The organism is Cyclobacterium lianum (assembly GCF_900143075.1).
Classification (GTDB): Bacteria; Bacteroidota; Bacteroidia; order Cytophagales; family Cyclobacteriaceae; genus Cyclobacterium; species Cyclobacterium lianum.
In genome coordinates, this window is the sequence record NZ_FRCY01000008.1 from 1 (window position 1) to 57,671 (window position 57,671).

Sequence of the window (57,671 nt, forward strand, 5' to 3'; positions counted from 1 at the left end):
GCGGATTCTTTGAACAGTTGGAGCACCGAAAGTACTACAGTTTGGAAGTCGAGTGGGGAAGACCTGGAAAAATGGGCAGGATCAGAACAGTAACTGTCCTGATTTTCAGTATATTGTATTTTATCAAAGATTTTTTTTCGGACATTCGCAAGATATATCCGTCGTGTTTTGGTTGGTATTTTGTACCTTCATAGCTATATGTTTAAGACAACATAATTTACCTAAAGTAGGCCGGTTTTCATAAGGAAAATCGGCTTATTTTGTCTCAAGAGGCCATTTTTTTCTTAACTTAATAGCATTGAGATCTTAGCACGACAACCATTAGCTCCTATGATCAGATTGAAACAGCATATCAAGAGCTTTTGGAGCAGGTAAGGTTTGGCCCCCCGGTGTGGGATAAGACAACAAAACGGTACCTGCGTTTATCAGCAAAAAGGATTTTCTCAGACATTCGGGAAGAAGGAGCATTTCTACCGGAGATAAAAGAAGTTGTGGTATACCTTTCCGTTTTTGATGAAGCGTTCAATTTAATTGCCGAAACAGCTATTCCTGAATTGAGTACTGACTATGTAAAGTACTTTTCCAAAAACGGGAAGCTATGGGTGTTTCAGAATGTGGATGATGAGATGGGGTTTATCAGGCTGGACATGAGTGAATGAAATTAAGACATTATCCTGGTCCCATTCCAGGAGCGAAACGGAGCATTTATGGTGAAATTGGGATTTTTAGTCTTTTGGGATTAATGGTTTGGCAAAAGCCGGGGACATCGATAAATTCAACATTACCTCCAGCTAAAGCAGGAGGCGATTGAACCAAACGAACCCTGGTTCCAAATTATGGCTTAAATCGATGGACGATCGCTCATCAATAGGAAATAGCCCATTCCAAATAAATGAGATTCAAAAATAACAGGCTTAAGCCCGAAATGAGGACTTCCTATGCCACCTCCTGCATGTTGACCATTTTTCGAAAATGGGTGGGTGTCATTTTTTTATACTTCTTGAATTGCCGGTTAAAGTTTGCCAGGTTGTTAAAGCCACATTCGAAAGCAACCTCTACAATATTTCTGTCCGTCTCCGAAAGCATTTTACAGGCATGACCCAGCCTTACCGTATGCAGGTATTCTACAAAGGTAATGCGGTACTGTTCTTTGAAAAAATTACAGAAGGTGGTTACGGCCATATTTGCCATGGAGGCTACTTCCGGCAATGAAATATCCTTATCGAAATTATTGTGAATGTATGCCTTTATTTTATCCAGCCGATCAGAACCCTGGGGGTCAATCTGGTCCAGGTATCCGGGGCTCGCCAGGAACTCGTATTCTCGGGTTTGAGAGAGGATGTCAAAAATCGAAAGCAAACTGGACAAACGCTGTATGCCGTTCATGTGGATCATGCCTTCCATCAGTGCATTGATTTGTTCCTTGGTTTTGCCCTTTAAGGCCATGCCCCTTTTGGAAAGTTTCAGAAAATTTCTGAGGGTTTCCATTTCTGGTATTTTAAGAAAATCCTCTCCAAGAAAATCTTCCTGAAAGTGAATTACAATGGCTTCTGCATCATAGGCAGCCTGTCCATTCACAAAACTCGATTCATTGACCCATACGTGTGGCAGGTAAGGCCCCATACACACCAGGTCGCCTTCCTGAAAGTAGCCTATATGGTCCCCCACCATTCTTCTGCCCTGGCTTTTGAGCACCAGCACCAGCTCATACTCCGGATGATAATGCCAGGGACAGGGAAAATACTGTCCCTTTTCCTTGAATACGATAAAAGATTTATCAAAATCCTGTGGTAGCCTTACTTCGATCGATTTCATAGGGTCTTTCTTTTAGCTTATTAATTTAACTTAAAGTCTGTTTAGAAAAAAGGTTTCGCACTGACATCTGAAAAATAATACCATAAATATAAAGAATAGTAACAGGTGTCCATTCATTAAAGTATTTTATTATTTTTTTGATTACCAGATAGTTAAATCGAAATGACTGTGTTCAGGAGGTAATTTTTACTGCACAGAGCAATACCTTTTGCTGCTTTATGAAAGATAGTACCATCATTCCAGATAATATGAATAGTAAGTCTTGAGTGATCCGGATAATTTTGAAAATACCTTTTTCGGTCAGCAGGAAAAACGAATAGTTGACCCCCGATAATTATCTTAGTTCATGAAAAGCAGTCGATGAGACCGAAAATTGACGTATCAGAAATAGAAACCGGTGTAGTAGGTTTGGGGATGATGGGAACCAGTATAGCTGTGGCTTTGTGCATTGCCGGCCACCCTGTAAAGGCCGTTGCCCCTATAGCGCATGAATTGGAGAATGCGAGAAAAAGTATTGCCCGACAACTACAGCATGCCGATGCAAGTGGGCTCCTGCAGCAGCCAATATCTTTTTATATGAATAGGATCAGGCTGTCGGAAGATTACTTTGTATTTCAAAATTGCCGCCTGGTACTGGAATGTGTCATCGAGGACAAAGCTGCGAAAGCCCGCGTCTACCGGAAAATAGCGGCTGCAACCGGCACAGATACGGTAATTTCAAGTAATACATCGGCCATTCCGGTAAGTGACTTGCAGGAGATGGTGCCTGAACCCGGCAGGTTTTTGGGGATTCATTGGGCAGAGCCGGCATACATGACGCGGTTTATGGAAATCACCAAAGGAATAAGGACCGAAGACCGGTATGCAGATTGGGTCTATCAACTGGCTCACCAGTGGGGTAAAGAACCTACTTTTCTGCAGAAGGATATCCGGGGATTCGTAACCAACCGCCTGATGTATGCAGTGTACCGGGAAATATTTCACCTGGTCGCCAAAGGTGAAACAACGATTGCCGATGCAGACAAGGCCTTCCGTTATGATGCCGGCTCCTGGATGACCTATATGGGGATATTTGAAAGGATGGAACAGCAGGGACTTTCGGATTTCAGCAAAATATTTCAGCGGATTTTTCCGAAATTGGACAACAGTACGGAAGTGCCGCAGCTCATGCAGGAAATGGTGAAGACCAAAGTAAAAGGAGTGCAGCAGGCGAGAGGGCTGTATACCTATACCCGGGAAGAGGCAGCAGCATGGGAAAAATCCTTTGCGGAATTCAACAAGGAAATTTATCAATTGGCAGATCAATACCAAAAAATCAAAAACGAATAAATTTCGTCCATGAAAAAATACGAATACACGGCATCGGCAGCCTGGTTGGAAAGGGCAAAAAAGGTGTTGGCTGCGGGGATTTCTTCCGAATTCAGAAAATACAATCATCCGCATGCACTTTTCTACACCCATGGTAGTGGAACAAAGGTGTATGATGTGGATGGAAATGAATACCTGGATTTTACCCTCAGTCAGGGACCTCTGATTCTGGGGCATTCGCACCCGGAGGTGCTGGATGCTGTAAAAAACGCATCCCTAAAAGGGCAGTTGTTTGCCGGGCAGCATGCTATGGAGATAGAACTGGCAGAGAAGCTTCAGCAGATCATACCCTCGGCCGAACTGATACGATTTTGTCTGGATGGATCAGAAGCGGTGCAGACTGCCCTCAGGGTAGCCCGATCCAAAACGGGAAAGTCTAAATTTTTACGTTTTGAAGGGCATTATCACGGTTGGTTGGATAATGTATGTTATGGAATTTCCACTCCTTCTCCGGAGGCCATGGGTCCGAGGGACAGCCCGGCAATGCATCCCTGGACGCAGGGTCTCCCTGAGGGTGCAGCCGAAGAAAGCTTCCTATTGCCCTGGAATGATTTGGATCTGGTAGCGAAAAAGCTGGAGGAGCATCACCAGGAAATAGCGGCCATCATTACAGAGCCGGTCATGTGTAACAATGGCTGCATTCCGCCAAAAGCGGGTTTCCTGAAAGGATTAAGAACGCTTTGTAGCCAATATGGAGTCGCCTTAATTTTCGATGAGGTCATTACCGGATTCCGGCTGGGACTTGGAGGTGCGCAGGCTCTTTTTGGTGTTACTCCGGATATGGCGGTTTTTGCCAAGGCGATCGGAAGCGGATATCCCATCAGTGCTATAGTAGGAAAAAGGGACTGGATGGAAGAGATCGCTTCTGCACGGGTGATACATGCCGGTACCATGAACACTGGCAATCCTACGGTAGCCGCCGCTTTGGCGACTATTAATATTCTCGAAAGGGATGACCCCTATCCCAAAATGAATGCATTGGGTGAAAGACTCAGATCAGGCCTTCGGGATATTGCAAAAGTATCAGGTCAGCCAATGCTGGTATCAGGCATTGGGCCGGTAGTGCACACGGGTTTTACAGACCTTGAAAGCGCCGTCGATTTTCGGGATGTACTTCTGTTTGATAAAGCGAAATTAAAAACTTTTGTTTCCCGTCTGCATGACCGCGGGCTGCGCATCATTGGTCGCGGGCTCTGGTACATAAGCGCAGTGCACACAGCGGAAGAAATTGACCAGGCCCTTGAGCTGGCAGAAGAGGTTTTAACTGCACAGGACAGATAAAATCGATCCGGCCCGAAATCAGAGGGGGTATGGCGAAAATATTACTCTCCAGGATGATTAGCCAGTATGACCGGTTCTACCGACTGATGATCAGAACAAGGAATCCAGAAAAATCGGAATAAGCTGTGACCTTTGAAAAGCAAATAGAAAACATATGAATTACCTCAAATGCAAGGTGGCAGTAATTGGCGAAGGAATGATGGTCCCCACCGTTGTCTGTTGTCTCCTCAGGGCAGGGCATCAGGTAAAATCCTTTACCCCCCAAAATCCCCTCGCACAGGTTAGGTTTCTGGCGAATATTGCGGGTTTTTCCCGATTGGACGAGGACGGTTTGGAGGGAAATTTTGAAGATTACTCTGAATTGTCAGATTGCGCAATGGTCCTGGCCATTACACGGGAAAGGGAGGAGGAGAAAGCTGCGCTGCTGAAGAAAATTGAAAAAAACGCAAAACAGGACACTTTAATAGCGCTGAACACAGAAAGTATTACACTGGACGAGTTGCAAAACCAAATGCAGTTTCCTTGCAGATTGGTGGGTTTAAACTGGACCTATCCTGCTCACCAAAACCTATTTGCCGAGGTAATAATCAATCCCCTTACCGACAGGGAAAAGGTCAAAGCTTTAATGATTTTGCTCCGGGAGGCCTGGGACAAGGACCCCTACCTGCTGGAAAGCGGGAATGGTATCCGTAGCCGGTTAATGGCAGCCATGGCCAGGGAAGCCTTTTTCCTGATTGAAAACGGGTATGTAAAGGTAGCTGACATCGATCGGGCTTGCCGGAATGATCCGGGTTATTACCTTCCATATGCAGGAAATTGCCGCTATATGGATCTGATGGGCACATTTGTCTATGGAGTAGTGATGAAAGATCTCAATCCGGAACTTTCCAGAACGAAAAATATTCCCGGTTTTTTTGCGGAAATGGTGAAGCAGGATAGTATGAAAAACGCTTCGGAACGGGCCCATCAGGCCCATTCATCTTCAGGGCTTGGTAAACTGGAAATTTCTTTTCTCGAATTTAGCCGTAAAATGAGGGCATTGATGGAAAAGTATCCTTTTCCAAGAAGCAGAACTTCTGAGGAAGAACTTACGGAGATCGATCAGGGTGGCTTCAGATTAAAAAATAGGGATCGGAAAAAATAAAAAAAATAAGATGGATATTTCAGAAATAAAAAAATCCTTTGATGCCGACGGATTTGTCCATTTACCAGGCTTTCTTAAGAGCGGGCAGGTAGATGGGATCAATGCCAGGCTGAAGGGTTGGTCGGAAGCAAAGGTAGATACCATGGCTCCCGAGCATGTTAAATTTGAGGAGAATGGTGATTTTTCCAGCTTGAAAATGCTGCAAGACCTGCAAATTTATGATCCTTTCTTTGCAGACATTCTTTTCGACAGCAGCTTTACACGGTTGGCTGAAGATTTACTGGAAGAGAAGGTTTTTGGCAAGACCCTGGAATATTTCAACAAACCGGCCCTAATTGGGAAAGCCACCCCGCCTCACCAGGACGGGTATTATTTTATGCTGCAGCCCATGTCTGCCGTTACCATGTGGCTGGCACTGGAGGAGGTGGACGCAGAAAACGGCTGGGCAAGTTATGTTCGTGGTTCCCATAAAAAGGGTATGCGTAATCATTCCCGAACCCAAACGCCGGGATTTTCGCAGGGAATTGCAGATTTTGGCTTGCCTGCAGATCTGGAAAATGAAGTGTTTTTTCCAGCCCAACCCGGAGATTTGCTGGTACACCACGCGCTCACCATTCACCGTGCCAGCCCAAACACCAGCAAGGACCGTAGCCGGAAAGCCATGGGCCTGATCTATTTCGGAGCATCAGCAAAAGAGGACGTAGTCGCCAAAGCTTCCTACGTGAAATCACTGAACAAAAAAAGCTGATGATACCAAAGAAGCCGATTTCCAGCTTTCTGATTTACCTGTGTGTGTTGCTGTTTTCAGCCTGTGAAAAAAATGATGCTGCTATCGGCGATGATCTGAGACAGAGGGCTATTCAGGAACTGGATACCGTGATGGTAAAGCAGGAACGTTGGGTAAAGGTCCATGCAGCAGAATACAAAATAGAGCTTGGCTACACGGAAGATGTCGCCGAAACCTTTATGGCGGAACTACTGCAAGCTCAAAACCAATCTCAATACAGAATTGGCGTCTGGCGGGTTTTGGCGCAGTGTAATTCACTTGAAGTTGATCAATACCGGGAGAAAATAGCCGCAGCATTCCGGGACAAACAGGGAGACGACAGGGTGTATGCTGCAGAATCGATGGCAAAATTGGGACTCAACCTAAAGAGATGGGCGCCGGAAGCAACAGAAGAAGTGCTGAACGGACCTGTCAATTCCCTTTATGTTTACACGATGTGGAGTAGCCTTCAGGGAGAGGATCCTGCCGATGAGGTTTCAGCCTTACTGGAGTTGGTTAAAAACAAGAAATTGGACGATCTCCTTGTCATGCAAGCTGCATATGCGCTGCGAAATGAAGGTAATTTGAGTATTACACAGTGGAAAAACCTGGCCAGTCAGGCATTGGCAAGGGAGGAGAGCTCCGCGGCAAAAGTGTATCTTTTGTCTGCGGCGTTTATCCATGCACCCGAATCAGAAAAAGGCCGAGATACCTTTGCAGCCGTCAGAGAACAATTGCTTTTGTATAGAGATTCTGCCGAAAAAGGCGCGCAAATGGAGCTGGCCATTGCCTTGGGCAGGGCTGGCAGGCCGGAGGATTTGGCGGTTTTGAAAAAACTGCTTGAAGGCAGTAATCCGGTTGATCCTTCTGGAGACCCTGAGGCAATCGCCCTGCACCATGCAGCACAGGCAGATATCCGGGCTACTGCCGCATACAGCATCTTGACCATGGACCGCAGACGGGAATACAGCCTCGCATTGGGAGACTGGCTGGTTGTAGTCCTGTATCTGGCAGGTATGTTGGGTGTGGGTTATTACTTTTCCAGAAAAAACAAAAACGAGCGGGACTACTATCTTGGTGGCGGAAAAATGAATCCCATTGCAGTGGGCCTGTCCCTCTTTGCTACCCTGCTGAGTTCGCTAAGCTACCTTTCCTATCCGGGCGAAATGGTAAAGTACGGGCCGGTGATTCTGTCCGGTATATTGGTGTTTCCGTTAGTTTATTATGTCGTGGGCTGGTTTTTAATTCCCCAATTCATGAAACTTCGGGTGACCAGTGCTTACCAGATCCTGGAGATCAATCTCGGGGTCAGCATCCGTTTGCTGGCCACTTTCTTTTTTCTCTCCCTGAGATTTCTTTGGATGGGAACCATCATTTTTATCACTGTGCATACGGCCATACTGGCGATATTTGGATTTGACCAGAAATATGCCCTGTTGATCAGCATACTGCTCATGGGGATTACAATTTTTTACACCACAATGGGTGGATTAAAGGCAGTGGTTTTTACAGATGTGATCCAGTCCGGCGTATTGATGGGAGGTGCAATTCTCACGCTGTTGGTAGTAAGTTATCAATTGGGCTCCTTTACAAGCTGGATTCCGGGCGAATGGCTGACGCAGTGGGGAGAGTTGAAAATAGGGCTGGATGCCAGGGAGCGCCTGACCATTGCCAATGCCCTATTGACTACCTTTGTCTGGTACGTAGCCTCCTCTGGCTCAGACCAAATGTCCATTCAGCGATTTCTGGCTACCGAAAATGTACAAACTGCCAGGAAGACATTTGGGGTTTCACTGATCACTAACTTTGTGGTACAGTGTCTTCTGGGTTTGGTCGGCCTCGCTGTGCTGGCCTATTTTCTTGCCTTTCCGCAGTACTTATCGCCCGGGGAAACGGTATCCAGCCATGCCGATCAGTTGTTCCCGAAATTTATACTTGTTGGATTGCCGGTAGGCATTTCCGGTCTGGTGGCTGCAGGAATACTGGCAGCTGCCATGTCCAGTCTTTCTTCGGGACTGAATAGCACCTCCTCGGTCATTTCAGAAGACCTGATCAAGAGATTTACCAAAAATTATAAGGCACCAAAAAACCAAATGCGGGGAGTGCGGAACCTGTCGTTTTTTGTGGGAATATTCGCATTGGTCCTCAGCGTGCTGATCAGTAAGGTAGAAGGCAATCTGTACGATGTGATTGTCAGGGTGGTGAATTTATTCGTCTCCCCACTATTTGTCCTGTTTTTTATGGCCTTATTTGTGCCGTTTGCGACGGCAAGAGCTACATTAGCTGGGGGATTGATCAGTGTAGCTACTGCCATTGCGATATCTTTTTTTAAGTGGATGGGCATAGAAGTTCTTTTTATCCTGCCGGCCTCTCTTCTCGCAGGTATCCTTTCCGGATCCATTTTAAGCTATCTCGATTACCGGCTCCTGGGAAATCGGGAAACCATGGAAAAGAGAAGCCGGGAAGCGGCAATTTTTAAGGATCCTGGTGAAGTGGAGTGAAAACCCAGAACGGGTGTACATGTTAAAAAACGTTAATTTTTGTTACCAGGTCTTGTGAAAATATTTCTTCTCATCTAAAATTGATGCTGCAATTCTTGAAGTTATCTTAAGGTAAATAAAGTAGGATTTAACATTATTCATTTAATCAATAAATTTCACTTATTTATATGGAAACAACAGATAATTTTGACAACATGGTACTCGGAAGGGTTGTGCATCGTTTATTGTTCTTTTTTACCATTTTTTTTCTAATCACAAATTCTTCAAAAACAACCGCACAGACGTCCTCGCAGGGATCTTCGATTACCTCAAACCTTATCAATATTGAAGCTCCGGCAAGCGAAACCTTCCGCTATCAGGCCACGCTTAAAAATGGCGCGGGAAGTGCCCAAGTTTTCCAGTTAAGTGCAGATGTTCCCGAAGGCTGGCGGTTGGTATTCAAGGCCAGAGGTAGTCAGGTCACTTCCATTAATGTTGAGCCGGACAGGACAGAAAGCATCAGTATTGAGATCAAGCCCGCTTATGGGGCAGAGCCGGCCCAATATCCCTTTACCGTGCACGCTATATCAGACCGTGAGTCGCTGCAGCTAGCATTGGAGGCAGTAGTGGAAGGATCCTATGAGATGGAGCTAACCACGCCTTCGGGACTATTGAGTGGAGAAATTACAGAGGGCAAAAAAGCTGAGATCACCCTAAGGGTGAAAAATACGGGTTCCCTCGCCTTGAATGAAATCACCCTTTCCGCCCAGACACCCTCCAGGTGGGAAGCTACTTTTTCTCCATCAGAAATCGCCCAATTGGATCCGGGAGAGACGGTTGATCTGATTGCTACAGTCACCGTTCCGGAAAAAACGCTGGCCGGTGATTATGTAACCAAATTTACTGCTAAGAATACGTCGGGTAATAGTACTGCAACCTACCGGATGACAGTAAAAACGTCGGTGTTGTCCGGCTGGGTTGGAATTCTGGTAATTTTAATCGCCATAGGCTTTGTGTTTTACCTCATCCGAAAATTTGGTAGAAGATAGTCATATTATGGATAACCCAATCATACAGTTGAGACACCTTACAAAACACTATGGTGATTTTAAAGCAGTAAAGGGATTGGATCTTACCATCAACAAGGGAGAGATTTTCGGTTTGCTGGGGCCTAACGGAGCCGGCAAGACCACTACCATCCTCATGATGATGGGGCTGACAGAGCCTACTTCCGGCACTGCACAGGTTTGCGGGTTTGATGCCAGCAGGGATCCGATATCCGTAAAAAGGCTGGTGGGCTATATGCCGGACAGCGTTGGCTTCTACGACAACATGACGGCCCTGGAAAACCTCATGTATATCGGAGAGCTAAACGGGATTCCGCGGGCAGAAGTAGAAAATCGTGCCCTCACCACAATGGATTTGGTGGGGCTGCAGGGAGATGCCATACACAAAAAAACATCAGCGTATTCCAGAGGAATGAAGCAGCGCCTCGGTCTTGCTGAAGTGCTGATCAAAGAACCAAAAGTTATCGTTTTGGACGAGCCCACGCTGGGGATAGATCCCAGTGGTGTCAGGGAATTTCTCAGCCTTATTATGCGCCTGAGCCGGGAAAAAGGACTTACCGTATTGCTTTCTTCCCACCATCTGCATCAGGTACAGCAGGTATGTGACCGTGTTGGGATTTTTGTCAATGGAGAATTGCTGGTTGAGGGTGATATCAATAGCCTTTCCAGCCAGCTTTTTGCAGAAAAATCTTACGAGATTCATGTCAGCCTGGAAGAGACCATCAGCCTTCCCTGGAAAGACGAGACGGAGATGCTTCAAATGCCTTCAGTGCAGTCTGTTTCCGCAGTAGACCAAAGGATAGCAATTTCCTGCAAGGTAGACGTGACACCAGATGTAGTACGGTTTTTTGTACACAGAGGATATGGGGTGACCGGCGTCCAGAAGAAAGAGTATGGTTTGGAGGATATCTACCAGAAGTATTTTGAAGACAGTAAGTTCAATTGAAAAGTAGAGAATAATGAAAGCAATCATAGATTCTTTAAAAAGTCATTCGTCTACCAGTTCAGGCGTCCAGCCCCACCCCTTTTGGGTGATGGTGAGAAAGGAAATAGCCGATCATATTCGCAGTTGGCGTTTTCTGGTCTTGTTGGTGCTTGTAGTGCTTACATTTTGGGGAACTACCTCAGTGTCCATGGCCAACCTCAGACAGGTGGTGGGCAATGCCAATGACCCGGACAGTTTGTTTCTTTACCTCAAGCTTTTGACTACCACGGAAGGATCCCTGCCTCCATTTCATGTATTTCTCAGTTTTCTCGGTCCGCTTCTGGGTATCAGTCTCGGTTTCGATGCGGTCAATTCCGAGCAACAAAACGGAACTCTGACCCGCATCATGGCCCAACCGGTTTTCCGCGACAATTTGCTACTTTCCAAATTTGTCAGCGCGTTGACATTAGTAGGTAGTTTGTTGTTATCGCTCTCTTTATTGATGATTGGGGGAGGAATCCTTATCACAGGTGTATTGATCGAGGTAGAGGAGCTGATCAGGATACTCGGTTTTACTTTCCTTTGTACCATATACGTTGGATTTTGGCTAGGCTTATCTATCTTGCTATCGATACTGTTCAGGCAAGGCGCTACCTCCGCGCTCACAGCGATAGGGATATGGTTGTTTTTTACTGTATTCTACCAAATCATTGTCAATCTGGTGGCAGAAGCGCTTGTTCCTGCAGAAAGTGCTTTGTCTCAGCAAGCAATACTGCGCTACAATGAATTATTATTGAATTTGCTGCGACTAGCCCCCAGCCAGCTCTATACTGATGCCACTACCACCTTGCTGATGCCCTCTGTCAGGAGCCTTGGACCCATCACAATGGAGCAAATGGCAGGAGCCATACCCTCTCCACTTCCCTTAAAGGAAAGCCTGATGATCGTATGGCCACAGCTAAGTGGCCTGATAGCAGCTACTGTGCTTTGTTTTGCCTTGTCCTATTACCTGTTTATGAGAAGGGAAATACGCAGTTAAACGCTGGTAAGTTAGACGGATCTTTACCCGGGTTTTTGTGATTTTTGTTGCGGCTGATTTCGCTGCTTGCCTGCATTGTTGAATTTACTGTGGATTGAAAGGGGTATTGCGGAATTCGATTTCCGGATTTAGGATAATTATTGTATTTTGACTTTTCGATCAAAAACGATGCAATGATTTATGGACCATGCTAACCCGAATAGCCGGAGAAATTTTGTCAGGGATAGTTTGATTGCAGGTATAAGCCTTTCCGGAATCGCTCCCCTTACACTTTTGGCAGACAGGCTAAGCGCCGCTCCAGGGCAGGAGATCTTGAATTTTAGCCTAAAACTACAGGTTCCGACACGCTTGTTCGATGGCGAAAAATGCTGGGTGCATCCCAGGGCGGGAATTGTGCCGGGAGCCGGAAAGGGAGAATTACCACGCGTGGTGATGACCATGAATACTTTAGACCTGTCGGGGAGCGATGTCTTTAAAGGCATGTATGGAATGCATTCGGATGATGGAGGGGGCAATTGGACTGTGCCGGAAGCCCTGCCTCCGCTTGCCCCCAGGTACGAAAAAGTGGAGAACGAAGAACGACCGGTGGCCGCAAGTGATTTCTGGCCTGCATTGCATAGGGAAAGCAAAAGCCTCCTGGGCACCGGGCATACTATCGTGTATACTGCCGACTGGAAAGTAGCTCATCCCAGGCCCCGGCACACAGCCTACTCAGTGTATGATGTCCGAAAAAATCAATGGTCAAAATGGGAAAAACTGGATATGGGAAACCATCGGAAGTTTCAAAATGCAGGGGCAGGCTGTGTGCAACGCTGGGATGAGGCAGATGGGAATATTCTTTTGCCCATTTATTTTATGCCCCCAGGCAGCAATTCACAGGTAACGGTGACCCGTTGTGCCTACGACGGGAAGAAGCTTCGATTTCTGGAGCAGGGCAATGACCTGTCCATTGACGATGAAAGCAGGGGACTACATGAGCCCTCCCTGACACGGTTTCAGGGAAAATACTACCTGACCATTCGCAATGACAACCAGGGTTTTGTTACTCAAAGTGAGGATGGCCTGCAATATGCCCCTATTCAATCCTGGAAATTTGATGACGGTACGGATCTGGGTAATTACAATACCCAGCAACATTGGGTGACACACAGTGAAGGGCTTTACCTGGTTTATACCCGTCGTGGCGCAGGCAATGACCATGTATTTCGCCACCGGGCGCCGCTCTTTATGGCAAAAGTCCATCCGGATAGATTGTATGTCATCAGGGATACCGAGAGGATTCTTGTACCGGAAAGGGGAGCCCGTTTAGGTAATTTCGGGGTCACAATGATTAGCCCGGACGAAACCTGGGTGACCGTATCAGAATGGATGCAACCCGAAGGCGCAGAGAAATATGGAAGCGATGGTAGTGTATATGTTGCCAAAATTCGCTGGAGCCAGCCGAACGGCTTATTTAGCGGGTAAATTTTGAAGACGATTAGTACTTTTCTACCTTTCGCGATATGCTTAAAAAAAATACAAAGCCCTGGTAATAATGGAAAAAATCACCCTTCCCGGCTTCCAATTAATTGGTCTCAGACTTGCCGCAAAGACCAGCAACGAAAATGGACAATCTATGTTAGATTGTGGCCATTTATGGCAGGAATTTGAAAGGGGACAATATTTCAAAAAAATTCCGAACAAAATTGACAATAACATTTATGCCGTTTATTATGAGTACGAAGGGGACCATTCCGAACCCTTCAGCTATTTTATTGGCTGTAAGATAAGACCACAGTCAGGAGATTTGTCCGGTCTCCATATGCTGAACATGCCTACACAGCGATATTGTAAAATCACAGCAAAGGGAAAGATGCCTGATTGTATGTCAGCTTCCTGGCGAAAAATCTGGGATTCTAAGATGAACCGGACATTTGGTTTTGATTTTGAAGTGTACGGGGAAAAAAGCCAAAACCGGGATGACACTGAAGTGGATATATATGTGTCGGTCAGCGATCATGAGTAGTTAGATGAAGCACTTGAGGATTGGTTTATTATTCGGTACAACGAGGCAACCTGGTGTTCAGGTAGGATCCTGGTACTCCTCGGGTTGAAAAAAAGTACCAGCTTTACAAATAAAAGTAATAGTCAGGACCTGCTACCTGTCTTACATTTGAAGAAGAAGGAAACAATATGACTGTATCCATGAGACCCAGCCTGGTGCTGCAAAAATTGCGCTCTGGGGAAAATGTGGCCTGTTTTAAAGTGAACCTTGCCGATCCACGGGCGGTGGAAATAGCAGCCTTGTCAGGCTTTGACTGCATTTGGCTGGACCAGGAGCATATAGGGCAGGACTGGTCCATCCTTGCCGCTCAAATATGGGCCGCCAAATCACAAAATAAAGATACGCTGGTAAGGGTGAGCAGGGGAAGTTACAGCGATTATGTGAAGCCTCTCGAACTGGATGCCACTGGTATTATGGTCCCTCATGTGATGCATGCAGCAGATGCCAGAAAGGTAGTAGAGATGACCCGTTTCCATCCAGAGGGAATGCGGGCCATTGATGGGGGCAATGCCGATGGGGCATATACTGCAGCCGATTTCAGACAATACCTGAAAGATGCCAATCGGCAACGGTTCGTAATCCTTCAGATAGAAGATCCGGAGGCCCTGGAAGGGTTGGAAGATATAGCCCGGCTGGAAGGGTACGATATGCTCTTTTTCGGACCGGGAGATTTCAGTCAGGCCATTGGTGCCCCCGGAGAAATGAACCACCCAGAGATCACAGCAGCAAGGGAAAAGGTAGTACGCTTGGCAAAAAAACACAGAAAATTTGCCGGTACCACCGGAACACCGGATAAGGTTTCGATTTACCAGACGATGGGGTATCAGTTTATCAGCATCGGGGCAGATGTGATTTCCCTGACCCAATACTGCAGGCAACTGATGGCCGATTTCAATACTACAGATCCAAAAAATAGTTCCTCCGGGCATTATTACAAGTCATGAAATTGGGCTGCCAGTGATGGATATGCATGAGAGTTTTCTATATGGTAGGCGTGCAGGCCGTTGAATAAAAAATACATACTTATGAACCAAAGGTCCTTGGGAAATACAGGTATTGATGTATCTGAGATCGCCTTCGGAGGAGTGGAAATTGGGCTCCCTTACGGACCCGGCATTCGAAGCCAAAAGGACATGATGCAGGAAGAGGAGGCAGTCGGCCTTCTCCGGCATGCACTCGATAAGGGGATCAATTTCTTTGACACGGCCAGGATGTATGGCAGGAGCGAACGTCTGATGGGAAAGGCCTTTGTGGATATTCGGGAGAAAGTCATCCTGTGTTCCAAATGCCAACATCTGCGGGATTCTTCAGGGCAATTGCCAACTCCTTCCAGGTTGACTGCATTGATCCACCGATCTCTTGAGGAAAGTCTTGGTGCTTTGGGTACCGATTACCTGGATGTATGGATGCTGCACCAGGCGGATCTGGAGATCCTGCGGCACGAAACCGTATGCAGGGTTTTTCAGGATATCCAAAAAGCAGGTAAGGTAAGGGTAATCGGCGCGTCTACTTACACTGTGCCGGAGTCTGAAACGGCTATCCGTTCAGGGGTCTGGCAGGTAGTGCAATTGCCATTCAACCTGCTGGACCAAAGGCAAGCTGTGGTTTTTGACCTGGCAGCCGAAAAAGGAGTGGGTCTGGTGGTCAGGTCGGTCCTGCTCCGTGGCATGTTGACCGATCGGGGCCGACACCTGAAGGCGCCGCTGAATAAAATCGAAAGCCATATTGCCCGATACAGGGATCTGGCTGGGAATAATCATATAGATTTACCTGAATATGCCACCCGCTTTGTCCTGGCCCAGGCCCAGGTTTCTGCCGTATTGCTGGGAATAGACAGACTGGAATATCTGGACGTAGCAGTTGAGACTGCTGCGAAAGGATTGATCCCGGAAGCACTGCTCCGCGGTGCACGGCCTTTTCCCGATCCGGAGTTTATCGATATTCCTCATTGGGACCGGATGGGTTGGTTGGATTGATAACTATTCTAAAATAATATAATGTTGGATATTGGCATCATTGGCATGAGCCCGGGAAATGCACATCCCTATTCCTGGTCGGCAATCATTAACGGCAGATTTGATCCGAAGCGCATTGGTGCAGCAGGCTATCCGGCAGTCGGAGATTATCTACAGGCAAATAAAGATACCCTGGGGATTCCCGGTGCCAGGATAAGTCATGTTTGGACTCAGAAACGGGAAGTCAGTGAGGACATTGCCAGACATTCGGGCATTGATCATGTGGTGGATAGTTTGCCAGCTATGATTGGGAAAGTGGATGCGGTAATTTTGGCCAGAGACGATCCGGAAAAACATGTGGAAATGGCCAAACCGTTTTTGAATGAGGGTATCCCCATATTTGTGGACAAGCCCCTGGCTTTCAGCAATGCTGATTTACAATACTTTAAAGACCAGGTACATGCAGGTAAATTCTTAATGTCATGTTCATCCATGCGGTATGCGCATGAGTGCCGGACCCTCAAAACTGAAATGAAGTCCATGGGCACCCTGCAGCTTGTTACTGCGGTAGGTAAAAAAGACTGGAAAAAATATGGCGTACACCTGCTGGAAGCCCTTTTTTCCAGTCTGGATGATCCTGATCCGCTTTGGGTACAGCATGTTGGGGAAGAAAATAAAGATATTGTAGTGCTGGGTTTTCCTCAGGGCATACAGGCAACGATTCACCTGTTCAGAGATATCAGTAGCACGTTCCAAATGTCTTTCTTTGGATCTGAGGGGTGGAGAATGGCAGAGATTAAGAATTCCTATTCCATGTTTAGGGAAAACCTGATCGAATTCGTCAGGTCAGTAGAGGCAGGCAAACCCCGGTTGGAATTTAAAAAGACAGTGTCCATCATACGTGCGCTCTTAGGGGCACAGGAAAGTTTTGAAAACGGAGGTAAAAGGATTTCATTGAAATGACATGCATATCAAAAATTTATTTAGCTTAAAAGACAAGGTCGTAGTGGTAACGGGCGGGTCCGGCCTTTACGGAAAATGCCTGGTGGAAGGACTGGCGGAGGCTGAAGGTACAGTGATCACCACCTCCAGGAATATGGAATCGGCCAGGCGCACGGCAGCCGAATTTCAGGAAAGGGGATTGGACGTTCACCCAATGGCTGTGGATCAGGGTGACCGCGACTCTGTCCGGGCTTTTAAGAAGGAGCTTTCGAAAGCCTTTGGAGCCTTGCATGTATTTGTAAACAATGCCGTTTCACGACCCATGCAGGGGTATCGTGCTCCCATCAGAGAATTTGACGAATCCATGCGCGTCAATGCCACGGGAATGATGGATCTTGTCCGGGAGATGATTGATTTGATCGTAGAAAGCGGCGGCGGATCCGTCATCAGTATAAGTTCTATGATGGGCATGAAAGGCCCTGACCTGTCCAACTATGAGGGAACGAATATGGGCGATTTACCACCGGATTATTTTTTTCACAATGCCGGCCTGATCAATCTGAGCCGCTACCTGGCCAAAATGCACGCTGGCAAAAACATCCGCTTTAACTGCATTTCTCCCGGCGGCTTGTTCAACCATCAACCAAAGCCCTTTCTGGACAATTATTGTAAAAAAGTTCCCCTGGGAAGGATGGCCAATAATGATGATATCAAAGGCTTGGCCGTATTGTTGGCATCCGATGCAGGGGCGTATATTAATGGAGAAAACATCCTGATGGATGGAGGACTCAATGCATAAACAAAATAAATGACCATGAAAAAAATTATTCATCCGAAACGGGATCAGGGTTTCGATACCGGAGCTTACTCAGACGCTATTTTGGTAGACGGTTTTCTATTTGTCAGTGGCCAGGCATCTGTGGATTTTGAAACCTCACAATTCAAGTTGGGTACCATTGAGGAGGAAACCAACCAGACTTTGAATAACATTAAGGCCATCGTAGAAGCTGCCGGAGGAAGTATGGAACACATCGTCAAGTGTACCGTACATCTGGCCGATATCAGTGAATTTGACCGGTACAACAAGGTGTATGCCGGTTATTTTAAAGATACCAAACCTGCACGTATAACTGTACAATCTGTCCTCGCCGAGGGCCTGAAGGTGGAAATAGATTGCATCGCCAAAATTCCAGCTAGCTCATGAGCAAGAGACTGATTGTGGATGCACATCTGGACCTGGCTATGAATGCCCTTGAATGGAACAGGGATCTGCGTATGCCGTTGTCAGAGATCCGCAAAGCAGAGATGCACATGCCAGACAAACCGGACAGGGGTAGGGGCACGGTTTGTTTGCCTGAGTTAAGGAGGGGAAAAATTGGTATCGTTGTGGCCACCCAACTGGCCCGCTACTCACCTCCTGATTCGGCGCTCGCAGGCTGGCGCTCAGCCCAGCAGGCCTGGGCAATGACACAGGCCCAGTTGGCCTGGTACCGTGAAATGGAAGCCCTGGGAGAAATGAAGCAGATCACCACCCGGTCAGAACTCGACCAGATGGTAGCGCTCTGGAATGACGATTCTCTTGCCGACGAAAACAAACCCATTGGTTTTCTGCTCAATCTGGAGGGAGCAGATTCGCTTGTTGACATTTCCTATCTCGAAACTGCCTATGCTTACGGGCTGAGGGCACTTGGGCTTTCCCATTTTGGACCCGGCAGGTACGCTCCCGGAACAAAAACGCAGGGAAGTATTACCCCGATGGGAAGGGAGTTGCTTAAGGCAATGGAGAAATATCAGCTGATCCTCGATGTAACCCACCTGACGGATGAGGGTTTTGAGGAGGCGATTGACAGCTATGGAGGTCCTGTCTGGGCCAGTCACCACAACGTAAGAAAAATTGTACCTAACCAAAGACAATTGACAGACCACCAGGTCAAAAAGCTGATCGAAAAAGGAGCTGTAATCGGAGGTATGCTGGATTGCTGGGCAATGGACATTCGTTTTATCGATACGGTATCTGATCCCTGGCAACTGGACATAAGGTTGGAGCATTTGGTAGACCACTGGGACCATATTTGCCAGTTGGCTGGTGATAGCCAGCACATTGGTATAGGCAGCGACCTGGATGGGATATTCGGTACAGAGCAGACACCCTGGGACATGAACAGCATCGCCGACCTTCGGAAATATGAGGAAATACTGGACAAACGGGGTTACTCCAGTCAGGACATTGACAATATCTTCCATGGCAACTGGCTGCGTTTTTTGCGCCATGCCTTGCCGGTTTAATTATCTGCATCAAACTCACCACACAATTCATACAGGAAAAATGAGCCAGGCAAACCAAACACTTTTAGCGGGAGCGGCAAGCGTAGATACGACCCCTCCTCTCGGCACGATTATCAATGGAGATTTTATACCTCACTACGCCAAATTCATACACGATCCGTTGTATGCCAAGGCTTTGTGGTTGGAAATCGGAGAAACAATACTGGTTTTCGTGGTGGTAGATATCTGCGTGATGGGACAGGAGTTGATCAATCAAGCAAAAGCGCTGATCTGTAAAGCACAAGGTCTGGATCCCGCCTGTATCATGGTCAGCAGTACCCATACCCACGCAGCAGGAGCAGTAGAGGAAGTACATTTGGTAGCAGCAGATCTGGCCTACCGAAAGAGGGTTCCGGAATACATAGCAGATGCTGTTGCCCTTGCCGGTAAGAAAAAGCAGCCAGCCCAATTGGCGTTCGGAACCGCACAGGCTCCTGAACATGCGGTTTGCAGGAGATTTTGGATGAAGGACAACTTTACCTCGATCAATCCGGTATCGGGAGAGCAGGATGCAATTAAAACCAATCCATTCGGCGCGGAGCATCAAATCCTCAGCCCGGTATCCAAACCTGATCCTGAACTGGCATTCCTGGCAGTTCGAACCCTAAAAGATGAATGGATTAGCGTTCTGGCCAATTACTCCATGCATTATGTAGGGGACTGGGAAAGCGGTACCATTACAGCCGATTATTTTGGTACTTTCAGTAAGGCGCTGAAACAACAACTGGGAGCAAAGGAGGATTTTATAGGAATCCTCAGCAACGGGACCAGTGGTGACATCAACATTTGGGATTTTCTGAAGGAGAAAAAATATCCTGAAACTTATTTTGCCAAGGGTCAGCTAATCGGGGAGGACCTTGCGGCGAAATTAGTTGAGCAAATCGCTGAGTTGACTTGGGAAACCCAGCCAAATTTAGCTTATCGGCATGCGGTAGTCGAGGTAAAGCGCAGGCTTCCCAATGAAAAGGAACTGGCTGAAGCCAGCGAAAAGGTAGGTAGAGGAGATTATGAAAATTTGCAGCCCAATCAGGAAGGTTGGGAGTACCTTTATGCGCGGGAACAGGTATTATTGGCCGGATTCCCCGCTGTAGCCAAATGTCCGGTTCAGGTTTTTGATGTTGGCCCTGGCTGTATAGGGGCCTTGCCGGGAGAGATATTTGCTGAAACCGGCCTGAAAATTAAAAAGGAATTGAATGGAAAACCTTATTTTACGATCTGCCTGGCCAATGGAAACCTGGGATATGTGCCCCCCTTGCATGAGTTGGAAAGGGGAGGTTATGAATCATGGCGGTGCCGGATCAGTAATCTGGACGGGTCCGCAGAAGAAACTTTGCGCAGCAAATTGCTGGAAATGATCAGGGCGGTGCCCAGCTAGTGCTGCCAGCCCTGAATAGACTGACCTCAGGGTTGATCCAGGGAAAGGATGTAATAGACCATGGTTTGAGCGTCATTCAGACTCAGGTTGGGGTGGGGACTCATGATCGGGTTTCCCCAGGAACCGAATCCTCCGGTAATGACTTTTCGGGCCAGCATATCTACATAGGCGGGTTGCACGGGATACCGTTCGGCAATGTCTCTAAAAGCAGGCCCCTTGGCTTTGGTATCCACCCTATGGCAATCTGCACAACCCGAATAGGCTACCAGTACTTCCCCCCTCGATACCGTCTCATCGGGTATTGGTTCATTCTTGCCTTCAATTTTCCGGATATAATCCTTTTTCGGAGATTCTCTTTTGGTTTCTTCGGGCATTTCTTTCTGGCAACCGGCCAGCAAGAGCAACACCAAAGCTATGAACCGACAAGCATATGTACCGATTTTATTGATCATATACAAATGTATTAAAAAAGATAAAAGTGTCTTAATTTAAATTAAAAATATTTGCCTGGTTGGTTTTTGTGCTTACCGAATTCGATTGGTTGGAATAATTCAGAAAAATCAGTACCATTGGTAGGTCAAACATGCTAAATTTGATGCTACCGAAAACCTAATGTCATGCAAAAAGCCACCACAACTTTAATACTACTATTAATCATTCAGTTTGCAAATGGGCAAACCAACTTAGACGTTCTAGTAAGCGAAAGGGCACTTTCCCTGGAACAAAAAGTCATTGAATGGCGAAGGGATATTCACGAGCACCCTGAGCTGGGAAACGAAGAAACCCGAACTGCCGGCATCGTTGCTGACCACCTCAGGAAACTGGGTATGGAAGTCACAGAAGGGATGGCCGTAACTGGAGTTGTTGGCATCTTAAAAGGCGGTCGACCCGGCCCCACGGTCGCCATCAGAGCAGATATGGATGCTTTGCCGGTAACAGAGCGCAATGATTTGCCATTCAAATCGCAGGTCACCACCAATTACAATGGTCAGGAAACGGGAGTAATGCATGCCTGTGGACATGATTCCCATGTGGCCATCCTGATGGGTGTAGCGGAGGTGCTGGCGGGGATGAAAGATGAGCTCAAGGGAACCGTCAAATTTATTTTTCAGCCGGCTGAAGAAGGATTAGAAGACAAAACAGTGGAAAGCTGGGGCGCCAGACAACTGGTCGAGCAGGGAGTGATGGATGATGTGGATGCCATTTTTGGATTACACATCAATTCACAAACTCCCGCAGGGGTGATCAAATACAAACCGGGCCCATCCATGGCCGCTGTGGACAATCTGGAAATCCTTGTAAAGGGCAGGCAGGCCCACGGCGCTTATCCCTGGTCTTCGGTGGATCCGATTGTCACCGCATCCCAGATTGTGATGGGACTGCAGACCATTGTTAGCCGAAATGTAAAGATCATAGAGATTCCCGCCATTGTTACCATTGGAGCCATACACGGAGGGGTACGGCACAACATCATACCTGAAGAAGTAGAAATGATCGGAACGATCCGAACCTACAGCGAGGACCAGCAAAGTCTCATTCACAGGAGGATTGTCGAAATCGCGGGTAATATTGCTGAAAGTGCGGGCGCCGCTGCTGATATCAACATCAAAGAAATGTATCCGGTCACTTACAATGATCCCGATTTGACAGCAGCCATGGTGCCTACACTGGAAAAAGTAGCCGGAAAAGAAAAGGTATGGCTGCACGATCCGGTGACCGGAGCGGAGGATTTTAGCTTTTATCAGAAAGAAAAACCCGGATTATTCATTTTTCTGGGCGGCATGCCGGCAGATGCAGACCCGGAGACAGCTCCCTCACACCATACACCGGATTTTTACCTGGACGAAAGTGGTTTCGTGCTGGGTGTAAAGGCTCTCAGCCAATTGGCTGTGGATTATATGGAAATGTACTGATTCGGCAATAGCCTGCGTAGGAAGGCTGGCCTGGTAGCAGTCAAGAGCTGCCCAGTTAAGGCATTTTCTGTGGTCATACCGTCTGACAACTAGCAAACGGTTGCCTCTCTCCCGATACAAATTTTCATGTACTGAAAGACAAATCGATATGTCTGGTGAAGGCTTTTTGGGCCGGCATGGCGGCTTGGTAAATCCAACTAACCAAATAATACGATTAAATCTCTAAGGTTTGCCGAATTAAGGTTAGCAGATTATACAGAAGACCCAAATTCACTCAAAATATATTGTGATTTCCTTCATATATAGACATTCACTCAATTAGTCAGTCCTAAAGGTCCAGGTTGGACTATTCGCCACGTTTCTTCCCTGGTACTTGGCTACAACGTACCAAAAATAGGTTGTGTTTGGCTTTAAATTGGAAACCCCTATTTCCCTTCCCAATAGATTTTCACCCAATAAGGTCTGAGTAGTGGAATTTGATTCAAAGATATAAACATTGAATTCTAATTCCCTGGACCTGACATCCTGATCCACTTTCCACTCCAAAGTCAAATCTTCCGGTTGTCCGACGGCTCCGTTTCCTGGTATCGGGTCATAGATGACCACATTTCCAACATCATTATCATCTTCTAATAGAAAGAAAGTCAGCGAGGTATTGAGTGCTTCATTTACAGCTACACTCACACTGCCGGTTAAATAATCCATTTTTCTTGCAGAGATCACCACTTCACCTTCTCTGACCATTTCAATACTAAAAGCCCCCTCTTCATCGGTCAATACGATGGTACTTGGCGGGGTAGTTGAAATTTGTACACCAGACAATGGTTCGTAACTTTCTCCATCAACCACAACCCCGGAAATAGTCCCGAATTTGTCATCAGTGATATGCTCTAACTCACACCCTGTAAAAAAAATAAATACGACGGCCGATACTAAATAATAGACTATTTTCATTTTATGATCAATTTCCTAAATAAATTTTCAATCCAAACCTGGCTCCGACAATGACATCGTCAAATGAACCTGCACCAACACCGTCATAATTGTCTGACAAATGTTGGTTCAAATAAGCCTTAAATGTCAACGCTGATTTTGATGACACTAAATATTCAAATCCAGCTCCGTAGGTTACGTAGGGCAAGAATTGGTTTTGGGAGAGACTGATTTCATTTCCGAAATTATAATAGGATCCCGCTCCGATACTAAATAATGGAGATAGTTTACCTGTAGGATTGGCTAAGAAGACCAGGTTAGCATCACCATAAAATTCAGAAGAATTCACTAAATCTCTGATATTAACGTATTGATAGCCAATGCTAGGTTCAAAATAAAATGACTTGTTGATTCCAACCCCAATTGAATAATTAATCCCCCCCCGAATCTCGCTTGAAGGATAATCCCCCAGGTAATTTTGACTGGTCAACATTGGATTAAGATAAAAGCCCGATCTGCTTTGATAAATATGGGGCTGACCCATATAGTCAATTTCACGGTTGTTTTCCTTTTCTTCCAGATAGTCATCAATAATATGTTGTGCCGAGTCGATTGGTTCATTTAATTCCCAAAGCCGACCTATTATCCCTTCTATGACCAGACTGTGAACCGCTTTTTCAACGGCCTCTGTGATGGCCAATTCCCGGGGTTCATTGTGGGTATAACCCATTTCTGCCTCAAGTAGTCGCTTAAATTTTACATACCGAAAAATGCCTGTACTCACTTCCTGAGACAAAATTGATTTGGTCGTATAAACAGTTTTTAACACCTTCCCGTTACTTGTCGACACCGCTCTTAGATAAATGGATACCCTGTCTTCTCTGTATTGGGAAGAAACATTTGATCCAAAGTATCTAATTCCTGCTCCGCCTGTAAAAACATTGGTTTCATAAGAGACAATACCTCCTTCGAGGAGGACACCCGCGAATAAGAGCGGGGGCAAAAGTATGTTGTTATTTCCCTCATATTGCTCCCTGCTGGATCGGATGATTTTTCTTTCATTCAATAGGTTGCTGATGTTCTCTCTCTCAATAGGTACAAACCAACCAGATTCTTCCAATGCTCTTATCAATATATTCGTGGCCCCTTGGGTCACAGCCGTGGACCAACTGGCGCCAACATTTGATTCTTTGTACTGACCTGTCTGGTCTCTGAACTTGTAAACGGCCACTACCACTGGTTCTTTTGGCGCAGGCAAGGACAAAAGCTCTTTTTTCATTTTTGTCTCGGGTCCAAGGGAAGCATCCCGGTCTCCAAACGGCTGATAAAAATACGGACTACAGCTACCCAGAAAGACTATTAATGCGATAAATTGGGCACACGAATGCAACTGCTTCAACAAAAATTTCATCCACACAAAATTATTAAACTATCTACTAAAAAAATGGAACGTCGACTACTGTACTTGCACCCGTTCTGTTGTCCACTATATTAATGTTAATTCCGGCACCTCCACTTCCAATTTCTATTTGATAATCGCCCAATTGGTAACTTCCTTCCTGTATTTCATCTTCGCCAAATTGCCTCAATACCAATTCTCTGGAAAGCCTGCTTAGGATTTGTCTGTTCAAACTTTCCGTAAAATCATTGAGAGGAGACCGTTGTGTAATTCCAGGCTGGGTTCTTTGCTGTTGAGAAGGGTCGACGGTGGTATCCTGCGCTTGAGCTGAGCTTAGCATCCATTGATAATTAAACGTTTCTCCACCAAATGCCGGATTTTTTGGCTTGTATACCATTTGCTGTGCGTCACAAAATCCAATCGAGTAATAAACACACAAAGTTAAAATAAATAGAATCTTCTTCATTATAGTTTAATTTAAAATATACCCGAACCAGAGCGTTCCTCACCAGCAAGTTCCCTTACTATTTCCTCATACCTTGCCAAATACATGTAAGTTGAGCCAATCGATTGTGACACCAATTGCTCCACTACTTCGTTTCTTGGTTGCAATAAAGATTGAAACACCATTGTTTCGTTAATATAAATCTCAATCATCGTGGTACTGAGCCGAAAGGGCTTTTCCCTGATGAAAATGGAATAATTGTTGGCTTCTTCGGGTGCTTCCCATTGCCTGTAAAAGTACTCGAAAAAATCCCTGCCACTTTTGGTCTTGGTCTCGTCAATAAGCAGGCCATCAATTTCCAATTCAGATCCGTTGTTCGCACGTTCTTTTTCTTCTTCGGCAATGGATTCCAATAGATTGATCAGGGCCTCCGGAGCCTCCTTCACCGAATTGCTATCCGTTTGTACCCGCGTACTGTCGATTTGTGCCAGCAGATCGTCAGGAAAAAATATAAACAGCGCTATGTACATTGCCAACATCTTCATTTCCCATACCAACCTAAATGTTACACCAATTCGCATGTGAAGAAATGTAAAATTTTTGTAAATTAAAAGAAGTTTAGGGGATTAAATTTTTTGATTATCTTTTCATGGGAAAGTTAAATTGAGAAGTGGAAATATTTATTTTCATTCCCTCTCCATTTATACCCGGATTTTGTGTTATTTCAAAAGATGAGCTAAAATCCTCCATCATCGCCTCTACCTCATGTTGATTTCCAAATTGCGATATCCGCACGTATTGATGAGTTATATTGGTATCAACTCCATTTCCTACCAACGAAAGATCGATACTGTTTTGGTTCCCTTCTTGTATCAAAGCTGCTGACCTATTGGTTATTCCGTCCTGAAAAATATAGCTATTGATGCTGTTTTCATTACCGTTTTGTAGCACGCTTGTGATTACCCCTTCTCCTATCGACCATAAATTGGCCTCATTTTGGTCACCATTTTGATTGACCTCGCTGCGATGTGCCTGACCACTTTGATCTACGTATCCTCTGTTGCCATTGCCTGACTGTTTCAAAATTATGAAGTTAGCCTCATTACCTTTATTTTCCTGAAATACTCTTGCATCGCTATTGCTACCCACCTGCTCAATGATTGCACTGTTGTTCCGCTCCTGTTGTTCATACATTTCAATGGCTTGAACATTAAGCAAAATACTTGCCTCGGGGTCTATAGTCTCTTGAGAAAATGCCTGCACGGCACTAACATTGATCAATAAAATAAAGAAATATGAAATCGGAGAAGACATTGAAACAATAAAAGGAATTTTTGCGATATTGCAAACAAGTTTTATTTTAAAAATAGGTTTCCACCAATTAAAATTGATGGAAACCTAAAATAAAATAGGAGCGAAGTTTACAGTCCGAAAGTTTGATTAACGTTTGCAGTTAGGTCATTACCAACTTGCGAAACATTGCTAAAATTGCTTCCACCCGTTTGGATCTGGTTTGCATAATTGCGAGCTCCGTCCTGTAGGATCATGGCTTCATTCAATACGATATCTCCGCCAGGTGTAGTTTGAGTTTGATAAGCATCGTTATCAACTCCATACTGATTGATGGTTGCGAGGTTTAATGGATCATATCCGCTAGACCGTCTTAAATCTGAACTTTGAGTTTGTTCTGCAACACCTCTGTTTCCATACTGATTGATATAACCGAAGTTAAGACTTCCAGTTTGATCTTGAACAGCGTCATTGTCATTTCCTGCTTGATTAACGGATGCTGTACTTACCCAGGCATCTTGGGTTTGGGTGCTTGAATTATGATTACCAGACTGGTTGGCTGTAGCGGTATTGGCCCATCCGTCCTGCACCTGAGTAGCCGAATTATTATCGCCGGCCTGATTAATCGATCCGTTGTTCATACTACCTTCTTCATCAATAAGCATATTGATGTCCTGAGCTTGCTGTGCATTATTGTTATCACCGGATTGGACTATGGAAGCTGTATTTCCATACCTCACCTGATTTTGTGAGGCAAAGTTATCGCTGCCACTTTGGTTAATTGAGGCGGTACTTGTACCCAACTGACCGTGTGGACCTTGTCTTTGAATAGCTTCGTTATTATTACCTGACTGTGTAATGTACGCCGCCAAAGCCCCAGCTCTGGATTCAAGCGCTCCGTTGTGGGTTTGTTCTACTGTTGCGTCATTGTTTCGCCCAGTTTGGTTAATGTGGGAAAGCGTGGTGTTTTCCTCGAAAGCGCTTGTTGAAATTTGAGTAACGTTCGCTACATTGTCCCGATTTTCCTGGTTGATTACCGAAGAATTTTCGTTTGCACCAGATTGTTCAACATCAGCGTTTTGATTGTTTCCAGATTGTGTAATCTGAGAGGTGTTGTTTGGATCGTCCTGTGCAAAGGCGATGCCTGCTGCAAACAGCATGGAGAATAAAATACTTGTCTTTTTCATTTTGTTTTTGTTTTGGTTATAATTAATTGAATAGAAAATTTATATTTTTTTATTGATCACCTTGTTTCCGTTCCACACCCGAGTTCTGTCTGATAGTCGCCCGGTTGTTTTGGCCGGATTGTCGTACGATAATAGAAGAGCCTTTACGATTTTTTACGCTTACATTTATTGAATTTTTTCCTCCTTTTTGAATTAATGTCCCGCTTACTGAATCCTTGACCATTATGGTTTTAATGTTTTGAAAGGTTTTATCGTTAAATTCTATAAAATTCGAATTACCTTGAGTTTGGATATAAATACTATCAACAGAGCTGCGTTGGTGCTCCTGGGCATCGCGTTTTTGCTCGCCAGCTGCGTTTTTTGAATTTTTCAAATCTTGTGAGTTTGCGAAATTGACCAGTAGAAGACCAATGGTCAGAAAAAAGAAGTTCTTGGAAAATCGGTTAACTTTGAATATAAAAATACGCATAATAATATACTTAAAATGTATTTGGTAACTGATAAAAACAAATTTAGGTATAATAAATTACCCAGACAATGCGTGATTTCCGAAGAGTGAAAAATTTGATATTAGTGAAAGCACGTATGAAAATTCAATTGAAAAAAGTAAATGTATCTTTAAAAATTATACCGCTTTAATATTGTTTCTGCCTCGTTTTAGATTATTTACAGTTGCAACAGCCTCAATAATATTTCTCACCCCTAATTTTTCCATAATATTTGATCGGTGCTTTTCAATCGTTCGGTTGGATACGGATAAGCGATCTGCGATTAATTTAATGGGCAGTCCATGCGACGATAATTCCAATATTTCATTTTCCCTGGGTGTCAGGATGGGGCTTGTGCGATTTCCGGTTTCCGCGGCTTTACTATTATAGCTTATTTCCATACCAGATTCAGTATTCGGAGACAATTCAATCAGGTAGGTCTTATGGTTGAAATGAGTACCTTTAAACATCAATATATTGAAGCTGATTTCTCCAGCCTCCTTAAAGGAAATGTTCTTTATTTTACAATAATTTGAGATTTTGCTATCAAATCTTTTGTAATTTAATTTTTCCAGTGAGGAATTAGGGAATTCAAAAACTTCATCAATCCGCTTCCCCTTCAGTCCTTTTTTTTGGTGAATGCAGCTGAAAGAGTTGTTGACCTCCTGTATGTGGTCGTTATCAACCAAAAGCATAGGTATATGGGAATTGTTAAAGTAAAATTTAAAATCCGAAGTATTTAGAAAATTAAAATACTTTTTTTTAGCGATTTCTTTATTTACTTTCCGGATGGTTGCCTCTTCGTCCAGTGGTAGAAAAATGATGTTGTCAATTCCAAGCTCTAGCGCAAGCATGATATCCTCTTTTTTGCAATCCTCCAATATTAAAAAAAATGGAATTGTTTGAGAGAGTAGCTCAGGTTCCAGCGTTTGAAAAATCAGTTCCCCTTTTGCTTCGTCAATGAATTCCGTGCTTAATGTTAGTTGGTATTTGGTATTTTGAAGACATTTCAAGGCATCATCTACTTCGGAAGCGAAATCTACTGTGAATCCATTGGATTTCATGAGGTCAATAATTTGCTCATTTATATGTTCTGGCTGACTTATAAATAATAGGTTTTTTTGGGTTTCAATCATTGTTTTAAAAATATTTTAAAATTTATAAATAATATATTTTTAATTCAAATAGTCCACGTTTACTAAGTTTCAGTTCTTTTATAAACATTTCTTTTTTGGGCTTCTGCCTGCACAATATCGAAATGCTTGTTTTGTGATTTGAAATGAAACACAAAAATCAGCAACTAAGATACAAAAAAATGTAGTTTTACATCAACTAATCAAGAATTTTATTCCTTACTAAATTATTTCAAGACAAGTTGATTTTCGATAAAATATTAATAAAAATATTATTAATTATGTAAAAGGAAGAAAAATAGGTCCTATATTAAATAATGAAGAAAATACAATTTTTTTTTGATGCTTAAATTTTTGTATATATAAAAAATATACGTTAAAAAATTTTTCCTTTATATTACGGAAAATTTTTTAATTAAAAATTGAAAATTCAATGATAAATATATATAAAATTACAGGTAATTGAATTAACCTATTTTTAATTGAATTATAGAATGAAATCGATTTGTTTTGTATAGCTGATATCAACATCAAAGAAATGTATCCGGTCACTTATAATGATCCCGATTTGACAACAGCCATGGTGCCAACACTGGAAAAAGTAGCCGGAAAAGAAAAGGTATGGCTGCACGATCCGGTGACCGGAGCGGAGGATTTTAGCTTTTATCAGAAAGAAAAACCCGGATTATTCATTTTTCTGGGCGGCATGCCGGCAGATGCGGACCCGAGACCGCTCCCTCACACCATACGCCGGATTTTTACCTGGACGAAAGTGGTTTCGTGCTGGGTGTAAAAGCCCTGAGCCAATTGGCTGTGGATTTTATGGAAATGTACTGATTCGGCGGTATCCGGCTACCGATAAAAGCTGACAGACAGTCAACAGGTAACCGTCAATCTCGTTCTTTTGAAAGCGAAGTCCGGTCGGTGCAAAGCTGCTTGCCCCCATCAAGAGGCCCTCAGTTTATTGCCTAGGGTTGCACTCAAAGGTTATTTGGGTCGGACAAGAATATGATTTCACCTGTATGCAACGCACGATGGTATAGGCGAAAGTCGGCCATTTTTCCTTTGAAATGGTGATTTGCTCCGAAGCCTATCTTTAACGGAACCGCTGAATTCAGGTCGTACTGACCCGGGTTGTCAATTGTTTTTCTGGCGACTTTTTCACCATTAATATAAAGCGCAAGCTCTCCTTTTGATTTTACTGCTGCGACATGCTGCCATCCGCTTTTCAGTGCACCCGGGCTTAAGACATTCCTGCCCAGCTCAAATCCGAAGATTTTTCCGGAGGGAAGGGTGCTGCAATACAAAATGCCGTTATTTTCAGCCATGGTCCATGCCCTGCGGTATTTGACATCCGGAGTATGATCCAGCCGGACCAGTTTTTTCCAGGTGGTATCTCCCCTGTAAGCATAAACCTCTGCGAGGGGGAGGGTGCCGGCTACTAAAGTACCGTTATGTACAAGCATACCCATTACTTCAAGCTCATTTCCCAGACGGCCTGCATCCTTCCAGTTGTCGATGCCATCAAAGCGGTAAACCCTCCCGCTGGGCCAGGTGCCTACATACAAGTTCCCGTAATATATTGCAAACGAATAGGTTTGGGTATTGTCACCAAGCAGCCCACAGTCGGTCCAGGAATGCCCATCGTAGCGGTATACGTTTCCGCTGTCGTAACTGGAAGCGTACAGGTATCCGTCGTAAACCGCCAGAGCGACAACGCGCTTTCCTTCAGGCGTTGGGCACGCTACCCATTTATCGTTATCCAGTCTGAAGAATCCTGCGGGATGGTAGAGCGAACTGGCATATAGTGAACCATTGAAGCTGATCAGACCACCAATAGCTTCTGTATCCGGTAATTTTCCCGTGGACACCCATTGCCCGTCTGCTCCATACCGCATGACCCGACCTCCTGCTGTCAGGTTTTCCGATTCAGGAAGGGCGGAACCTGCAAACCGATACTTCCCTGTGCCTGCGTAGAGCTCGCCATTGTGAACAGCCAGAGCCATGACACTATTAGAAGCATCGGGAGAACCGCAATCTATCCACCGGTCCAGCGAATCCAGGCGATAGACATTACCAGACTTCTCCTTTTCCTGATGGGAAAGACCAGCGTAAAGTGATCCTTCAAAGCTTGCCAGGGAAAAGGCACCCACCGTACTGTCAGGGCTTCCCAAATCTATCCAATCCGAGCTTATGTCTGCATTTATTCCAAAATGCAACTGGCAGTAGTTGGCCAGGCTGGTGGTTACTGCCTGGGTCTTTGTGCTCAGGTGAAATCCTGTTTTTGAGAGGGAATCGTATTGACTCATGATATCAGCAGGTGACTCCCTGTCGGTGTCGGAGAGGTCAATCCAACCCGCAATCGTAAAATCTTTTTTCCCCAATCGGGGAGACTGATCCAACGGGATTTCCAGCCAGGTATTTACGCTTGAGAAATCTACTGCGGTAGATTCTCTGCCCGTGGGACCGGATGCGTCAAAGTTGATCTCTCCATGAATGGTAGCGTGCCGGTTTGCACCCGAATGATCCCGGACGTCTCCGGCTAACTTCCAATGCCCCAATAAGCCTTCATTTAACCTGGTACTGCCACGTTCCTTGCAGGCACAGCTCATGAGGTATAGAATAAGCAATGGTAATAAGGGTAGGTATTTTCGAATCATGGGCGCATTTTAACAGAATAAATTATTATTTACACTTACCAATATAACCAACTTTCTCATTTTTTACGAAGAATTTGTCGGTGTCCTTACCTGTAAACCGACTATTGTTATTTTTTGTCAAACAATAGATACAAAACTTTTTGATCTTGCTGAATAAAATTTTATTTTTAAGGTAACGTACACGTAACGAATAGCATAATAGACTTATTCGCTTTCAATCAATTATTCCTTTAAATCACTACATCATGAAACAAAATTACATTTCACTGCTCCGTCAGTCCGACCGGCTGACTCAAGTCAGGGAACGGAGGGAATGGCAAAATCCCGCCAAGGTGTTGGTCCTTTCGTTCCTGATTATGTTTCTCAATTGTGTTCCGGGGCACTTTGCGCATGCGCGACAAGCCCGGCAGGTATCAGGTCAGGTATTTGACAATGCTACCAATGAAAGTTTGCCAGGGGTCAATATTCTGATCAAAGGCACGTCTATGGGTACCGTCACTGATATCGATGGTTCCTACTCGATCAGCGTGCCTGGTGAAGAGGCTGTGTTGATCTATTCCTTTGTAGGATACCTGACCCAGGAAGTGCGGGTTGGGAATCAAAATACGATCAACGTGAACCTGGTCGCCGATCAGGCCCAGCTGGAAGAGGTGGTAGTAGTCGGCTATGGTACGGTAAAGAAAAGTGACCTTACCGGTTCTGTAGTCCGGGTGGATCCCGAATCTTTTAAAAACCAGAGTAATGTGCAGCTTACCGACATGCTGGCAGGAACTGTGGCCGGCTTCAATGCCAATCAGGGGACCTCTGCTGCCGGAGGCAGTTCGCTGGAAGTGAGGGGCCCTACCTCACTGAGCGCAGGCACCGAACCACTTGTAGTACTGGACGGCGTAATTTTCAATGGAAGTCTCAGAGATATCAACCCCAACGATATTGAATCGGTGGATATTCTCAAAGATGCGAGTTCGGCGGCAGTATTTGGTGCCAGAGCTGCTTCAGGAGTGATCCTGGTGACCACTACAAGGGGCAAAGCCGGAGCGCCAACCATCAATTTCACTACCAAGCTGGGGGTCGCCGGACCAACCAATGATGATTTTGCCGTGCGCGGTCCTCAGGGATATCTGGATTTCCGGAGAGATTATTTCAGGACATTGGGACAAGCCCAGCCGGACTACCATTGGTTCAATCCGCAGGCATTGCCCGAGGGCGTCACACTGGAGCAATGGAGGGCTTCCAACAACAATCCCAATCCTGATGATACCCGAGAATGGCTGGCAAGGTTAAATTTTTTCCCTGACGAGGTCGCTGCCTATCTGGCTGGTGAAACCATCGATTGGAGGAATAAGGTGATGCAGCCTGGCCTGCGTCAGGAATATGACCTGAGCATAGGTGGTGGAACAGAAAAAATCAAATACTATTGGTCACTGGGATACCTTGACAATGAGGGTATCATAGTGGGGGACAAGTTTTCTACAATCCGTTCCCGGATTAATTTTGATTTTGAAGTGACAGACTGGATGAAAGTAGGATTGAATTCACAATTTTCATCCAGGGATGAAAGTGTGGTTCAGGCCAATCTTACGGGCATGTACCAAACCGGACCATATGCACAGATGTACGAGGAAGATGGATCTGTCAAATGGTTTCCCCATGGATATATAGGTGGGCAAAATCCCCTGATCAATTATCTGGGTCAGGACCGGTTTCACAAACGGAATAATTTTTTCAATACCTTGTTTGCCGAGTTCAAACTTCCGTTTGGCATTACTTTCAGGTCTTCCTACCAGCCCCGTATTGAAAGTGTAAGAGATTACAATTACTGGTCTCCTGAGACCATTGTGGGGGGACAGGATTATGCCGGAGGCCGGGCTACCCGCTTTGAATCCAATACCTACGAATGGATGGTAGATAACCTGTTGAAGTGGAATAAAGAATTCGGTATACATAACTTTGATGTCACCTTTCTGTACAACCTGGAAAAAAACAGGATATACAGTTCAAGCATGGCCAATCAAACCTTCCTTCCCAGTGCTATTCTGGGCTATCATGGGATGCAGTTTGGAGGTGATCCCACGATCGAAACAGACGATATCACCTATACAGGAGAAGGTTTGATGGGAAGGGTGAATTATACCCTGATGGGAAAATATTTGTTTACAGGCTCCATACGAAGAGACGGATTCAGCGCGTTTGGAAGGGAAAATCCCAGAGCTGTTTTCCCCGCCCTGGCCTTTGCCTGGCAGATTTCTGATGAATCGTTTTACAATTCCAGCCTCATCGATCAACTTAAAATGAGACTCTCCTGGGGAGTGAACGGAAACCGTGATATTGGACCCTATTCCTCCTTTGCTCAAATGGGAAGCAACCAATACTATAATGGGTCTCAGGTGCAGATGGGGATATTTACATCCACCCTTTCCAATCCCGGCCTTTCCTGGGAGGAGACAGAATCATACAACCTGGGTTTCGATATCGGCATTCTGGCAAACCGTATCAATCTCACATTGGATTACTACGATATGAGTACGGTAAATCTGCTGGTAGATCGTTCCTTGCCAAGGGTGACCGGTTTTGCCAATGTGACCACCAATATAGGAGAACTGGCCAACAGAGGGTTTGAGGCAACCCTGGGAGCAGTAGCGGTAAACAGGCCGAATATCAATTGGCGGACGAATATCAATTATTCGATGAACCGCAATAAGATCATCTCCCTCTTTGGAGATACCGGGGAGTACACACTACAGGGACAAACCATCAGCGGAGAAATTCCCGATTTTGAAAACGAATGGTTTATAGGTCAACCCATAGATGTGGTTTGGGATTATAACATTTTGGGTACCTGGCAGGTAGAAGAGGCACAGGAAGCTGCGGAATTTAACCTGCGGCCCGGTGATATCAAGGCAGAAGATGTGGATGGGAATGGTCTATATGAGGCTTTACAGGATAAGAAGTTTATTGGATTCAGTCAGCCCAGGCATCGGATAGGTTTCAGAAACGACGTTACTTTCCTAAGAAATTTTACGGTCTCTCTGTTTATTCGGGCAGACCTGGGTCATTTGCGGGCCTTTCCTCCCTCGGTGGCCGGCTGGTCTACCTTCGACAGAAGAAGTACCGCCAATTATCCCTATTGGACCCCAGATAACAGGACCAACGATTACCCCAGGCTAAGTGTAAATGATTCCCCTTTCGGGGGCGGGGTCATGCCGTATAAGCCATCTTCCTTTGTAAGGATCCAGGACCTTTCGCTTTCCTACAATCTGCCGAGTGCACTGACCCAGAGGTACAAGATGCAGAATTTGAGGATTTTTGGTTCCGTCAGGAACCTGTATACCTTTTCCGATTGGCCGGGTTGGGATCCTGAATCAGGTCTGACGCCAATGCCGAGGATTGTCACTGTTGGTTTCAATATTACACTTTAAAATTGCCTGAGAGATGAAAAAATATATCAAATCAATATTCATACTTCCCATGCTGTTTTTGGTAATAGCAGCATGCAACGAGGATTTTCTTGAGCCTCAGCCCTTGTCTTTCTTTACAACAGATAATGTGTTTGTCGATAGGGCCGGCTTTGAAGCGCTTTTGGTTACGATGAGGAAGGACCTTACCCGGGAACAAACAGCCCAGAAAAACTTCATGGCCCACCAGTGGGCAGCCTCCGAAGCCGGAGTACCCTGGCTTCAGATGGATTTCACAGCCCTCACACCCAATTCTGACCGTTACCAGCAATTTGTGACCCAGATCAACGATATTTTTGAGATGGTCAAAAATGCCAATGTGGCCATTACGAGAATTGATGATCTGGAATGGACCGATGAGCAAGATCGGAATGAAGTTTTGGCTGAGGCTTACTGGCACCGTTCTTATTGGTATTACAGGCTCATTGGCAATTATGGCGACCTTCCCTTTCTCAAGGAAGAAGTAAGGGGAGTGAGGTTGGATTTTCAGAGCCACAGCAGATGGGCCATTCTGGACCAAATTCAGTCGGATATGGAGTTTGCAGTACAGCATTTGCCGGTTTCTGCCGCTCCGGGTATACCCACAAAGGGTGCTGGTGATCATCTGCTGGCCAAGATCTACCTGGCCAATATGGAATTTGATCAGGCAGTTGCCGCAGCCAGCCGGGTGATTGACGGGCCCTATGCGCTGATGACCGAACGCTTTGGGGTAGAGGCGGACGATCCGGAAAAAAATGTCATCTGGGACCTTCACCGACATGCCAACAAGAACAGCGGGCAAAACACGGAAACCATTTTGGCTTTTGTAGACCGCTGGGAGGCGCCTCCTACTGCCAGAACTCCTGGTTTGTTTACCATGAGGGTGTACAATTGCTCCTGGTGGCACTCCTCGATAGGAAAAGACAAAGACGGAAACCGCGGCACCATCGACGCGGGTCCACTATATGATTCGCTAGGAAGGGGAAACCCGGATGTAGCGTTAAGTGATTGGCACAGCTATACCATTTGGGAAGAAGCCGGGTACGATTATACCAATACTCCCGATTTGAGGAGAGCGGATATCAACTGGTTTGACAGAGAAGAATTGTATTACAATAACCCTGCATCTTCTCAGTACCTCGAACCATTCGATCCGGAGAACATGGACATTCCTTCTGAGTACTGGGCAAGGGTGTATCCCTCTCCTTTTTACAAAACCTATTCCCCAAATGCTCCTGACCAAACAAGCATCCCCATGGGGAGTAACGGCGACTGGTACATCTATCGACTGGCAGAAACTTATCTGATTCGCGCTGAGGCCTATTATTGGCAGGGCGATCTGGCCAGTGCCGCCACGGACCTGAATACGGTAAGACAAAGGGCCAACGCCCCGGCTATTAGCCCGGCTGAGGTCACCATTGATTTTATCTTTGACGAAAGGGCCAGGGAGCTCTTTGCCGAAGAACCCAGACAAAATGAGCTCCTACATTATGGCAGCCAGAAATGAAGGCGGATACAGCCTGGAGACATTGCATGAGAACAACTGGTACTACGACCGCGTTCGGAACCTGAATAACTTTTATGACAGGTCCGATGAGGTGATCTTGCTGGGGCAAAGGCCAAGGATCATGCCTTACCATTTTCAATGGCCCATTGACGACGACATGGTCAATTCAAACACCCTTGGCAGGATCAATCAGAACCTGGGATATACCGGTTCAGCAAATAACGTCCCCCCATTGGACATGATTGAGTAATGTCAAAAATTTCTCACCACAAATCCCCCGCTACGCCACAGTGTTTGATACACAAGGTAGTGGGGGATTTATTCGCAGCTTCGATGCCGTTCAGGTTTGTCGGAGATGATGTTTTTCTACGCATCCACCATTATTTCCCGATTTAACATGAGAAAAAAACCTGCCATCAACAGACGGAAATTTACTGGCTCTATTTCAGCGGGAACGTTGGGATTAGCGTCCCTTCCTGTTTTTTCGAGCCGGAGCATTCCCTGCCGGTCAGACAAAAGCGTTGCCGTTGCACAAAGCGTAATGACCTCAGGAACAAGGAGGTGGAAAGGAGACATCGAAAACCGAATCGCAGATGCGGTCGCGAAAGTCGTCAGACGAACAGACCCTATCTTTGATAGATAAGCCTTTCGGTTATGAGCCATAAAGTCCGATAAAAACGCAGCATCATGAAAAAAAGAAATACCCGAATATTACGTAGTTCTATCATGGCGATTACATTTTTAGGATTTAGCCTGATTGCCTATTCCCGACAGGCACCATCCGGATGGAAGGCCGCCGTGGCCAAAACAGACATCACCCCACAGGAATCCATCTGGATGGCGGGGTATGCAGCCAGGGATCGTCCCTCCGAGGGGGTAAGGCATAGCATTTGGGCCAAAGCACTGGTTTTGGAAGATGTTTCGGGAAACCTGGCGGTATTGGTGACAACAGACCTGGTGGGTATCCGCCAGGATTTGTCCACCAGGATCCGAGACCGGCTGATGAGGCAATTTGGTCTGGAAAGAAAACAGGTTATTCTTAACAGCTCTCACACGCATACGGGTCCCGAGACCGATTATGCCCGTTACCAATTTCAATTGGACGAATCAGAATTGGGTAAAATCGAAACGTACGCAGAAAATGTAGCCGATGGAATTGTGGATTTGGTGGGCAGCACCATGAAATCCCTGAAACCGGTGCAGCTATTTGCGGGAAATGGAGTGACGCGTTTTCAAGTGAACAGAAGAAATAATAGCGAGGCAGAGTTGCACAAGCAAACCGATTTGAAAGGTCCCAATGATTATGCCGTGCCGGTCATCAAAGTGACCGATGAAAGGGGTGCATTGATGGCGGTGGTATTTGGGTACGCCTGCCATCCTACTGTCCTGGCCGACTATCAGCTCTCAGGAGATTATGCGGGTTTCGCACAAATTGAACTCGAAAACCTATATCCAGAAGCTACTGCCCTGTTTTTTCAGGGAGCAGGAGCGGATCAGAACCCTTTGCCGCGCCGTTCTGTATTTTTGGCGCAGCAATATGGAAAGGAATTGGCTGCTGCGGTAGAACGTGTACTACATGAAGACATGCGACCACTGCAGGGAGAATTGGCCACGGCCTATTCTGAGATTGACCTTACCTTTGCCAATCCCACACCTACCAGGGAGGAGTTGGTGGAAATTACCGGAGCCGACTCTCCTTTTCCCGACTACCTGAAACAAAATGCCCGGGTATTGATCGCCAAAATAGATCAGGGGGAAAGTCTGATTACCTCCTATCCTTACCCCGTTCAGACCTGGAGATTGGGTGATCAAGCCATTTTTTCTTTTGGTGGGGAATTGCTGGTAGGCTATTCCATCGCATTGAAAAAGATATTTGGCCAGCAAATTTTCGTCATGGGCTATTCCAATGATGTGATGGCCTACATTCCCACCAAAAAAGTGTTGGAAGAAGGAGGCTATGAGGGGACGCGTTCTCCGATTTTCACTACGCCTTGGGCATTCGATATTGAAGACCGGATTATTGGGGAGGCAGTGAAATTGGCCGAAAAGGTTGGGATTCAACCACAGAAATACCCGCTCACAGATCAATAAATCAGATAGAAATGAATGTAAAACTCCATCCCCACTTAATTTATATTGGGATTTCACCCATTAACTTTCTTTTTTCTCAAACTCCGGTACAAAAACTACTTCCAGGTTGGAAAAATAAGGAGATGCCAAAGGTAAAATGATCTGTAATCGCCATACCTTTACAATGACCCGAAATAGGAAAGAATTGAAAGGGGTTGAAAATTCTCGAACAAAAAAATACAATCATGATTTATAAACACGATCGACGAAAATTTTTGGGTACCCTGACACTGGTGGGGGCAGGAGTGACCTTGGCTGGTTCATCCTTTTCGTATATCCCTGAAGGAAATAAAAAGCCAGCCCTTTTGGGAGGGCCAAGAGCCCATCCTGACCCATTCCCCAGTTGGCCTGTTTCCGGAAAAAGGGAAGAAGAGGGAATGGCGGAAGTATTGCAAAGCAAAAAATGGGGCAGGTTAAACGGTAATGCGGTTGGCAATTTCGAAAATAAATACAAAGAATGGACAGGCGCCAAACACTGCGTGGCGGTATCAAGTGGCACCAGTGCCTTATTTACTTCTTTAGGGGTATTGGACATAGGACCCGGGGATGAAGTCATCATTCCGGTATATACTTTTGTTGCCACCTATAACGTGGTCGTTTTAAACTATGCTTTACCTAAATTTGTAGACACGGACTTAGAAACTTTTCAAATCGATACGGATAAAATCGGACAAGCGATAACCCAAAACACCAAATTAATTATGCCGGTACACATCGGCGGCTCCCCGGCCGATATGGATTCTGTTATGGATGTTGCGGAAAAACGCAAAATCCCTGTCCTTGAAGATGCCTGCCAGGCTCATTTGGCCGAATGGAAGGGAAAAAAAGTAGGGACAATTGGACTGGCTGGCGCCTTCAGTTTTCAATCCAGCAAAAACCTCAATTCAGGTGAAGGGGGTGCCATCATCACCAATGATGATATGTTTGCAAATAATGCCTATAATTTTCACAATCAAAGCCGGGGAAATGATGGTGAAAACAGTAGTTATCGTTCCACCAGAGGTACCAATCTTAGGCTGACAGAATTCCAGGGCAGATTATTGACGGAACAGATGAGCAGATTACAGGAACAGGCCAACCGTCGGACCCTCAATGCTCAATACCTTACCGGCCTGTTAAAGGATATTCCTGGGATTTATCCTGCGAAATTATATCCTGGAGTCACCCAAAGTGCTTATCATCTCTACATGTTCCGTTTTGATAAAAATGCATTTGCTGAAATGCCAAAATCTAGATTTTTGGAAGCTTTATCGGCAGAAGGAGTCCCTTGTTCAGGTGGATATGGTAGGATGAATAAGGAGAATTATGTCCAGGATTTGGCCAAAAACAGACATTATTTGAATTTATATGGTAAATCGACCATGCAGGAATGGTTGGAAAACAGCATTTGTCCCCAAAATGACTTGCTATGTGAGCAAGCCGTATGGTTTGGTCAATCCATGTTATTGGGAACAAAAAATGACATGGAACAAATTGCAGAAGCCATATTGAAAATCAGGGCCCATGCCGGAGACCTGGCGAAATCTTAATTACCATACGATGATGAATTTAAATTTGAGGTGTTTCTTGATCTGTTTTTTTTGGTGGATGATTTTATTGGGAAAATCTTCAGTGCAGCTTTTGGCCCAGGAAATGGCTGAGATGGAAACCCATATGGATATTGGGGTCAGCACTATTGACATTACGCCGGACCACCCCATCCGGTTGGCTGGATACGGTGCAAGAGAAGAAAAACCTTCGGAGGGGATCATCCATCAGTTGAATGCCAAAGCACTTGCCTTTGGCAGGGATGATCAGGGACCATCTATTCTGATCACCGTAGATTTGGTGGGGATACCTGCGATTATTACAGCAAAGGTGACCAAAAGAATAACTGAACAAACCGGAATTGAGGCCTCCCACCTGGTGATTTGTGCTTCTCATACCCATGGTGGTCCCGAAGTGGGGAATCTGCTTAATATCCTTCAATACAGGGGGGATTCGTTTAGTGATTCCTTACTCAAATTGGAAGAATTGGTGGAAATATCGAGGTATACGGAACGTTTAACTGACCAACTGGTTGCAGTGGCCCTTTCCTCACTTGCAGATCGGGAGCCTGCTTTGGTATTCTGGGGGCAGGGAAGAATGGGATTTGCAAAAAACAGAAGAACGGAGGGAGGTCCGGTAGACCAATCATTCCCTTTGATGAAAATCACCGATCCAACCGGTAATTTAAAGGCCATTTTGGTGAATTATGCCTGTCATGGCACTACTTTGGGAGGTGATGTTAATCAAATTCATGGTGATTGGATGGGAGTGGCGCAATTGATGATTGAGTCGAACCATCCTGGGGTAGTTGCCATGGTGTCCATAGGTTGCGGAGCAGATGCCAACCCGTACCCGCGGGGAAAAATGGAGCACCTGCGGGTACATGCCCAAGAGGTGGCGGATAATGTGGAGCAATTGCTGACTTCCAAATTACATCCAATCACTCAACCTCCCTCCGGAAAAATTAAATGGATAAACCTGCCATTTGCCCATGTTCCGTCAGTACCGGAACTGATATCCCAGACGGAGGATAAAACGGTCAGGGGATATTATGCCCGTTTGGCTTTGGATAGAATTGCCAGGGGGCAGGGTATCCCCAAAACGCTTTCGTATCCTGTCCAAACCTGGACTTTTGGCAATGAAATGGCCATGATAAACCTTGCAGGTGAGGTGGTGGTGGATTATTCTCTGCGTTTAAAAAAAGAGATAGGTGCTAACAGACTTTGGATCAATGCCTATGCCAATAATGTACCCTGTTATATTGCTTCCTGTAGGGTAATCAGGGAAGGTGGATATGAAGCAGAGTCAAGTATGTATTACTATGACAAACCTTCTCCTTTCGCAGAGGAAATTGAAGAATTAATTATTAACACAGTACATGAACTTCTTCCTTCCTCATTCTAGGCCCGGGGAATTTCCGGCGGGAGTCCTTCTGGAATGCAAAAAGATACCAGTATGTAAGCTGAAAAGGAAAAAACGTTTTTTTTCCTTGTTAAAATTTACGAACCTAAATCTATGAATTGCTAAAATTACCCCGTAATTTGACTGAACATAAGTCTATTTTGTTACAGGAAGGTAAGCATGCTGATGGTTGAGAAGTAATCCAAAAAAAAGTATAATTTAAAGGTCGGCAACATTAAAAGGATTTTTAAATCCTTTTTAGAAGTCCGATTAAACGGAGCAATCAATACAATTTAAGTAATAAGTCATTAAACATATTAAAATTGCTACTTATGAAAATAAATTTTTCCGTCTTTTCGGTAATTCTTATGGTTCTATTCAGTAATATTTCAGGTCAGGCAGGGATTCTAGACGACCAGGCTTCTTTGCAATGGAAGGCCGGCGTATCCAAAGTTGACATCACGCCGGACGAAGCCATCTGGCTGGCAGGATATGGCAGTAGGGACCGACCTTACGAAGAAGTTATCCATCCCATCTGGATAAAGGCCCTTGCACTGGAAGATGCGGCCGGGAAGCAGGTCGTTTTGATTACCGCAGACCTCCTTGGCATGCCCAAAGCCCTTTCAGACCGGGTACGGAATGGGTTGTATGAAAAACATGGACTGACCAGGTCGCAGATCATTATCAACAGTTCCCACAGTCATTCTGGTCCCGTTCTGGAAAATTCCCTCTCCGACATCTATCCACTGGACGAGTCCCAAAAACTGCAGGTAAGCCGGTATTCAGATAAATTGGTTGATCAAATGATTGGATTAGTCGGGGATGCCTTTGATGCACTTCAACCGGCTCATGTGTACGCAGAAAACGGCGTGACCAGATTTCAGGTAAACCGGAGAAACAATGCGGAAAATCAGTTGGAAAGCCTCACCGATCTCAATGGACCCAATGATTATGCGGTACCTGTGATCAGGGTAGATGATACAGATGGAAATATCCTGGCCATTGCCTTTGGATATGCCTGCCATCCCACAGTAATGGGAGATTACCGCCTCTCTGGCGATTACCCCGGATTTGCCCAGATAGAACTGGAGAAGTCTTTTCCCGGCGCTACGGCTTTGTTTTTTCAGGGTGCCGGGGCGGACCAAAATCCGCTTCCACGAAGGACCCTTTTTCTTGCAAGGCAATACGGTAAAAGTTTGGCTGCTGCCGTGGAGCGGGTATTGAGCGAGGAAATGAAACAGTTGGAGCCCAGCATACAAACGGCTTATGCTGAAGTCGACCTTTCCCTGGCTGAACCTCCCACCATGGATGCCCTTTCGGAGTTTGTCGCTTCATCTTCCGGCTATCAGAAAAGGTGGGCTACGCGGATGCAAGCGGAAAGAGAAGAAGGTAAGGAGCCTATGCGGAGCTATCCTTTTCCGGTTCAGGTTTGGAAGCTTGGCGATCAGCCCATCATGACATTAGGAGGCGAAACCGTAGTAGCCTATGCCATAGAACTCAAGAAAATCTTCGGGCAGGATATTTTTGTCATGGGGTATACCAACGATGTCATGGCCTACATTCCTTCCACCACCATTCTCAGAGAAGGGGGCTATGAGGGAGCCTCCTCGCAAATGGTGTATGGGCTTCCCAGCACCTGGGCGTCGAATATAGAAATCGAGATTCTTCACGAATTTCTTCAACTTGCGGAAAAGGCAGGAATTCGCCGGCTGGACAGCAACCTGCTGCCCGAATGATCTGCTAAGTGCTGGTTTTCAACAGATTGAATGTATTTAAATTTGCGCCTGGGTTAGTGGCATACCATCCTGCGACGCACACACAATGACAAACACCTGCAATGAGGAGAAACAAAACAAGCCTTGCTGAAGACAGACCCAACCCTGCTCCGTTCCTGGAAGCCAGTAGATATTATTCCGGATTTAAACTTGCCCACGACACTTACAATGCCCTTTCCTGTGCGGGTGACGGTAACATTTATTATATTTTGTCTTCTGAATCTCTGAAAACAGGAGGACAATTTTTTGTGTACAAACCCGGGCAGGATAAAATTGAATGGATTGGTGATCTGACCGAAATGTGCGGGGAAGCAGGCGGCAATGCGATACCGCAGGGGAAAAGTCATGTTGCGTTTTATGAAAGGAAAGGAAAATTATTCTTCAGCACCCATGTCGGTTTTTATGAGTTGATCGATGGCATGGACCGATTGCCGGAAAGCCCGCCTGAAGGGTATATAAAGTATCCCGGCGGCCATATTCTTTCCTATGATCTCAGTACCGGAGAAGTGGAGGATTTATTTGTGGTGCCAGGAGGGGAAGGCATAGTATCCATGACCATGGATGTTGAAAGAGGCCAGATTTATGGGATTACCTGGCCTACCGGACGTTTTTTTCATTTTGATATCGAGGAGCAGGAATTTAAAGATTTGGGATTGGTCAATGCACGTGGGGAGGCAGGAATTCCGGGAAGAGATTTCCGCAGTCTTTGTCGGTCGCTATTTGTAGATCCCAGAGATGGCAGCGTATTTTTCTCCACTGCAGAGGGAGATATATTCAGGTATGAATATCGGAAAAAATCCTTAAGTTTGGTTAAGGGGGTCAATCTCCGCCTGGACTATTTTGGTAAATACGAACCGGATAGACCGGGGAGTATGGCCTTCAACTGGAGAAAAATTATCTGGCATGAAGGAGAGCAGGTAGCTTATGGCGTACATGGCAATTCGGGCTACCTTTTTCGCTTTGATCCTGAGAAAAAAAGGCTGGAGATTGTTGAAAGAATTGCCTCTGAACCCTCCCGAAAAAGTGGGATGTTTGACCAATTCAGCTACGGATACCTTGGATTTGATCTATGCAAGGAAAATGATACGCTATACTACCTTACCGGCGGACCGGTTTACAAAGGCGGTAAGAGACTGAGCGGAGTGGATAATATAGCAAAAGGCGCAGCCAGAGGCTTGGAAAACCTGCATCTTGTGACCTATGCGATCGGCACCGGTGAATATCGGGATCATGGTCCTATCTTGTATCCCGACGGCACCATTCCCACCTATGTCAATTCAATCGCCCTGGGACAGGATAGACATATCTATACCCTGGCGAGGATGGAACATGAAGGAAAAATCATTCAGGATTTGATAAAGATCAGGGACCCACTCTGGGGATAACGCTTACAGAATGTACAATGATGATTTAGCCAAATTGAGGAATTGCATCGAAGATTTTTATCGGGTTCTGGTCGTGGGAAGTTCAAATACAGACATGGTGGTCCGGACAGATTATTTTCCAGCTCCCGGAGAGACCATTCTGGGTGGTGATTTTTTCATGAATCCTGGCGGAAAGGGAGCCAACCAGGCTGTTGCTGCTGTCAGGGCGGGAGCAAAGGTCGCCTTCATTGCAAAGGTAGGCAAAGATATTTTTGGTAAAGAAACACGAGAAATCCTGCTGAAAGAGGGAATAGATATAACCGGGATTTCTGAGGATGATGAGCATCCTTCGGGAGTGGCGCAGATCACGGTAGATAGTAGCGGAGAAAATTGCATTGTGGTGGCCAGCGGCGCCAATATGGCTTTGAACGTACCCGATATAGACCGGCATAAAGCCTTGCTTCAACAGTCAGAAATCATACTGCTTCAACTAGAGATACCCATGGCTACGGTCAACCATGTGGCAAAGATAGGACAAGAAGCCGGTAAGAAGATCATACTCAACCCTGCTCCGGCACAGTTTCTGTCTGATGAGCTGTACGAAAAGTTGTACGCTATCACTCCGAACGAATCGGAAACCTTTTTGCTCAGCAAGGTTCAGATTCGCGATGAAACTTCAGCAGATAAAGCGGCATCATTTTTTCACAGCAAAGGAGTACCGGTAGTAGTCATCACGATGGGGTCTCGCGGGGCTTATTTGTCCTCGGCAGAATTTAAAGGTTTGCTTCCTGCTCCGGAAGTAACCGTGGTAGACACTACTGCTGCAGGGGATACCTTCAATGGTGCTTTGGCCGTTGGTATTTCAAGGGGAATGCCGCTCAAATTGGCCGTTGAATTTGCGAACAAAGGAGCGGCACTTTCAGTCACCCGAAAAGGTGCCCAATCCTCCGTTCCCAGGCTCTCAGAAATAGAATCTTTCAATTAAACCATTCAGAAGATGACGCTTAACAAAACCATCCTGCCAACAATACTTTTTATTTTTATTGGTTTATTTGTATTTTTTCAAGGTCCATTAAATGCTCAAAACGCAAATAGAAAAAAAATTAAAGTCTTGTTTGATACAGATGCTAACAACGAATTGGATGACCAGCACGCCATGGCCTACCTGTTTTTTAATGGGGATATATTCGATATAGTTGGAGTAACTGTGAATGCTACACGGAGTGGTGGTGATATCAATGAGCAATACCTGGAAGCCAGGAGGGTAATGAAGCTATGTAACGTTTATGGGAAAATCCCACTGCTAAAAGGAGCAAATGCTGCTTTTGCGGAAATTCGCCCTCATCTCGATGATTCAGCGTTCGACGGAGCAGCGGCTGTCAATTTTATCATTTCTGAGGCTCAAAAAATGGATAATGAAAGATTGGTCTTGCTTCCGGTGGGAAAACTTACCAATATTGCCCTTGCCCTGAATAAGGATCCGGATATTGCTGAGAAGGTAAGGATCGTGTGGCTAGGTTCAAACTATCCCGAACCGGGCGAGTACAATCAGGACAATGATGTAGCAGCGCTAAATTACCTGTTAAATATGGAGGTTCCATTCGAAATGGTCACTGTAAGGTATGGAAAACCATCCGGAACGGCTGCGGTTACAGCCAACCGCGCTGAGATCAGGTCCAATATGCCCGGGAAAGGACCCAGGTCCACAGAGCCCGTCGAGGGGAGGCATGGGGGTACCTTTAATAATTTTGGTGACTATTCTGTTAACTTGTACGAGCACATCCATACTTCTGATCAAGCAGGCACCCGGGCTTTATTTGACATGGCCGCGGTAGCCATTGTAAAAAACCCGGATTGGGCTCAGAATAAATTGGTACCGGCCCCGGTATTGGAAGATGGAAAATGGAAGGAAAGGACAGGTAATCATAGAAAAATGGTCGTGTGGGAACACTTTGACAAGGAAGCGATTATGAAGGACTTCTATCACCGCATGAATAACTTCGTTCTGCCTTAACCCATAATGAATTTTTAGGTTTTATGGGTAAATGCATTTAATCACGACTACATGTATATCATCGAATCCTATTCCCTGGCTGTTGTTTTCTGTTTTATCACCATGCTATGCTGGGTTCGTGGGCCAACACCCAGAAACCTGCAGCGGGGAAATGGAGGTTTGAGTTGTTTTACTGGGACTACGTAATTGGCATCGTTTTGCTGGCCCTGTTGATTGGCTTTACCCTGGGAAGCTCAGGAACGATGGGCCGCTCATTTCTCGGAGACCTGCAGCAGGCTTCATTTTCCAACTACATGAAGGCTTTGTCGGGAGGAATTATTTTTAATCTGGCCAATATCCTTATCGTCGCCGCCATCGCGATAGCCGGGATGTCGGTTGCTTTTCCCATAGGAATAGGGCTGGCGTTGGTTTTGGGGGTAGTAATCAATTATATATCGGAGCAGAAAGGAGACCATGTATTTCTTTTTTTAGGAGTCGCTTTGGTCACCGGAGCAATAATACTGGATGCAATGGCTTACCGGCAGATCAGTAAGGATAGTTCAAAACATCCCGGCAAGGGCATTCGCCTGGCTTTGGTGGGAGGGGTATTGATGTCTTTGTTTTATTTTTTTGGGCAACAATCCATGTCTCTGAATTTCACTACGCCGGCACCCGGGAAGTTTACGCCCTACGCCGCCGTATTTGTATTCTCAATAGGTGTTTTGCTAAGTAACCTATTATTCAATACCCTGTTAATGCTACGCCCTTTGGAAGGAAAACCAATCGGATACACGGCCTATTTTAAGGGAACCTGGTCTATCCATAGTGTTGGTATTTTAGGCGGTGTCATCTGGTGCATCGGGATGTCCTTCAGCATCATTGCGGCCGAACAGGCCGGCCCTGCCATTTCCTACGGGCTGGGCCAGGGAGCCACCATGGTCGCAGCATTTTGGGGAGTTTTATCTGGAAGGAGTTCAGAGGCGCCTCCGCGAAAATCAATATCTGGCTTGCGGCAATGTTTGCCAGCTTTATATAGCCGGCCTGCTGCTGATTATTTTTGCGGGAGTGTAACAACAGGCTGACTCAAAAAGAAAAAACACCCATTTACAGGGATACAATTTGGCTTTAAACTCAAATGATGCACGGGCAATTGTTGCAAAATCCCATACCCGGAGAAAATTGAAACTTTTTGGGCTTCAACCATAATTTCGCTATTCATAAACCGGTTTTCTCACTGCTTTCGGAGCGATCTCTGATTTAATCCCGAGACCTCCTATCATGGTTTTGCCGAATAACGGTGAACGGCCATTCTTCACCCGAAAACGATGAAGCCGATGACTAAATCGCACAACCGAATATTTGAGAAGTAAAAATCCGCTCACCGGTAAAAATCCTGGTTCTCTCTGGTGACGATATCGATTGGCATATAATAGGTCTGATCTACTTTTAATTTGAGGGCCAGGTGATGGTACAGGCTCATCAGTCCCTTGTAGCCTTGTTCTTCGGGTTTGTGGCAGATCAAAAAATTGATCATCCCCTTTTTCAGGTATTTCTGATTTTCCTGGGAAAAATCATATCCAACCAGATGAATTTTCGAATAATTTTTCAATTCCAGAAATTGGGCTACTGAAAAAACCCTTGAATTGGTTACAAAAATCGCTTCTATGTCCGGATATTTGGAAAAAGCCTTCTCAAGGTTTGAAAATACCGAGTTTCTTTCGGTGTCTTCAATATCCAGTTTTATCATCTCGTGGTGTAGATCATTCTCAAAAAAAAAAAATTTGAAGCCAGCCTCAATTCTGGAATAATTGTAGCTACTGCCTTCCCGCGAGATAGTGACAAACAATACTTTGTCCGAGCGATGCATGCCAAGGACGCACAGACGGGCCCCGAGAAATCCACTTTCGAAGAGGGGAGGGCCGATATACGAAAGACTCTCCGCCTCTTCGACATTGCTATCAATAAAAACAAAAGGTATTTTCTTTTCCTTACATCGCTGAACGAATCGTATAGATTTTGAAACAAACGAAGGGGCCATCAAAACCCCATCCAGTTTTTTTTCTTTCAGGATACTGTCAGCAGACGATACGAAAGAATCTTCATTGTTTAGATCAAAAAAATAGTAAGCTACGCGGACCCCATATCGGCTGATTTCTTCTGCTGCTCTCTCGATTCCTTTAAGTGGAGCATCCCAGAAATCGGTTCTGTCCGAACTTTTGGGTATCAATACTGCCAGGTGAAATATCTTGCCGGAGGCCAGCCTGCTGGCTAAGATATTCGGACTGTAATTGAGCTGCTTGATAATAGCCTCAATTTTGGATTTTGTCTTTGCAGATACCCCGGGACGATTGTGAAGAACCCTGTCAACGGTAGCGATGGAAACATCAGCTAATCTGGCGATCTCTTTGACTCCCGTCAACTTGTTATTATTTTTCATTCCCTTTAAAAAGCCTTTTTAATTTGAATGGTATCCTGGTAAATTTTCCCAAGTATTACACTACCCCCTACCAATTTAATAAAATAAAATTCCGTTCCTCTGGTTTCGGTATTTTTTTTAACCCTGGAAATCATTAACCGGCAAAGCCAAAAAGCAGGCTGTTAAGTTTTAGCTCTGATTAAGCGGCTTAATGACTAAAATAGCAGTAGTAATTCTGACATAAAGGAACACTTTTAAAAATGCTTTGGTTTTATCAATGAGTGGTATGATGAAAAAATGGGCATGGCCAGATTTGACCCGCCATTTTTTAAATGCAGCGACTTTAAAATTATTACAACTCCGTTCCAATGGCAAGTCATGCCAATCCGGTTGCGCTGTAAATGTTGTTGAATATTCATCTGAAAGATAGGGTCTGCAATTAGACTATAATCCCCTGAATGCCGGAGGTTGAATGCCATTGGCGCGAATATAGGAAATGGCAGCACCCCTGTGGTGGGTGGTGTGGTCATCCACCAGGCCAACCATTTGTCGTCGGGTAATTTTGCCGGCAAAAGAGTCGATTTCTGCTTCCAGATCTTTCTGACTGAGAGATAGTATTGTTTTTTTACCATAATCATAGCACTGATTGATAAAAGCGGTCATTTCTTCCTTGCTTTGTGGTGAAGCCTTATGGTCGAAGCCCATTTCTTCGCCAAGCAAAAATCCCTGGCAAATCGAAGCCATGGCACTCCCTATATGGTTGATCTGCTCCTTGAAGGACATGGCTGATTCGTGTGGTTTGTAGTCCAGCAACTCATCGGGCATCGTCGAAATGGCTTCAAGGGTAAAGGCACGGCTGTTTTCCCATTTGGCCATAAATTCTTCCATGCTCGTTTGAGCCTGAGCGAAAAAGGTATAGGTCAGGAAAAACAGAAGGGCGGTGGCAAATTTGTAGGTTTTCATCGGTTTTAAATTTAAGGTTCCACTAAAGTTCGGAATAAAAATTTAAAATGTAACATACTTATTTCCACTATTTGAAATGGCGCTGTTTGCCTTAGTATGGTGAGAACATCCGGGTTTCGGCTTTACAATTGGCTTGTTTTTTCCTTAGACTGCCTCGTATTGGTTAACTTTGCAATCAAATAAAACAAAACCACTAATGAATGTTCGAAAATTTTGGACAGACGAGGAAATCCTGGAGGAATTATCTCAGGAGAAACAAAAAAGAGCAGCAATACGACAATTGTATATAGGCTATTATCAATCCCTGCAGGGCTATATACTCGACAATCAGGGCAGCGAAGCAGAGGCCGCAGAAACCATTCAAAAAAGTATGTTGGTATTTTTAAACATGGTAGAAACCGGAAAATTTAGTAAGGGATCTGCTGTCGGGCCTGTTTTGGAAAGAGTCAATCGAAATCTCTGGGCCGGCACTCTGGCAGATCGCAAGAGTGAAAAGAGATCTGCAGACCCCGGTCCGGATATGACCCAATCAGGGAACGGTGATGTTGCTCGTTCCCTTGCGGAAATAAAAGGCTACCAGCTGATCAATGCCTTGTACGAAAAGCTGGGTAACAAATGCAAAAAGATATTGATGCTTTACCATTTCGAAAGCCTATCCCTGAAGGAGATAGCAGTAGAAATGGATTATGGCAGTGAGCTGCTCGTCAGGGAGGATATAGATAGGTGCATGATAAAACTGACAGCTCAGCTTTCAGAAAACAAACATGCTTGCAATCTGGTAAGAAAGGCAATTGACGATGGGAAATAAATTCAATAATCGGTTTATGCTGAATTACCTGAATGGGACTTTAGGTGAGGAGGACAGGTCTATCTTTGAAAAAGAAAAGGCTCATGATAAGGAATTGCAAGAACGGCTTGAATTAATCGAGTTTACGATTCGGGCTGTCAAAATGAATGGGAATAAAGAAACCATCAGGCGGGTTCAGCAGGAGTTCATTCAGGAGAAGTTGGAAAATAAGAATTTTACAGGCATTGCTACGCCGGGGATTGAAAAGAAGAAAATGCCGGTTATATTCTGGTTGAAAATTATTGCGGCCGTTTCCATCACGTGCCTCTTCTTGTTTACCATTTATGTGTTACGAAACGACGGTCCATCAGTCTATGAAGCCAGGTATATTTCTTACGAAATCGCCGCCGATTGGACTTTGTCGACACAGGAAAATCTATTGGAATCACTTTTCATTCAGGGAGAATTCAGGCAAATGTTTCAGGCCATTGCCGGGAGAGAAAGAGAGCGATTAAGTGCCACTGAGCTACTTTTGCTGGGAAACGCTGCGCTTGAACTGGATTCAGCCCGGGCATCTTTGGCTTACCTTGAGCAACTTGGTGAGATAAGGGATCATACAGGATCGGATGATTTTCATGAAGAGTTGGATTTTTACCTGGCACTTACCTACCTGGAATTAGAGAATTATCATAAGGCCCTTCACCTCGTAGAAAAAATCAGGAAGAATGAAACGCATAGGTACAGCAATAATTTTTCGCTGCTCGATCAGCTCAGTATAAAATTCAGAATGCTGATTTGAGCGGCAAGTTATCTCCGACAGACCTCGTTTGGATATCCGACCAGATGTGCCGTTTTTCATTTTTTTGCTACCTTGCCGTTTCGGACATCGGAATTCATTCATCGCTTTTAAATAAAGACAGCAAATGGAAGCTTCAAAACTTATCCAGACATTAGTAGACAAACTTGAGCAATGGCTAACTTCTTTCGTCGCCTATCTGCCAAATCTTGCTATGGCTATCGTGATTTTTTTCATTTTTCTATTTGTGGCGCGCTATATAGAGCGATTTTCCAAAAAGCAATTGATGAAAGTTCATTTCGATGAAACCATTAGTGGGTTTTTGAGCAGGTTGATTTTTTTGGGTATTCTGGTAGCTGGGATCATGATGTCCTTGTCCATATTGAACCTTACCGGCACAGTAACGTCGATTCTCGCGGGACTGGGAATTATAGGGCTTGCACTAGGGTTTGCATTTCAGGACACGGCGGCCAATTTTATGTCCGGAATTTACATTACCTTTCAGCAGCCCTACGCGATTGGAGATGTGATTGAAACGCACGATGGTGTTATGGGAAACGTCGTGGACATAAACCTGCGGGTTACTAAGGTCAAGACCTTCGATGGTCCCATGGTGTACGTTCCCAACCGGTTTCTTTTTCAGGAAAATTTTACCAATTATACGGAGGAAGGCAGGCGGCGTATCCGCGTGGATGTTGGGGTAAGCTATGGCGAGGATCTTGAAAAAGTGGAACGGATCGCCCTGGAAGCGGTCAGAGACGTGCCAGGCAGGATTGCCAACGAGGACGTAAGTCTTTTCTGGAAGGGATTTGGGGATAGTTCAATAGATTTTTCGGTCAATATCTGGCTGGAATATTCGAGAGAGAACCGGGCCTACATCAGCGCCAAAAATCAGGCAATAAAAAATATAAAAAAGGCCTTCGATGCCAACGACATCATGATTCCATTCCCGATCCGCACTCTGGACTTTGGCATAAAAGGAGGCGTACAGCTTCATGAGGAGATGGACAAAGCAGCAAATGTAAGATCAATGGGTGGAAGCCAGGGGCAATAAAAAAAAAGCACCGGTACCTAGTACCGGTGCTTTTTTATTTATTGCGCAATCTTTTCATATTATCTTCGATCTTCCTCCGCGAATAGCATTTTTTCGAGGTCCTCTTTTGCTGCCCCTGTCTTCTTCTGAAGTCTGCCGATCAATTGATCTTCCTGTCCCTCAGCATATGCCAGGTCATCATCGGTTAATTCTCCATATTTGGCTTTTAATTTGCCTTTCAGTTCGTTCCAGTTTCCTTTTAATTTTAAGTTAGTAGACATGATTTTATTGGTTTTAGTGAAAAATAATTTCCTTATTTGTTTATAAATTGTACAATAACTGTTCCAAATCGAAAGTAATATGACAGAATTAAAACTTCCTGGTCACCTAAGGGCACTTACGATTTTGCTGCTGTTAATTGTAATCGTGTTTATACTAATTATGGGCAGGAGCTTGCTTATACCCCTGATGCTGGGAGGGTATATGGCTATGCTATTGATTCCGGCCTGTACCTGGATGGAATCAAGAAAGGTACCCCGCCCCCTTGCAGCATTGGTGGCATTGTTGACATCTCTTGCAGCCATCGTAGGATTGATAGTGTTGGTGATCTTGCAGGTTAAGAGTTTTACGAAAGACTTTGAGGATGTTTCCGGCAGATTAAACCAGTACCTGGCAGATCTGGATCAACTGGCTAGCGAATGGTTTGGTGCCAACCTGGGTATCAGAGACGGTATAGATAAATCGCAGCTCTTCGAATTACTTGAATCCAACAGCGAAACGGTCGCTAATTTTCTGTTAAATACCGTGGGTTCATTGACCGGCGTGATACTTTTACCTGTATTCATTTTCTTTATGTTGCTTTACAGGGACCATTTGGGGAATTTTATTGCCAGGTTTTTTGCAGAACAAGATGAGGGAGAGGTAAAGTCAAAAATAAGAGATCTCAGAAAAGTCGTTCAGTATTACATCATTGGGATGATCAAGGTAATGGGTATCCTTGCCGTTCTCAATACAGCAGCCCTTTATGCGATAGGCGTGAAACATGCCATTTTTTTCGGTCTTTTTGCCGCTTTACTCAATATCATTCCATATCTCGGGCCTTTTATGGGAGCGATTTTGCCCTTTATTTTCTCATTTTTGACGATGAATAGTCTGTTTTACCCCCTGATGGTGCTGATTAGCTTTACCGTGATACAGCTTGTAGAAAGTAATTTCCTTACCCCAAAAATTGTAGGGGGTAATGTCAACTTAAATGCCCTGGTCACTTTCCTGGGTTTGCTTATCGGAGGTGCTATCTGGGGCGTCATCGGTATGATCCTGATCATTCCCTCCCTGGCTATTTTAAAAAGAATTTTTGAACTTAAAGATAGCACCAAACCCTTTGCTTATTTGTTTGGAGAGGAGGAAGTCGAACCGATATTTAAAAGGGAGAAAAAATGAATCATGTGTTGAAGGCGATTTTTATTTGCAGCCTGGTCAGTGTGCTGTCCTGCGATACAAAAACGGACAAAAAAGGGAGGTTTTTATTGAAGGGCAATAACGAGCTAAAGGAAGGCAATACCAAAGGAGCCATTTCCTATTATGATGAGGCCATTACCATTGATCCTGCGTTTAAAGATGCGTTCTTTAACAGAGGGATGGCCTGGCACCGACAGTTGAAATATCCGGAGGCCATTGCAGACTATAGCCAGGCGATTGAGATCGACAATAATTATCGGGACGCGCACATTCAAAGAACTATGGCGTACCTGGATTTCGGCGAAAATTACAAGGCAGTAGAAAATGCCAGGACCTTACTGGCCATGGACGAAAATGATGCACAGGCCCATTTCATACTTGGTTTGACCCTGGCAGCCCTGAAAGAACATGATGCAGCGAAAGAAGCGTTTAAAAAATCCCTGGAGCTGGATCCGGAAAATGCAGAGCTATACATCAATCTGGCTACCATCAATTATCACCTTGAAGAATGGGAGGAAGGCAAACGTAATCTGTCAAAGGCCAAAGCAATAAACCCGGAGCACAGCGCAATTTACAACCTGCTATCGCTGCTGCATTTTGAGGAAGCGGACTACGTACAGGCACTCGAGCAGGTAGAAAAAGCCATTGCCCTGGAAAAAGACGATCCTTTCTACTACAATAACAGGGGATTGTACCAGTTGTACCTGGGCAATCTGGAAGAGGGCCTGAAAGACATCAACTTCAGCCTCAAACAAAACAGCAGCAATCTGTATGCCCTCAGAAATAAGGGAATCTATTATTACAAAAAAGGGGAAAAGGAGATGGCTGAAAGACTGCTTAAGGAAGTCCGGGAAAAAGATCCTTCCATGGATTTACTCGACCAATACCTGGAGCTGTGACCATCTGAAAAAATCAGGCATTTTTCCGGCACCGCTGAGTAGAGACAAACTTGCCGGCGGTGTATAAAAAAAGCTCAGGACCGTAGTTCTGAGCTTTTTTATAGCATGAAGGTTTACTGCAAGTTTCAAATGGCATTTTCTTTTACCAGATTGAGTGCTGATCCGGCTTTAAACCACCTGATTTGCCCCGCATTATAGGTATGATTGACCTTGATTTCGTCCTTGCTTCCGTCAGCATGATGGCAAATAACGAGCAGGGCTTTACCGGGAGCGAAGGTATCCAGACCAATAATGTCCAGCGAGTCATCTTCCTGAATCAGGTCATAATCAGCCGGATTGTCAAAGGTCAGTGCCAGCATCCCTTGCTTTTTCAGATTGGTTTCATGGATTCTTGCAAAAGACTTCACCAAAATTGCCCTGACACCTAGAAAACGGGGTTCCATTGCAGCATGCTCCCGTGAGGACCCCTCACCATAATTTTCATCTCCGACGACTACAGTACCTATATTGTGCAGCTTGTATTGCCGCTGTACAGCCGGCACTTCACCATAGCTGCCATCCAACTGGTTTTTAACCTTGTTGGTGGCATCGTTGAAAAAGTTTACTGCACCAATCAACAGGTTATTGGAAATGTTATCCAGGTGCCCCCTGAATCTCAGCCATGGTCCTGCCATGGAAATATGGTCTGTAGTACATTTGCCTTTTGCCTTGATCAATAGTTTTAATCCTGTAAGGTCTGTTCCCTCCCAGGGCTGGAAGGGTTCCAGCAATTGCAGGCGTTCGGAATCTGGCGCTACCTGGACGATGACCTCCGAACCATCTGCTGCAGGTTCCTGATATCCTGCATCTTCTACGGCAAAACCTTTTACGGGAAGCTCCAATCCTGCCGGTTCCTCCAATTTTACCTGCTGACCTTCTTCATTGGTTAGGGTGTCCGTCATGGGGTTAAAGGTAAGGTCTCCCGCGATAGCCATGGCGGTGACCAGCTCTGGTGAAGCTACAAAAGAGTGAGTATTTGGATTTCCATCGGCTCTTTTGGCAAAATTACGGTTAAAAGAAGTAATGATGGAATTTTTTTCCTGTTTCTCAGCACCATGCCTTGCCCATTGACCGATACACGGGCCACAGGCATTGGCCAGTACCACTCCCCCCATATTTTCAAAGACGCCGAGAAACCCGTCTCTTTCTACGGTGTAACGGACCTGTTCAGATCCGGGAGTAATGGTGTATTCTGATTTGGCTTTCAGTTTTTTGTCCACTGCCTGTCGTGCCAGGGAGGCTGCACGGGAAATATCCTCATAGGAAGAGTTGGTACAAGAGCCAATCAGGCCAACTTCCAGCTTTTGAGGCCAGTTGTTTTCCTTGACCGCATCGGCAAATTTTGAAAGCGGCCAGGCCAGGTCAGGAGTAAAGGGTCCATTGACATGTGGTTCCAGTTCTGAAAGATTGATCTCGATGATTTCATTGAAATATTCCTCAGGGTCCGCATAGACCTCAGGGTCTCCTGTAAGGTGTTCCTTGATGCCATTGGCCAGATCTGCCACTTCGGAGCGGTCTGTTCCCCTCAGATAGGCTTCAGATTTTTCATCATACCCAAAGATGGAAGTCGTCGCGCCGATCTCAGCACCCATGTTACAGATAGTGCCTTTTCCCGTAGCAGAGAGGGAGCGAGCCCCTTCTCCAAAGTACTCCACAATGCAGCCTGTGCCGCCTTTTACCGTGAGTATGCCTGCTACCTTGAGTATCACATCTTTGGCAGAAGTCCATCCAGAAAGCTTGCCGGTCAGCTTCACGCCGATTAGCTTAGGGAACTTCAACTCCCAGGGCAATCCAGCCATTACATCACAGGCATCTGCCCCACCTACACCTATAGCTACCATCCCCAGCCCTCCGGCGTTTGGCGTATGTGAATCGGTTCCGATCATCATTCCGCCAGGAAAGGCATAATTTTCCAGCACCACCTGGTGAATAATCCCCGCACCGGGCTTCCAGAAACCCAAACCATATTTATTTGATACGGAAGACAGAAAATCATATACTTCCCGATTTTTATCTTTTGCTTTGGCCAGATCCGGGTTTGCGCCCACTTCTGCCTGAATGAGATGATCACAGTGGACAGTAGAGGGCACCGCCACCTTTGCCCTCCCTGCCTGCATGAATTGCAATAATGCCATTTGGGCCGTAGCGTCCTGCATGGCTACCCGATCTGGTTTGAAA

At 45.3% G+C, this 57,671-nt stretch carries 51 protein-coding genes and 1 pseudogene (1 of these 52 running past the window's edge); 36 read left to right on the top strand and 16 right to left on the bottom strand.

Annotation, left to right across the window (positions count from 1 at the left end):
* Positions 1-338 precede the first annotated feature (338 nt).
* Entirely contained in the window at positions 339-659 is a 321-nt protein-coding gene (locus tag BUB19_RS13705; protein WP_262485842.1) for a DUF4221 domain-containing protein, read from the top strand.
* A 277-nt stretch (positions 660-936) separates the two neighbouring features.
* Here BUB19_RS13705 and BUB19_RS13710 read toward each other — a convergent pair whose 3' ends face one another.
* A complete protein-coding gene (locus tag BUB19_RS13710; protein ID WP_073095146.1) occupies positions 937-1,815 on the bottom strand; it encodes an AraC family transcriptional regulator in 879 nt (292 codons plus the stop codon).
* Between the two features lie 360 nt (positions 1,816-2,175).
* Here BUB19_RS13710 and BUB19_RS13715 point away from each other — a divergent pair, with 360 nt between their 5' ends.
* The 17 genes from BUB19_RS13715 (at position 2,176) to BUB19_RS13795 (ending at position 20,526) form a co-directional block, all read left to right on the top strand.
* Complete coding sequence (locus BUB19_RS13715; protein ID WP_073095147.1) at positions 2,176-3,144, top strand: 3-hydroxyacyl-CoA dehydrogenase family protein; 969 nt, start codon at positions 2,176-2,178, stop codon at positions 3,142-3,144.
* A 9-nt stretch (positions 3,145-3,153) separates the two neighbouring features.
* Positions 3,154-4,464 (top strand): aspartate aminotransferase family protein, encoded by a 1,311-nt coding sequence (locus tag BUB19_RS13720; protein WP_073095148.1) that lies wholly within the window; start codon positions 3,154-3,156, stop codon positions 4,462-4,464.
* 154 nt (positions 4,465-4,618) lie between these two features.
* Complete coding sequence (locus tag BUB19_RS13725) at positions 4,619-5,608, top strand: 3-hydroxyacyl-CoA dehydrogenase NAD-binding domain-containing protein (RefSeq protein ID WP_073095149.1); 990 nt, start codon at positions 4,619-4,621, stop codon at positions 5,606-5,608.
* 10 nt (positions 5,609-5,618) lie between these two features.
* The gene (locus BUB19_RS13730) at positions 5,619-6,356 is read left to right on the top strand and encodes a phytanoyl-CoA dioxygenase family protein (protein ID WP_073095150.1); all 738 of its coding nucleotides are present in this window, start codon (positions 5,619-5,621) and stop codon (positions 6,354-6,356) included.
* Complete coding sequence (locus tag BUB19_RS13735) at positions 6,356-8,875, top strand: sodium:solute symporter (RefSeq protein ID WP_073095151.1); 2,520 nt, start codon at positions 6,356-6,358, stop codon at positions 8,873-8,875. Before BUB19_RS13730 ends, BUB19_RS13735 begins: the two co-directional genes overlap by 1 nt.
* A 167-nt stretch (positions 8,876-9,042) precedes the next feature.
* Entirely contained in the window at positions 9,043-9,903 is an 861-nt protein-coding gene (locus BUB19_RS13740) for a COG1470 family protein (RefSeq protein ID WP_245802849.1), read from the top strand.
* Positions 9,904-9,910: 7 nt separating this feature from the next.
* Positions 9,911-10,867 carry an ABC transporter ATP-binding protein gene (locus BUB19_RS13745; RefSeq protein WP_073095152.1) on the top strand — a complete coding sequence of 319 codons (957 nt, stop codon included), beginning with the start codon at positions 9,911-9,913 and terminating at the stop codon, positions 10,865-10,867.
* A 13-nt stretch (positions 10,868-10,880) separates the two neighbouring features.
* Positions 10,881-11,885 carry an ABC transporter permease gene (locus BUB19_RS13750; protein ID WP_073095153.1) on the top strand — a complete coding sequence of 335 codons (1,005 nt, stop codon included), beginning with the start codon at positions 10,881-10,883 and terminating at the stop codon, positions 11,883-11,885.
* A 180-nt stretch (positions 11,886-12,065) separates the two neighbouring features.
* Positions 12,066-13,349 (top strand): sialidase, encoded by a 1,284-nt coding sequence (locus BUB19_RS13755; RefSeq protein WP_073095154.1) that lies wholly within the window; start codon positions 12,066-12,068, stop codon positions 13,347-13,349.
* A 70-nt stretch (positions 13,350-13,419) separates the two neighbouring features.
* Positions 13,420-13,890, top strand: coding sequence for a GyrI-like domain-containing protein (locus BUB19_RS13760; RefSeq protein ID WP_073095155.1), 471 nt, complete (start codon positions 13,420-13,422; stop codon positions 13,888-13,890).
* Positions 13,891-14,069: 179 nt separating this feature from the next.
* Complete coding sequence (locus BUB19_RS13765) at positions 14,070-14,873, top strand: HpcH/HpaI aldolase family protein (protein WP_245802850.1); 804 nt, start codon at positions 14,070-14,072, stop codon at positions 14,871-14,873.
* A gap of 81 nt (positions 14,874-14,954) precedes the next feature.
* Positions 14,955-15,905 carry an aldo/keto reductase gene (locus BUB19_RS13770; RefSeq protein ID WP_073095304.1) on the top strand — a complete coding sequence of 317 codons (951 nt, stop codon included), beginning with the start codon at positions 14,955-14,957 and terminating at the stop codon, positions 15,903-15,905.
* Between the two features lie 21 nt (positions 15,906-15,926).
* Positions 15,927-16,847, top strand: coding sequence for a Gfo/Idh/MocA family oxidoreductase (locus BUB19_RS13775; RefSeq protein WP_073095157.1), 921 nt, complete (start codon positions 15,927-15,929; stop codon positions 16,845-16,847).
* A 1-nt stretch (position 16,848) separates the two neighbouring features.
* Positions 16,849-17,625, top strand: a complete 777-nt coding sequence (locus tag BUB19_RS13780; protein WP_073095158.1) for an SDR family oxidoreductase — start codon at positions 16,849-16,851, stop codon at positions 17,623-17,625.
* 15 nt (positions 17,626-17,640) lie between these two features.
* Positions 17,641-18,030: a RidA family protein gene (locus BUB19_RS13785; RefSeq protein ID WP_084097346.1), complete on the top strand. Its 390-nt coding sequence runs from the start codon at positions 17,641-17,643 to the stop codon at positions 18,028-18,030.
* Positions 18,027-19,112 (top strand): dipeptidase, encoded by a 1,086-nt coding sequence (locus BUB19_RS13790; RefSeq protein WP_073095160.1) that lies wholly within the window; start codon positions 18,027-18,029, stop codon positions 19,110-19,112. Before BUB19_RS13785 ends, BUB19_RS13790 begins: the two co-directional genes overlap by 4 nt.
* A 40-nt stretch (positions 19,113-19,152) precedes the next feature.
* Positions 19,153-20,526 carry a hypothetical protein gene (locus BUB19_RS13795; protein ID WP_073095305.1) on the top strand — a complete coding sequence of 458 codons (1,374 nt, stop codon included), beginning with the start codon at positions 19,153-19,155 and terminating at the stop codon, positions 20,524-20,526.
* A gap of 26 nt (positions 20,527-20,552) precedes the next feature.
* On the opposite strand, the gene BUB19_RS13800 is transcribed toward BUB19_RS13795, so the two are convergent.
* Positions 20,553-20,978, bottom strand: a complete 426-nt coding sequence (locus BUB19_RS13800) for a c-type cytochrome (protein ID WP_073095161.1) — start codon at positions 20,976-20,978, stop codon at positions 20,553-20,555.
* Between the two features lie 165 nt (positions 20,979-21,143).
* On the opposite strand from BUB19_RS13800, the gene BUB19_RS13805 reads away from it, so the two are divergent.
* Positions 21,144-22,439: an amidohydrolase gene (locus BUB19_RS13805; RefSeq protein WP_073095162.1), complete on the top strand. Its 1,296-nt coding sequence runs from the start codon at positions 21,144-21,146 to the stop codon at positions 22,437-22,439.
* A gap of 318 nt (positions 22,440-22,757) precedes the next feature.
* Here BUB19_RS13805 and BUB19_RS13810 read toward each other — a convergent pair whose 3' ends face one another.
* From BUB19_RS13810 to BUB19_RS13845, 8 genes are all read right to left on the bottom strand, one after another.
* The gene (locus BUB19_RS13810; RefSeq protein ID WP_073095163.1) at positions 22,758-23,393 is read right to left on the bottom strand and encodes a carboxypeptidase-like regulatory domain-containing protein; all 636 of its coding nucleotides are present in this window, start codon (positions 23,391-23,393) and stop codon (positions 22,758-22,760) included.
* A gap of 7 nt (positions 23,394-23,400) precedes the next feature.
* Positions 23,401-24,783, bottom strand: coding sequence for a CsgG/HfaB family protein (locus BUB19_RS13815; RefSeq protein WP_084097297.1), 1,383 nt, complete (start codon positions 24,781-24,783; stop codon positions 23,401-23,403).
* 25 nt (positions 24,784-24,808) lie between these two features.
* Positions 24,809-25,237, bottom strand: a complete 429-nt coding sequence (locus BUB19_RS13820) for a curli production assembly/transport component CsgF (protein ID WP_073095164.1) — start codon at positions 25,235-25,237, stop codon at positions 24,809-24,811.
* An 11-nt stretch (positions 25,238-25,248) separates the two neighbouring features.
* Complete coding sequence (locus BUB19_RS13825; protein WP_218588566.1) at positions 25,249-25,761, bottom strand: curli production assembly/transport protein CsgE; 513 nt, start codon at positions 25,759-25,761, stop codon at positions 25,249-25,251.
* 94 nt (positions 25,762-25,855) lie between these two features.
* Positions 25,856-26,530 carry a hypothetical protein gene (locus tag BUB19_RS13830; protein WP_073095166.1) on the bottom strand — a complete coding sequence of 225 codons (675 nt, stop codon included), beginning with the start codon at positions 26,528-26,530 and terminating at the stop codon, positions 25,856-25,858.
* A gap of 107 nt (positions 26,531-26,637) precedes the next feature.
* Complete coding sequence (locus BUB19_RS13835) at positions 26,638-27,693, bottom strand: hypothetical protein (RefSeq protein ID WP_073095167.1); 1,056 nt, start codon at positions 27,691-27,693, stop codon at positions 26,638-26,640.
* Positions 27,694-27,742: 49 nt separating this feature from the next.
* Positions 27,743-28,066: a hypothetical protein gene (locus BUB19_RS13840; protein ID WP_143156039.1), complete on the bottom strand. Its 324-nt coding sequence runs from the start codon at positions 28,064-28,066 to the stop codon at positions 27,743-27,745.
* Between the two features lie 252 nt (positions 28,067-28,318).
* Complete coding sequence (locus tag BUB19_RS13845) at positions 28,319-29,245, bottom strand: response regulator transcription factor (RefSeq protein WP_178371497.1); 927 nt, start codon at positions 29,243-29,245, stop codon at positions 28,319-28,321.
* Positions 29,246-29,819: 574 nt separating this feature from the next.
* On the opposite strand from BUB19_RS13845, the gene BUB19_RS13850 reads away from it, so the two are divergent.
* Positions 29,820-30,107: a M20/M25/M40 family metallo-hydrolase gene (locus BUB19_RS13850; protein ID WP_073095170.1), complete on the top strand. Its 288-nt coding sequence runs from the start codon at positions 29,820-29,822 to the stop codon at positions 30,105-30,107.
* 187 nt (positions 30,108-30,294) lie between these two features.
* Here the strand turns inward: BUB19_RS13850 and BUB19_RS13855 are convergent, their stop codons facing one another.
* The gene (locus BUB19_RS13855; RefSeq protein WP_084097299.1) at positions 30,295-31,974 is read right to left on the bottom strand and encodes a LamG domain-containing protein; all 1,680 of its coding nucleotides are present in this window, start codon (positions 31,972-31,974) and stop codon (positions 30,295-30,297) included.
* 245 nt (positions 31,975-32,219) lie between these two features.
* On the opposite strand from BUB19_RS13855, the gene BUB19_RS13860 reads away from it, so the two are divergent.
* From BUB19_RS13860 to BUB19_RS24535, 3 genes are read left to right on the top strand one after another with little or no spacing between them, the layout of a single operon-like run.
* A complete protein-coding gene (locus BUB19_RS13860; protein WP_084097301.1) occupies positions 32,220-35,390 on the top strand; it encodes a SusC/RagA family TonB-linked outer membrane protein in 3,171 nt (1,056 codons plus the stop codon).
* Between the two features lie 13 nt (positions 35,391-35,403).
* Entirely contained in the window at positions 35,404-36,912 is a 1,509-nt protein-coding gene (locus BUB19_RS13865) for a RagB/SusD family nutrient uptake outer membrane protein (protein WP_245802851.1), read from the top strand.
* Positions 36,896-37,162, top strand: a complete 267-nt coding sequence (locus tag BUB19_RS24535) for a hypothetical protein (protein ID WP_245802852.1) — start codon at positions 36,896-36,898, stop codon at positions 37,160-37,162. Before BUB19_RS13865 ends, BUB19_RS24535 begins: the two co-directional genes overlap by 17 nt.
* A gap of 116 nt (positions 37,163-37,278) precedes the next feature.
* On the opposite strand, the gene BUB19_RS13870 is transcribed toward BUB19_RS24535, so the two are convergent.
* The gene (locus tag BUB19_RS13870) at positions 37,279-37,575 is read right to left on the bottom strand and encodes a hypothetical protein (RefSeq protein WP_073095172.1); all 297 of its coding nucleotides are present in this window, start codon (positions 37,573-37,575) and stop codon (positions 37,279-37,281) included.
* 24 nt (positions 37,576-37,599) lie between these two features.
* On the opposite strand from BUB19_RS13870, the gene BUB19_RS13875 reads away from it, so the two are divergent.
* The 8 genes and pseudogenes from BUB19_RS13875 to BUB19_RS13910 all read left to right on the top strand — a co-directional run bounded on the left by BUB19_RS13875 (position 37,600) and on the right by BUB19_RS13910 (position 48,173).
* Entirely contained in the window at positions 37,600-39,003 is a 1,404-nt protein-coding gene (locus BUB19_RS13875) for a neutral/alkaline non-lysosomal ceramidase N-terminal domain-containing protein (protein ID WP_084097303.1), read from the top strand.
* Between the two features lie 224 nt (positions 39,004-39,227).
* Positions 39,228-40,571: a DegT/DnrJ/EryC1/StrS family aminotransferase gene (locus BUB19_RS13880; protein ID WP_073095174.1), complete on the top strand. Its 1,344-nt coding sequence runs from the start codon at positions 39,228-39,230 to the stop codon at positions 40,569-40,571.
* Positions 40,572-40,608: 37 nt separating this feature from the next.
* A complete protein-coding gene (locus BUB19_RS13885; RefSeq protein ID WP_143156040.1) occupies positions 40,609-41,973 on the top strand; it encodes a neutral/alkaline non-lysosomal ceramidase N-terminal domain-containing protein in 1,365 nt (454 codons plus the stop codon).
* A 329-nt stretch (positions 41,974-42,302) separates the two neighbouring features.
* Positions 42,303-43,706 (top strand): neutral/alkaline non-lysosomal ceramidase N-terminal domain-containing protein, encoded by a 1,404-nt coding sequence (locus BUB19_RS13890; protein WP_073095176.1) that lies wholly within the window; start codon positions 42,303-42,305, stop codon positions 43,704-43,706.
* A gap of 101 nt (positions 43,707-43,807) precedes the next feature.
* Positions 43,808-45,130, top strand: coding sequence for a hypothetical protein (locus BUB19_RS13895; RefSeq protein WP_073095177.1), 1,323 nt, complete (start codon positions 43,808-43,810; stop codon positions 45,128-45,130).
* A 10-nt stretch (positions 45,131-45,140) separates the two neighbouring features.
* Positions 45,141-46,094: a ribokinase gene (gene rbsK / locus BUB19_RS13900; RefSeq protein WP_073095178.1), complete on the top strand. Its 954-nt coding sequence runs from the start codon at positions 45,141-45,143 to the stop codon at positions 46,092-46,094.
* 126 nt (positions 46,095-46,220) lie between these two features.
* Positions 46,221-47,123 (top strand): nucleoside hydrolase, encoded by a 903-nt coding sequence (locus BUB19_RS13905; protein WP_245802853.1) that lies wholly within the window; start codon positions 46,221-46,223, stop codon positions 47,121-47,123.
* Positions 47,124-47,174: 51 nt separating this feature from the next.
* Positions 47,175-48,173 (top strand): annotated as a pseudogene (locus tag BUB19_RS13910) (GRP family sugar transporter).
* Between the two features lie 307 nt (positions 48,174-48,480).
* Here the strand turns inward: BUB19_RS13910 and BUB19_RS13915 are convergent.
* Both BUB19_RS13915 and BUB19_RS13920 read right to left on the bottom strand, forming a co-directional pair.
* Entirely contained in the window at positions 48,481-49,539 is a 1,059-nt protein-coding gene (locus tag BUB19_RS13915; protein WP_073095179.1) for a LacI family DNA-binding transcriptional regulator, read from the bottom strand.
* Between the two features lie 423 nt (positions 49,540-49,962).
* The gene (locus tag BUB19_RS13920; protein WP_073095180.1) at positions 49,963-50,481 is read right to left on the bottom strand and encodes a DinB family protein; all 519 of its coding nucleotides are present in this window, start codon (positions 50,479-50,481) and stop codon (positions 49,963-49,965) included.
* A 196-nt stretch (positions 50,482-50,677) separates the two neighbouring features.
* Between BUB19_RS13920 and BUB19_RS13925 the strand changes: the two genes are divergently transcribed.
* The 3 genes from BUB19_RS13925 (at position 50,678) to BUB19_RS13935 (ending at position 53,118) form a co-directional block, all read left to right on the top strand.
* Positions 50,678-51,289: an RNA polymerase sigma factor gene (locus tag BUB19_RS13925; protein WP_073095181.1), complete on the top strand. Its 612-nt coding sequence runs from the start codon at positions 50,678-50,680 to the stop codon at positions 51,287-51,289.
* 16 nt (positions 51,290-51,305) lie between these two features.
* Entirely contained in the window at positions 51,306-52,067 is a 762-nt protein-coding gene (locus BUB19_RS13930; protein WP_143156041.1) for a hypothetical protein, read from the top strand.
* Between the two features lie 124 nt (positions 52,068-52,191).
* Positions 52,192-53,118 carry a mechanosensitive ion channel family protein gene (locus BUB19_RS13935; protein ID WP_073095183.1) on the top strand — a complete coding sequence of 309 codons (927 nt, stop codon included), beginning with the start codon at positions 52,192-52,194 and terminating at the stop codon, positions 53,116-53,118.
* A 59-nt stretch (positions 53,119-53,177) separates the two neighbouring features.
* Here BUB19_RS13935 and BUB19_RS13940 read toward each other — a convergent pair whose 3' ends face one another.
* Positions 53,178-53,378 carry a CsbD family protein gene (locus BUB19_RS13940; RefSeq protein ID WP_073095184.1) on the bottom strand — a complete coding sequence of 67 codons (201 nt, stop codon included), beginning with the start codon at positions 53,376-53,378 and terminating at the stop codon, positions 53,178-53,180.
* A 79-nt stretch (positions 53,379-53,457) separates the two neighbouring features.
* Here BUB19_RS13940 and BUB19_RS13945 point away from each other — a divergent pair, with 79 nt between their 5' ends.
* Both BUB19_RS13945 and BUB19_RS13950 read left to right on the top strand, forming a co-directional pair.
* The gene (locus tag BUB19_RS13945; RefSeq protein ID WP_073095185.1) at positions 53,458-54,537 is read left to right on the top strand and encodes an AI-2E family transporter; all 1,080 of its coding nucleotides are present in this window, start codon (positions 53,458-53,460) and stop codon (positions 54,535-54,537) included.
* Positions 54,534-55,454: a tetratricopeptide repeat protein gene (locus tag BUB19_RS13950; RefSeq protein ID WP_073095186.1), complete on the top strand. Its 921-nt coding sequence runs from the start codon at positions 54,534-54,536 to the stop codon at positions 55,452-55,454. The genes BUB19_RS13945 and BUB19_RS13950 overlap by 4 nt, the downstream gene beginning before the upstream one ends.
* Before the next feature lie 125 nt (positions 55,455-55,579).
* Here BUB19_RS13950 and BUB19_RS13955 read toward each other — a convergent pair whose 3' ends face one another.
* On the bottom strand, positions 55,580-57,671 hold the 3' portion of the coding sequence (locus BUB19_RS13955) for an aconitate hydratase (RefSeq protein ID WP_073095187.1). 173 nt of this gene lie beyond the right edge of the window; 2,092 of the gene's 2,265 nt are visible here — the last part of the coding sequence; the start codon falls outside the window, past its right edge; its stop codon occupies positions 55,580-55,582.

Bases quoted from the DNA above. Each gene is read 5' to 3' on its own strand.
- BUB19_RS13710 (WP_073095146.1), bottom strand. From the start codon at position 1,815: ATGAAATCGATCGAAGTAAGGCTACCACAGGATTTTGATAAATCTTTT.
- BUB19_RS13715 (WP_073095147.1), top strand. From the start codon at position 2,176: ATGAGACCGAAAATTGACGTATCAGAAATAGAAACCGGTGTAGTAGGT.
- BUB19_RS13720 (WP_073095148.1), top strand. From the start codon at position 3,154: ATGAAAAAATACGAATACACGGCATCGGCAGCCTGGTTGGAAAGGGCA.
- BUB19_RS13725 (WP_073095149.1), top strand. From the start codon at position 4,619: ATGAATTACCTCAAATGCAAGGTGGCAGTAATTGGCGAAGGAATGATG.
- BUB19_RS13730 (WP_073095150.1), top strand. From the start codon at position 5,619: ATGGATATTTCAGAAATAAAAAAATCCTTTGATGCCGACGGATTTGTC.
- BUB19_RS13735 (WP_073095151.1), top strand. From the start codon at position 6,356: ATGATACCAAAGAAGCCGATTTCCAGCTTTCTGATTTACCTGTGTGTG.
- BUB19_RS13740 (WP_245802849.1), top strand. From the start codon at position 9,043: ATGGAAACAACAGATAATTTTGACAACATGGTACTCGGAAGGGTTGTG.
- BUB19_RS13745 (WP_073095152.1), top strand. From the start codon at position 9,911: ATGGATAACCCAATCATACAGTTGAGACACCTTACAAAACACTATGGT.
- BUB19_RS13750 (WP_073095153.1), top strand. From the start codon at position 10,881: ATGAAAGCAATCATAGATTCTTTAAAAAGTCATTCGTCTACCAGTTCA.
- BUB19_RS13755 (WP_073095154.1), top strand. From the start codon at position 12,066: ATGGACCATGCTAACCCGAATAGCCGGAGAAATTTTGTCAGGGATAGT.
- BUB19_RS13760 (WP_073095155.1), top strand. From the start codon at position 13,420: ATGGAAAAAATCACCCTTCCCGGCTTCCAATTAATTGGTCTCAGACTT.
- BUB19_RS13765 (WP_245802850.1), top strand. From the start codon at position 14,070: ATGAGACCCAGCCTGGTGCTGCAAAAATTGCGCTCTGGGGAAAATGTG.
- BUB19_RS13770 (WP_073095304.1), top strand. From the start codon at position 14,955: ATGAACCAAAGGTCCTTGGGAAATACAGGTATTGATGTATCTGAGATC.
- BUB19_RS13775 (WP_073095157.1), top strand. From the start codon at position 15,927: ATGTTGGATATTGGCATCATTGGCATGAGCCCGGGAAATGCACATCCC.
- BUB19_RS13780 (WP_073095158.1), top strand. From the start codon at position 16,849: ATGCATATCAAAAATTTATTTAGCTTAAAAGACAAGGTCGTAGTGGTA.
- BUB19_RS13785 (WP_084097346.1), top strand. From the start codon at position 17,641: ATGAAAAAAATTATTCATCCGAAACGGGATCAGGGTTTCGATACCGGA.
- BUB19_RS13790 (WP_073095160.1), top strand. From the start codon at position 18,027: ATGAGCAAGAGACTGATTGTGGATGCACATCTGGACCTGGCTATGAAT.
- BUB19_RS13795 (WP_073095305.1), top strand. From the start codon at position 19,153: ATGAGCCAGGCAAACCAAACACTTTTAGCGGGAGCGGCAAGCGTAGAT.
- BUB19_RS13800 (WP_073095161.1), bottom strand. From the start codon at position 20,978: ATGATCAATAAAATCGGTACATATGCTTGTCGGTTCATAGCTTTGGTG.
- BUB19_RS13805 (WP_073095162.1), top strand. From the start codon at position 21,144: ATGCAAAAAGCCACCACAACTTTAATACTACTATTAATCATTCAGTTT.
- BUB19_RS13810 (WP_073095163.1), bottom strand. From the start codon at position 23,393: ATGAAAATAGTCTATTATTTAGTATCGGCCGTCGTATTTATTTTTTTT.
- BUB19_RS13815 (WP_084097297.1), bottom strand. From the start codon at position 24,783: ATGAAATTTTTGTTGAAGCAGTTGCATTCGTGTGCCCAATTTATCGCA.
- BUB19_RS13820 (WP_073095164.1), bottom strand. From the start codon at position 25,237: ATGAAGAAGATTCTATTTATTTTAACTTTGTGTGTTTATTACTCGATT.
- BUB19_RS13825 (WP_218588566.1), bottom strand. From the start codon at position 25,761: ATGAAGATGTTGGCAATGTACATAGCGCTGTTTATATTTTTTCCTGAC.
- BUB19_RS13830 (WP_073095166.1), bottom strand. From the start codon at position 26,530: ATGTCTTCTCCGATTTCATATTTCTTTATTTTATTGATCAATGTTAGT.
- BUB19_RS13835 (WP_073095167.1), bottom strand. From the start codon at position 27,693: ATGAAAAAGACAAGTATTTTATTCTCCATGCTGTTTGCAGCAGGCATC.
- BUB19_RS13845 (WP_178371497.1), bottom strand. From the start codon at position 29,245: ATGAAATCCAATGGATTCACAGTAGATTTCGCTTCCGAAGTAGATGAT.
- BUB19_RS13855 (WP_084097299.1), bottom strand. From the start codon at position 31,974: ATGATTCGAAAATACCTACCCTTATTACCATTGCTTATTCTATACCTC.
- BUB19_RS13860 (WP_084097301.1), top strand. From the start codon at position 32,220: ATGAAACAAAATTACATTTCACTGCTCCGTCAGTCCGACCGGCTGACT.
- BUB19_RS13865 (WP_245802851.1), top strand. From the start codon at position 35,404: ATGAAAAAATATATCAAATCAATATTCATACTTCCCATGCTGTTTTTG.
- BUB19_RS24535 (WP_245802852.1), top strand. From the start codon at position 36,896: ATGGCAGCCAGAAATGAAGGCGGATACAGCCTGGAGACATTGCATGAG.
- BUB19_RS13870 (WP_073095172.1), bottom strand. From the start codon at position 37,575: ATGGCTCATAACCGAAAGGCTTATCTATCAAAGATAGGGTCTGTTCGT.
- BUB19_RS13875 (WP_084097303.1), top strand. From the start codon at position 37,600: ATGAAAAAAAGAAATACCCGAATATTACGTAGTTCTATCATGGCGATT.
- BUB19_RS13880 (WP_073095174.1), top strand. From the start codon at position 39,228: ATGATTTATAAACACGATCGACGAAAATTTTTGGGTACCCTGACACTG.
- BUB19_RS13890 (WP_073095176.1), top strand. From the start codon at position 42,303: ATGAAAATAAATTTTTCCGTCTTTTCGGTAATTCTTATGGTTCTATTC.
- BUB19_RS13895 (WP_073095177.1), top strand. From the start codon at position 43,808: ATGAGGAGAAACAAAACAAGCCTTGCTGAAGACAGACCCAACCCTGCT.
- rbsK (WP_073095178.1), top strand. From the start codon at position 45,141: ATGTACAATGATGATTTAGCCAAATTGAGGAATTGCATCGAAGATTTT.
- BUB19_RS13915 (WP_073095179.1), bottom strand. From the start codon at position 49,539: ATGAAAAATAATAACAAGTTGACGGGAGTCAAAGAGATCGCCAGATTA.
- BUB19_RS13920 (WP_073095180.1), bottom strand. From the start codon at position 50,481: ATGAAAACCTACAAATTTGCCACCGCCCTTCTGTTTTTCCTGACCTAT.
- BUB19_RS13925 (WP_073095181.1), top strand. From the start codon at position 50,678: ATGAATGTTCGAAAATTTTGGACAGACGAGGAAATCCTGGAGGAATTA.
- BUB19_RS13930 (WP_143156041.1), top strand. From the start codon at position 51,306: ATGCTGAATTACCTGAATGGGACTTTAGGTGAGGAGGACAGGTCTATC.
- BUB19_RS13935 (WP_073095183.1), top strand. From the start codon at position 52,192: ATGGAAGCTTCAAAACTTATCCAGACATTAGTAGACAAACTTGAGCAA.
- BUB19_RS13940 (WP_073095184.1), bottom strand. From the start codon at position 53,378: ATGTCTACTAACTTAAAATTAAAAGGAAACTGGAACGAACTGAAAGGC.
- BUB19_RS13945 (WP_073095185.1), top strand. From the start codon at position 53,458: ATGACAGAATTAAAACTTCCTGGTCACCTAAGGGCACTTACGATTTTG.
- BUB19_RS13950 (WP_073095186.1), top strand. From the start codon at position 54,534: ATGAATCATGTGTTGAAGGCGATTTTTATTTGCAGCCTGGTCAGTGTG.